Below are 54,666 nucleotides of genomic sequence, written 5' to 3' on the forward strand. Positions count from 1 at the left end.
GATCTTGCCGTCCTCGTCGAAGTGCAGGAAGTCGCAGCCGGTCAGCCGCTTGCCGTCGACGGTGGCCTCGAACACGAACGCGTGATCACGACCGTTCGCGTCGGCGATCTCGCGCACATAGCGGAAATCTTCGAACACGCGGATCACCGCGCGCAGGATGGCCGCGGTGATCACCTTGCCCGGGTACGGCTGGAATGCCACCGGACTGGTGAACACCACGTTGTCGGCCAGCAGCGCCTCGATGGCGGCCTCGTCACGAGCTTCCACGGCTGCGCGGAAGGGGTGCATCTCCCACCTCCTATACTCAAGAAATTTAATAGGTGACTTGAACCGTATCCAGGTCGAGTCGACCTGTCCATAGCTCGAAGGACAGATATTTGATTAATCTTCTCGAGTGGTAGCCTGAGCCGATGGCGCTACGTAACGCGGTGCTGGCCGCCCTGCTGGAGGGCGAGGCTTCCGGCTACGACCTGGCCAAGAGCTTCGACGCCTCGGTGGCCAACTTCTGGATGGCCACGCCCCAGCAGCTGTACAAGGAGCTGGAGCGGATGGCGGCCGATGGCCTCATCGAGACCCGGGTCGTGCAGCAGGAGCGCAGGCCCAACAAGCGCCTGCACGCCATCACCCCCGCCGGGCGCGCGGCTCTCCACGAATTCGTCGAGAAGCCGGCCAAGCCCACCGCCATCCGCGACGAGATGATGGTGAAGGTGCAGGGCATGGACGTCGAGGACGCCCCCGCCGTGCGTGCCGCGGTAGCGGACAAGCTGGAGTGGTCCAAGTCGAAACTGGCCCGCTACGAACGCCTGCGTTCCCGGTTGCTGGACGGCCGCAGCGAGCAGGCGTACCTGGCCGAGGCCGAGCGGGTCGGCCCCTATCTCACACTGCTGCGCGGAATCTCCTTCGAGCAGGAGAACATTCGATGGGGGGAGTTCACGCTGTCGGTGATCGATCGGCGGATCGCCGCGCACGTGTGACCGTCGCGGCGAAAAGCCCGCACCACCAGTCGATACGGCGTTCTTTCTACACCGGGACTCGGTCCGGTTCCGGTTCGCGGTCCTCGACCCGCTCGGTCGCGCTCGCCTGCGCGAGCGGACTTACCCGATGCAGCGCCGCGTATCCCACGCTCGCCGAGACCAGCGCGACGAATACCCCTAGGTTGCTGCTACCCAGGCCACCCGCGCGGGCGGCGGGCGTGAACAGGTAGCCGAGCAGCGGGCCGACATGCGGATCGGGCGAGGTGACCAAGCCGAGCCCGGCGATGGTCGCGACGATCAGACAGCCGACCCCGACGCGGTTCACCTTGCCGTAGCCGCCGACCGGGCTGTACAGGGCCGTCCGGTCGTAGCCGACGCGGCGACGCTGCCACAGGTCGACCACGAAGATTCCGGTCCATGCGGCCATCACCACACCGGTGGTGGTCAGGAACGCCTGGAACGGAGCGAAGAACCCGGGGGCCGCGAATGCCACATAGCCGCCGGCAGCGGCGATCAGGGCCGCGTCGATCAGAACGGTGTAGTGCCGGGATATCCGGACGCCCAACGTCTGCAGCGCGAGCCCGGAGGAGTAGAGGCCGATGATGGAGCCCGACACGAAGCCCACCAGCGCCAGGATCAGGTAGGGCACCAGAAACCAGGTGGGCAAGTGGGCCGACAGCGCGCTGATCGGATCGGTGGCCGCCGTCGCCGCGATGTCCGGATCCCCCGCCGCGAGCACCGTGCCGAGTCCCATCAGAACGAGGGCGGGAGCGGTGCCACCGAACGTGATCCAGCCGACCAGCGCGCGTTTGCCTGCGGTGCGGGGCAGGTAGCGGGTGTAGTCGGCCGCGCAGTTGACCCAGCTCAAGCCCAGCGTGTTGGCGACCAGCATCACCCCGCCCACGAACGCGCCCACGCTGACCTGTCCGTGCGTCGCGAACGAGATCCTGGGCAGCGTCAGCACTACATAGACCACCGACAGCGCGGTGAATGCGAGGGCGAACCACTTCTGGATCCGCAGGATCACGTGACAGCCGTAGATTCCGATCACCGTGGTCACCACGATGACAGTGACGAGAGTGACGACCATGAGCGGTGCGGTGTCCATATCCGGGTCGAGCCGGTGTGCCACCGTGCGGGCCGCGAGGGTCGCCAGCACCGCCGAGAAGGTCTCCCATCCGACCAACGCCAGGTAGCTCAGCAGTGCCGGAATCTTGTTGCCGTGGAACCCGAACGCGGCGCGGCCGGCAACCATGGTCGCCGCTCCCCCTTGCTGCCCGGCCAGCGACACCAAGCCGAGCAGGAGGAAGGAGAGCACCGCGCCCAGCGCGGCGGCCAGCGCCGCCACATGCCAGTCCAGGCCCAGTGCGGTGACGTACGGACCGAACGACACCAGGACCACATTGCAGCTGGTGCCCGCCCACGGCCAGAACAAGGCGCGTGGCTTGCCTCGACGTTCCTCGTCCGCCACCCATTCGGCGCCCTTGCGCTCGACGGACCAGTCCGACGGTTCTATTGAACTCCCGACCATGTCGAATCCCATCGTCGAGGTGGGAGGAACCGCCGACCCAGTCTCACCACCGTGCACCTATACAACGTGCCGTTATGTGTTGGCCCATTGTAAGTGCGAGAACGCCGATGGGGAACCAAAGTTGATAGCACAACCAAAACCGCAGCGCGGTGGCTTCACGGCGTTGGAAGCTCCCGTGGACTGGTGACAGATGAGCGGCCGTGCGGTCGTCAGCTCACTAATGCCTGCGGCGACAGTGTCTTCAGCATCCCGTTCGCCCAGCGCAGTTGCCGCAGCGTTTGCGGGTGGCAGCGCTGACAGAGGTCGACCAATTCGAGGTCCTGTGCCGCTTGGGCTCCTTGGGCCAGCAGTTCCCAGTCGAGGGACACGCCCGCCGCGACGCGGTGCAGACGGCGCAGATCGGCGAGCAGAAGCAGGGCCGGTTCCGGCCGACGGCCCAACCGGGCGCTCAGACGTTCCTGCAGACCCGCGCCGAGGGCGTCGGTGCGGGGCTCGGGGCGCAGCTTCAGCCCGTATCGGCGGCCCGCGTCGGCAAGGTCGGCGATGTGGTCGAGGGACCAGCGCCGAATGTCCAACGCCACGTGCCGGATTTCGTGTTCGGTGACGTGGCGTGCGGAGATCGCGGACAATTCCCGGGCGAGTTTGCGCTCGGATCGGTGCAATTCGCACAGCGCGATGCGGAGTTTCATCGGTTCGGGACCTCGAGCAGTTCTTCGTCGTCGAGCGCCGCGGTCCCGCCCACGGTGGCGGCGATCCCGGACGTGATCGGCGCGGACGCGGTGGCGGTGGGGGCAGGCGCCGGGTGCCCGTCGGCGCCCGCGAGCCGTTCGAGCTTGGCGGCGGCGGTCTTGAAGATCGGCTGTTTGGAGGCGGGATCCCAGTCGGTGATGGTCATTTCGTTGGCTGCCCGCTCGCGCTCAGCGGCGGGCTCGTCCCAGTAGCCGTAGTGGAACGGCACGAACAGCACGCCGGTGCGAATGCCGGTGATCCGCGCCCGTGCCCGGATCGCGCCGCGTGGCGAGGAGATCCGCACCATATCGCCTTCGGCCACGCCGAGTTTCGTCGCGTCCTCGGTAGACAGTTCCACCCACACCTGCGGGGCGGCCGCCTGCAACTGCGGCGCACGCGCCGTCTTGGTGCGAGTGTGGAAGTGGTAGAGGGTGCGGCCGGTGATCAGGGCGAAGGGATAGTCGTCGCCGGGCTGCTCGTGCGGCGGAACATAGCGGGCGGCCTTGATGATCGCCTTGCCATCGGGATTGAGCGCGCGATACTCGGTCGGTTCCACCGGCGTTCCCGTGACCAGGTCCTTGCCGTAGCTTTCGCAGTACTGCGGGGAAGCGAAGAACTCGCCGTTTTCATACAGTCGCTCGGCCCCGTCGGGATGCTCGTCGTTGCAGGGCCATTGGATGCCGCTGCCGCCACGCAGGCGTTCGTAGGTGATCCCGGTGTAGTCACAAGGCCGCCCGGCACTGCACTTCTTCCAAGCCTCGAACGCCGATTCCGGGTCGCGCCACGGCGGCAATGGGTCGCCGTCTTTGTCCCGGAAGTCCATGCGCCGGGCGTAGTCGAGGAAGATGTCCAGGTCCGCTCGCGCCTGACCGGGTGGGGCGATCGCTTTGTCGGAGATGTGCACGGTCCGATCGGCATTGGTGAAGGTGCCGGTCTTCTCGCCCCAGGTCGCCGCGGGAAGGACGACGTCGGCGAGTTCGGCGGTTTCGGTGCGGAACAGATCCTGCACCACCAGAAACAGTCTCTCCTGAGCGAGAATGGACCGGATGCGGCCCAATTGCGGCAGTGACACCGCCGGATTGGTGGCGCTGATCCACAGCATTCGAATCGTGCCCTGCTCCGCGTAGCGGAAGATCTGCATCGCGTGCGTCGGGGGCGCGTAGTGCGGAATCCGGTGCGTCTCGATATTCCACAGCTTCGCCAATTCGGCGACGTGCTCGTCGTTGGCCCAATTGCGGAAACCGGCCAAGTCGCCGTCCGCCCCGCACTCCCGGGTGTTCTCGGCGGTGGGTTGGCCGTTCATCTGCAATATCCCGCACCCCGGCTTGCCGAGCATCCCGCGCAGGATGTGAATGTTGTTGACCTGCACCGCAGCCGCCGTCGCCTGGTGGGATTGGTAGAAGCCCTGCAACACGGTCGACAGCAGTCGTCGCGCGGTGCCCAGCAACTCGGCCGCCCTGCGCACGTCCGCGGCGGCGACGCCGCAGATCTCGGCCACCCGCTCCGGGGTGTAGTCGGCCACCGCCGAGGCCAATTCGTCGAATCCGACGGCGTGGGCGTCGATGTAGTCGCGGTCGATCCAGTCGTGCTCGATGATCTCGCGCAGCAATCCGTTCATCAGCGCGACATTCGTTCCCGGCAGCGGAGCCAGATGCACGGTCGCGGCCTTGGCTACGGGTGTCGGGCGCGGATCGACGCACAGCAACGCCGGGGGTTGCGCTCCGGCCAGGCGGTCGAGCATGCGCGTCCACAGGACGGTCTGGGTTTCCGCGACGTTGTGTCCGAACAACGCGATGACGTCGGCGTGGTCGACATCGGTGTAGCTGCCGGGCTGGCCGTCACTGGCGAACGACTCTTTGAGTGCCTGGGCCGCGGTGGCGGTGCACAACCGCGTGTTGCCGTCGAGATGATTGGTGCCGATCGCGCCGTGCGCGATCACACCGAGGGTGTAGTACTCCTCCAGGAACAGCTGCCCGCTGGTGTAGAAACCCAGCGCACTGGGCCCCTGCTCGGCGAGCAGCTCCTTGCTGCGCTGGACGACGCGGTTCATCGCCGTGTCCCAGTCGGTCTCGACCAAGCGCCCGCCGACACGGATCAGCGGCCTGGTCAGCCGGTCGGGTGACGCGTTCGCCTGCCATCCGAACAGGTCTTTCGGGCCGAGCCGACCGTGATTGACCCGGTCTCCCGCGCGTCCACGGACCCCGACGATGCCGCCGTCCTTGACGGCGATGTCCAGCGCATCACCGTTGCTGTGCAGGATCGACGCCGACTGTACCCACTCGTCGACGTCCTGCTCCCGAACTCCGTCCGCCAGATGCATGTCCACGCGGGCGGGCCACGGCTTTCCCGGTTCGTACGGCGTCCGGTGGCCCCAGGGTTCGGCTATGCGGTCGTGCCTGATCACGACCCGCGCATACCCCACACATGGTGCGGCAAACAGAGTCGGCGGGGTCGTGCCACACTGGCGTAGATGGAGCGAGCGAACGCTTTCCACGACGAGAGATCCGCACCCACCGCCGGTGGGGAGAGCACTCGCACGGTGATCGTCGCCTTCGGCGCGAACGTCGCGGTGGCGGTGGCCAAAACGGTCGCCGCGACGCTGTCCGGCTCGGCGTCCATGGTCGCCGAAGCCGCACATTCCTGGGCGGACACCGGCAACCAGATCTTCCTGCTCGTAGCCAACCGTCGAAGCGCTCGCACCGCGGACGCGAAACGACCCCTCGGGTACGGACGCGAGGCATATGTCTGGTCGTTGCTGGCGGCGGTGGGACTGTTCGTCGCGGGCGCCGCGGTGTCGGTGTGGCACGGGATCACCGAACTGCTGCACGAAGGTCGAGGTGGACAGGATTACGCGATCGCCTACCTCGTGCTCGGAATCGCCTTCATCTTGGAGGGAACCTCGTGGCTACAGGCCACGCGGCAACTCGGCGGCGAGGCGGAGAGCTTCGATCAAGACATCCTCGAGTACGTACTGAAGACCTCCGATCCGACGTTGCGCGCGGTTTTCGCGGAGGACAGCGCCGCACTGATCGGCATCGTCATCGCCTTCGCGGGAATGGGGCTGCACCAGCTCACCGGCGTGGCGGCCTGGGACGCACTCGGATCGGTGCTCGTCGGCGTGCTGCTCGGGGTGATCGCCGTAGTGCTCATCGACCGTAACCGGCGCTTCCTGACCGGTGAGCCCGCCTCGCCCGAACTCCGCGCCGCCGCGGCGGCCCGCATCGAGGAGATGCCCGAAGTGGCCTCGGTGCGCTTCGTGCGCCTGGAATACGTCGGCCCTCGGCAGGTCTTCCTCGTCGCGAGCGTCGACCTGGTCGGCGACCCGGCCGAGTCGAGCATCGCCCTCACGCTGCGCGCGCTCGAGCGCGAACTCGAACGCAACCCGCATATCGCCGACGCGGTCCTCACGATCGCCGCTCCCGAGAACGACTGAAGCCGAGTCACCCAGGCACAGGCCGAAGTACTCCGGGTGATCGTGCACGAGCCGGGTACCGTTCCCGGGCACCTGGCCGTGGTGACCGGCATGCGACCCAGCAACGTCAGCACCGTGCTGCGCCACCTGACCGAACTGGGACTGATCGAACGCGAGATCGACCCCGCCGACCGCCGCAGCAGCCGGATCCTGCCCACCCGCAAGGCGATCGAGAATGCCGCTCGCATCGACGCGGCGCGCACCCGCCTGGTTCTCGACGCGCTGGACACCGTCGACGAGACCGAGGTCGGCAGATTGCTGGCCGCGGTCCCCGCCCTGCGCAGCCTGGCGCACGCCCTGCACGACCGTGGCTGACCACCTGCCGAACGATCAGCGCTGCGCCGGACCCGCCGTCCGAAGTGAGCGGCGATGCCGATCGGTCGTCGTCGTGGACCATGGCCGAGTAGCGAATTCGCCTGGCAACGATGAGATCTCGACATGGCCCTGATCGAGCGCGGTGGCGGTCACCACGCGCGAGGCCGGATGGGGACCGCCACTCCGGTGACTCCTGCCGGAGGCTCGGATCGCACCCGCCGATCAGTTCGTGATGGCGTCGAACATGCCGGGCTGATAGGAACCTCCCGGCATGCGCGTGATCACGCCGAGCCGGTTGGAAGCGTTGATCATGGCGACCAGGTAGACCAGCGCGGCGATCTGGTCGTCGTCGTAGTGCTCGCGCACCTCGGCCCAGGTCTCGTCGGAGACGCCTCGGTAGGCGTCGGCGAGCCGGGTACCCTCCTCGGCCAGCGCCAGCGCGGCCCGTTCGGCCTCGGTGAACACGCTGGACTCGCGCCAGGCGGCGACCAGGTTGATGCGGACCGCGGCTTCACCGGCGGCCGCCAGGTCCTTGGTGTGCACGTCGGTGCACCAACCGCAGCCGTTGATCTGGCTTGCGCGCAGCTCCATCAGTTCGATCGTGGCCTTCGGCACCGTCGACTGCAGGATCGCCAGGCTGGTGTTCGCGAACCGCTTGCCGATCTTGGCGCCGATCTCGCTGTCGTTGAGATTGATACGGGGTCCCATGACGTGGTCCTCACTCGTGATGTCGTGTGCTGTGCACTGAACGAACACCAGACGTCGGCTGCCCGAGCCTCGTAACAGCGCACCGAAGTGACCTGCGCCACTGCGTATCGGTGTTACAAGACGGCAGGGACAGGCGTCTGATGGGTGACACAGCCGAGAGGGAACAGGAGCCGCTTCATGGCCGACACATCGCAGAAGACGCCGGGCGATCACCACCCCGCCCCGGCTACCGCGGCGTTCGTCACCCACCGGAATCTGCTGTTCACCGTCGCCTACGAGATGCTCGGCTCGGCCGCCGACGCCGAGGACGTGCTGCAGGAGACCTGGCTGCGGTGGGCGGGCGTCGACCTCGGCACCGTCCAGGATCAGCGCGCGTACCTGGTGCGGATCGTCACCCGCCAGTCGCTCGACCGGTTGCGGACACTGGGGCGGCGCAAGGAGTCCTACGTCGGCCCGTGGTTGCCCGAGCCGCTGCTCACCGCGCCCGACGTGGCCGAGGACGTCGAACTCGCCGACAGCGTGTCGATGGCCATGCTGCTCGTGCTGGAGACGTTGACGCCGATCGAGCGAGCGGTCTTCGTACTGCGCGAGGTATTCGATCTGAGCTACGACGAGATCGCCGAAGCCGTCGACAAGAGCCCCGGCGCGGTCCGCCAGCTCGCGTACCGGGCCCGTGCGCACGTCGCGGCACGCCGACCGCGCGGAGTCGTTTCGCCCGCCGAGACCCGTAGCGCCCTCGAGGCGTTCCAGCGAGCGACCGAAACGGGCGATCTGCAGCATCTGCTCGACATCCTCGCGCCGGACGTCGTCCTGCTCGGTGACGGCGGCGGCGTCGTGCAGGCCACCCTCGCGCCCGTCCTCGGAGCCGACAGCGTGGCCAGGATACTGGCGGCCGGGCTAGGCAGGCTCGCCGCGGTGTCGAGGCAGCCCGCGCAGGTCAACGGATATCCGGCGCTGATCTTGCGGCGTGACGGCGAGATCGACACCGTCTTGGCGCTTCGCATCGACGACGGCCTCGTCACCGGCCTCTACGCCGTGCGCAATCCCGAGAAGCTGTCCCGCATGGAGCGCGAGACGGCGCTGTGCCGCTGACGAAGGAGAGGGTCCGGCATCGGCGCCCCGGCGTTGTAGACGGCGTCGAGGACGGGATATTTCCACACGCCACCGGAGAGCACGGCCCGGTGCCGGACACGATCCGGAGCGAGGAGCCGCTGCGCTCGGCTCCCTCGCACAACCCGAGCGCTGGTAAGACTCTCGGACCCACGGAGAGCCCACTGCCACGAATGCCGCGGACAGCACCGCCCAGCGCGCCGGCAGCAACGGCAGCGCGGGCACACCGTCCTCCAACTGCCACGCCCGGCTGGGCCCTGGCCGCCGTGTCGGCGGGCCGCGATTGCCGATCGGCATGCCCGATATGGGCGGCCAGCCACAGCGACAGCCGGTCTCGCGGAAAGACTTCGAGGTCCGCTCGATAGATCTCGGGTGGGAAGAGGTGGTTGTCGGGGAACGGTTCGGCGTCGTAGTCGCACGGGAAACGAACGGTGTTCCGAAAACGAGTTTTCGATGTCCATCGATCGATTCATGCTGCGCGCGATCAGATTCGCTTGGCCTTTGATGAAGGCTCGACTCACTGCGGTGTAATCAATGTCGGAGGGCCAGCGGCGAGGCCGCCGACTCGCTGACCGGTACCGACCACGCGTCGGGCGGACAGCTGGGCAGGTGAGCGGCACATGGTGCGCGGCCGGATCGAGGAGATCCTCTCGCGGATGGATTCGCACATGGAAACCGAGGAGTGATCGCGGCAGGGGCGCGTCCGCGGCGGGCGGCAGTCACCGATCGGTGAGCCGGAGGGGGCCGCGTATCTGGCGGGCCACCGCGCGGAACCAGCCTATGTCGTGTCGGCCGCCCTCGGCGTAGAAGGCGAGCCGGAGTTCGTACCAGCGCAGGCCGGGGCGCAGGTGATGCACGCCGTGCAGGTTGAAGCTCAGCGCCAGTACTTCCAGTGGCGCGGGCAGTTTCAGGTTCAGCGCCTCGAGCGGCTCGTCGAGATCGGTGCCGTAGTGATAGGCGTTGTCCGACAGCGAGACGATCACGCCGCGCCCGGCCAGCGCCGCGAGCAACATCCACCAGTGCGGACCGTAGGCGGCGAACGCCGCACCGTGCAGCCCTACGACGGCGGCCGCGTCGACGCGGAACTGCCGGAACACCTCGGGTCGCGCGAGGCGTTCGAGTAGCGGCCCCGCCACCGTGTCCGGCCCGTCCACCGCCCGGGCGAGCCCGTGCACCGCCGCGACGGGCAACGCCGCCAGCATGATCGCCGCCACCTCGAGCAGATACAGCCCGCCGAACAGCCGCAGGTAGTACCCGGGCGCGACCTTCGCCCAGGTGGAACTCGCCGGGTCGTAGACCTCGGCCCGCTCCCGAGTCCGGTTGTAGCGGTGGTGCAGCAGGTGACCGGCTTTGAGCAGCGCGAACGGCGACCCGTACAGCACGGCGAGGACGCGGCCGTACCGGTCGTTGCGAGACCGCGAGTGGTGCAGATTGCCGTGCACGGCCTCGTGGATCACCGACCAGAATGTCGTCGTCAGCAGTAGCAACGGCAGCAGGGCCCAGCCCCATGCTGGGTCGCCGGGAATCAGCAGCGGGAGCCCGAAGAGCTGGGCGATATTCAGCACGACCGCCGTGGCGGTCAACCACGATCCGATCCGCCGTCCGTCGTCGCGCCGCTGCGCGTGGACAGCGCCACCGGTGCACCGTTCGGTCATCTCGCCCCCGGTCACCTCTCCGGTCTTCTCCGGAAACCGAGCGTGCACGACCTGCCCCACCAACACCCCTACAGGGGCTGTCGCCGCTCTTACATCAGTGCGACGAAACGGTGTTGCGGGAGAACGGTGTACGACGGCCACCTGTCCCGAGCGATCGACACCGGGACCGACGACCCGATGCCCGTGGCGAGATCGGGCGTCGTGGTACCGAGACCGGAACGAACCGATAACGGTTCCATGAATCGCGGGCTCGCCCGGTGGCACGCCGGGAAAGGCGAGAACCATGAAACTGACAGTCATCGGCGGTACCGGGCGGATCGGCTCTCGAGTGGTGCGGAAGCTGGCCGCGGCCGGGCACGAGGCCGTGCCCGCGTCGATGTCCACCGGTGTCGACGTGATCACCGGAGAGGGCCTGGACCGGGCGCTGGCGGGGGCCCAGGTCGTCATCGACCTGGCGAACTCGCCGACCTTCGACGAGGCGTCGGTGGATTTCTTCCGCATCTCCATGCGCAACCTGCTGGACGCCGGAGAGAAAGCCGGTGTCGGGCATCAGGTCGTGCTGTCCATCGTGGGCGTCGACCAGGTGCCCGGCCTGGACTACTACCGGGCCAAGAGCTTGCAGGAAGACCTGCTGCGGCTGGGCCCAACACCGTACTCCATCGTGCGCGCCACCCAGTTCTTCGAGTTCATGGACGCGGTGCTGTCCTGGACCTCCGACGACGACACCGTCCGCCTGCCCGCCACCCCGATCCAGCCGATGGCCGCCGCGGACGTGGTCGACGCGGTCGTCGAGGTCGCCACCGGCGCTCCGCTGGGCGGGGTCCGCAATGTCGCCGGTCCGGAGGTCTTCCGCCTCGACGACCTCGGCAGGCTCACCCTGGCCGCTCGGCGCGACAGCCGCACCGTCGTCACCGACGACACCGCGGGCATGTTCGCGGACGTTCCCGGCGACGTTCTCACGGCGGGCCCGGACGCCCGTCTGGCCGCAACGCACTACCGGGATTGGCTCGAGAAGCACGAGAGCACCCCATGATCGACATCGCGGCTCATTCGGTTGCCACGGTCGCCATGGACAACTCCCAGAAGTCGGCGTAGCGGCCAGCGAGACGCAGCAGCTCGTCGTGGCTGCCCTCCTCCACGATCCGGCCGTCGTCCAGGAAGACGATGTGATCGGCCCGCCGGACGGTCCGCAGCCGGTGCGCGACCATCACCACCGTCCGGCCCGCCATCAGGCGTTCGATGCCCTCGTGGACGGCGGCCTCGTTCACCGGGTCCAGCGCGGAGGTCACCTCGTCCAGCAGGACGATCGGCGCGTTCTTCAGCAGGGCTCGCGCGATCGAGACGCGTTGGCGCTCACCGCCCGACAACAGTGCGCCGCCCTCGCCGACGTTCGTCGCCCATCCGCCGGGCAGCCGATCGATGACTTCGTCCAACCCCGCCGCGGTCGCCGCCGCGCGCACGTCGGATTCGGTGGCATCGGGACGGCCCAGACGCACGTTCTCCTCGATCGTGCCGTCGAACAGATAGACGTTCTGGAAGACGACGGCGATCCGTTCCATCAATACTTCGGTGCTGATCGCGCGCACGTCTACGCCGCCGACGCGCACGGCGCCGTCGTCCACGTCGTAGAACCGTGCGAGCAGTTGCAGCAGTGTGCTCTTGCCCGCACCCGACGGTCCGACGATGGCGACCCGCTGTCCCTCGGGTACCGACAGCGACACGTCGTCGATCACGGTACGACCGCCGTGCCGGAAGGCGACGGACTCGAACGCCAGGTCGTTGCCCACCGGCCGGATCGGTTCGCGAGGTTCCGGCAGCGGCTCGGTGCGCAACACGGTGTCGAGCCCGCCCAGCACGGTACGCGCGCTGCGGAGTTTGCCGCCGATCTCCGAGAGCGACAGCAGCGGATCCGCGCAGCGGGCCACCAGCACCAGCATCGCCACCATCTCCGCCGCGCCGACGTTCCCGCCGAGCGCGAGGTAGGCGCCAAGGGCCAGCAGCACGGTGAACATCGCCTGGACCGTGAGCGTCAGCCCCACGATCCCTGGCAGCGCCGACAGCACGGCACGGCGGGACGCCCGCTCCAATCCCGACAGCGCGTCGTCAAGCAGCCGGAATCGCTCGGCCGTTCGGCCACCGGCTCGCAGCACCGGCTGTGCCTGGAGATACTCGACGACTCGCCCGGTTGCCTCTTTGGTGCGTTCGACGCGTTCGGCGTCGGCGGCGGCCATCGAACGTCCCGTCCAGATCTGGATCGCCGCCACGATCGGCACCGCGGCCAGCGCGGCCAGCCCCATGTGCCAGTCGAAGGCGAGCAGCACGGCGACGATCGTCAGCGGAGTCACAGCGGCGGCGATCGTCGGCGCCAGCAGATGCGCGATCACGCTCATCGCCTGCAGCACACCCTCGCTGGCGAGCACCGACACCTCTCCGACGCGGCCGGCCGTGAACCAGCCGAGCGGTAGCCGGGCCAGGCGATCGCCGAAACGGTGGTAGACACCGCGCAGCAGCGTGGTGCCCACGAGGAAGCCGGACAGATCGCTGCGATAGCGCAGCGCCGCGTAGCACGCGATCGCCGCCCCGAACGCGAGCAGCCACGGCCAGGCGTCCGTGGGCGTGCTCCCGAACAGCGCTCGCAGCACCGGAACCAGAAGTGCGTAGGACAAACCTTCCGCTACCGAGGTCGCCGTCATCAGGGCCACGGTGCGTCGTACGGGCTGGGCGTACTCGTCGCCCAGCACGCGCAGCAGCATTCGGATCATCGGCGCTCCTCTCCTCGCGATGTCTCGTCGGCGAGCGGGCGTGCAGGCACGCTCCGCTGCCTGCTCCATGGCCCGAACTCACGCCGGAGCATGCCGCCGAGGGTTTCGACCTCTTCGGTGAGCGTGGACCGGTGCGATCGCCAGAATTCGGCGAATTTCCCGTTGCGGGACAGCAATTCGCCGGGCTTGCCACGCTCGGTGATCGACCCGTTCTCCAGCAGCACGACGGTGTCCGCGTCGGCGATTGTCTCCAGCCGGTGAGCGATGACCAGGATCGTCCGATCGCCTTCCAGTGTCGCCAGGGCTCGGCGCACCGCCTGCTCGGTGTGCGGGTCGGTGAAGGCGGTGGCCTCGTCGAGCACCAGCACGGGAGTATCGGCGAGCAGTGCCCGGGCGATCGAGATTCGTTGCGCTTCACCGCCCGACAGCTCGGCCTCCGCACCGAGCACCGTGTCGTAGCCGCGCGGCAGCTCGAGAATCCGATCGTGAATGTTCGCCAGCCGGGCGGCGCGCACCACGTCGTCGCGGTCGGCCTGCGGTAGCGCCAGTGCGATGTTGTCCGCGACCGACGCGCGCAGCAACCGCACGTCCTGGAAGACGAAGGAGACCATCCGATAGAGCGCCCGGCTGCCGAGCTCCCGCAGGTCGACCCCGCCGAGCAGCATCGAACCGTGTGTGGGGTCGAAGAATCGAGGAAGGAGCTGAACCAGCGTGGATTTTCCGCTGCCCGACGGCCCGACGATCGCGGTGACCGTCCCCGGCTCCAGGACCAGGTCGATGCCGCGCAGCACCTCGTGCTCGTCGTCGTAGCCGAATCGCACCTCCCGCAGTTCCACCCGGTGCCCCTGCGGCGCGACCGGGCGCGAAGGTTCCGGCAGCGACGGCACCGCGAGGACCTCCCGGATCCGGTCGACCGCGCGCCGGGCCGCCCGCAAGTCGTCGAAGCCGTGGCCGAGCGCCGCCACCGGTGCGGTCAGACCAAGTCCGAGCAGCAGGAAGGGCAGCAGGTCAGCCGGGGCCATGGCGCCGCCGGTGATCAGGACCGCACCACCGGTCAGCACGACCAGCAGCACGAACGGCGGCGACAACACCACCTGCATCGCCGCGCCGAGTCCGGCTAGACCCCGCACCATGCGAAGGAAGGAGTCGGTGAAATCGTCTGCGGCCGTGCGGAATCTGCGGTGCGCGCGCTCGCCCGCGCCGAACGCCTTGACCACCGAGATGCCCTGTACGAACTCGACGGTCGCACTCGCGATCCGCGCCATCCCCGCGTCGAACTCCTGCTGCGCACGCAGCCGGGCCGGGGTCATCATCAAGGGGACCAGCGCCACGGCCAGCGCGACCGGTATCAGCGTGATCAACGTGAGCCGCCAGTCGACGGTGAACAGGTAGGTCAACGACACCAGCGGAACGACGAACGCGGCGACGAGTTCGCCGGGGGTGTGGGCGATGAGTGGATGCACGGTGCCGACGTCCTTGCCCACGATCTTCGACAACTCGCCGGAACCGCGCCGGGAGAACCAGCCGATCGGCACCAGCCCCAGTCGCGCGGCCAGTTTTCGGCGCAGCGACAGTTGCACCCGGCTGTCGAGCAGGTGCCCGATGCCGGACGACGCGGCCGTGAACACCAGCCGGACGAACAACCCGGCCGCCCCCGCGATCACGATCATCCGGACATGGCCGTGATCGATCGGGCCCGGCGACAACAGCGTTCGACCCAATTCGACGACCGCGAGCAGCGGCGCCAGACCGGCGACGGCACCGATGATCTGCAGGACGACGACGACGGCGAAACCGCCCAGGTACGGGCGCAGCAACCCCGTCACATTTCCTCCCGCCGGGGAATCGGCATCCGACGGGGGCGGTGTGGACTGCTTCCTCGCCTCGGCGAGGTCGATGGTGGTCATCGTTCTCCCCTCTTTGCAATCCCTTTGCGGCTACGCGCTTTGCGAGCCGGTCGCGGGGTGCAGCGCGCGGCGCAGCGCGGCGGCGAATTCGGCGCTCTGGCGCCGGGACACATCCGCGGACAGGATCGCCTGCGACCCGTGGAACGTGCCGGGCCATTGGTGCAGCTCGACCGGCACGCCCGCTTGCAACAGGCGCAGCGCGTACTCGATGTCCTCGTCGCGGTTCGGGCAGTACTCGGCGGTGGCGATGTAGGCGGGAGGCATACCGGACAGATCCGTCGCCCGCGCCGGAGCGGCGTACGGCGTCGCGGGCGCGGAACCCAGATAGTGCTGCCACATCTGGGCCACTTTCGCCCGGGTCACGAACGGCGTATCGGTGAAAGTGCGCGCCGACCAGGCCAGCTGGCGGTCATCGAGGACGGGTTGGTTGAGCAGTTGGAAGCGGATCGGCGGCCCTTGCTCGTCGCGGGCCCGCAACGCGACCACGGTCGCGATTCCCGCCCCGGCGCTGTGGCCGCCGATCGCGATCCGCGCCGGGTCGATGCCGAGCTCGACCGCGTGTTCGGCCGTCCAGATCAGCACCGCGTAGACGTCGTCGTGTGCGGCGGGGAACGGATGTTCGGGGGCCGAGCGGTAGCCGACCGAGATCACTGTCACACCGGAGTTGTCCGCCAGCAGGCCGGCCCACGGATGTTCGGTGTCCAGATCACCCATGACGAATCCACCGCCGCGCAGCCAGATGAGGACAGCGCCCTGCGCCCGGTCCGGCCGATAGATTCGTATCGGTACGTCGAAATCGCCCGGCACCGTGCGATTTTCGATCGACATGCCCTCGATGTCCGGTACCGGAAGGGCGGCGACCAACTCGGCGAGGCGCTCCCGGGCGGCGCGGGGGTCGCTCAGGTCGGCCGGGGGGAAGAACGCGACTGAGGCTTCGAGTTCGGGATCCAAGATCATGCCGTCGATGGTCGCGCCCTCGGCACCTGCTGGGCTTCCGCCGACGGGAGTCGCCGTCTACGTGAACGCGCGTACGCCGACGGCGATCGGCTGCGCAGGTCGTCGTAGCCGAACGCGCGGCCGTACTCGCCAGTGCTATGACATTGTGAGTCAACGTGATTCGAGTCCCAGGCCGCGAACGCCTCGGCAGCGAGGTCAACCCCGCTGATCGCTACGAGGTGAAGCCGGTCAGCCCGGTCTGGTAGGCGATCACGACGAGCTGCGCTCGGTCGCGCGCACCCAGTTTCACCATCGCGCGGCTCACATGGGTGCGTGCGGTGGCGGGACTGAGGAACAGCGCGGCGCCGATCTCGTCGTTGCTCATGCCCTGTCCCACCAGCGCCAGGACTTCGCGCTCACGGTCGGTCAGCACGGCGAGCCGGTCCTCGGCGGACTTGGCTGCCCGGCGCTGCGCGGTGAACTGACCGATGAGCCGCCGGGTGATCCGAGGTGCGAGCAGTGCGTCACCAGCGGCGATCACTCGGATGGCGTGCAGCAGTTCGGCCGGGCCCGCGTCCTTGAGCAGGAACCCGCTCGCGCCCGCCTGCAAGGCGTCGAAGACGTTCTCGTCGGTGTCGTAGGTGGTGAGGATGAGCACCTTGACCCGCTCCATCCCGGCGGCCGCGGCGATCTGGGCGGTGGCGCGTATCCCGTCCAGTCGTGGCATGCGGATGTCCATCAGGACCACGTCGGGGCGGGTGGCGCGAGCGAGTTCGACGGCTTCCGCGCCGTTGGTGGCTTCACCGACCACCGTGATGTCGTCTTCCAGGTCGAGCAGAACCTTGAAGCCGGAACGGACCAGGCGTTCGTCGTCGGCGAGCACGACTTTGATGGGTGGTGTGGCGTTCACGAGCGCGATCCGACCGGGGTCAAGGGTAGGCGGGCGGTGACCTCGAACCCGCCGCCGGGACGCGGCGTCGCGTCGAGTTCACCGCCGAGCAGCCGGCAGCGTTCGCGCATCCCGACGATGCCGCGTCCGGTCGTGGTGCTGCTATCCGTGCGGACCGGTGCGGCGGCGCGACGACCCTCGTCGGCGACCCGTATCCGCAAGGCGTCGATGCCGGGTTCGAGCGCCACGGTCACCCTGGTCGGACCGACGTGCCGGATCACGTTGGTGATCGATTCCTGCACGATGCGATAGGCGGCGCTGCCCACCGCGCTCGGTAGCGGCGTGACCGGGGGAGTCTGCGCGAAAGCGATGTCGAGCCCGGCATCGCGGGCCTTGCCGACGAGTTCGTCGATCTGGCCGAGCCCCGGGTAGGGTTCGCGCTCGTCGCCATCACGCAGTACACCGAGGATCGCGCGCATCTCGCGCAGCGCCCGCGAACTGGTCTGCTCGATGGTGCGCAGGGCTTCCCGGGCCTGTTCCGGTCGCTTGTCGAGCACGTGTGCGGTGACCCCGGATTGCACATTGATGATGGCGATCGCGTGGGCGACCGTGTCGTGGACTTCGCGGGCGATCCGCAGTCGTTCGGCGTCGACCCGCGCTCTGGCTTCCTCGTCGCGGGACCGTTCGGCCAGTTCCGCTCGTTCTTGCGCATCGGCGGCGATGACCCGGCGGGATCGCACGGACTCACCGAGGATCGTGCTGATCACCGACGCGCCGATCCGGAAGAACACCCAGCCGATGGCTACCAGTGGCTTGATATCCGCCGCGGCGATCAGCCAGCCGACGGCGAGGACCGCGATGCCCGCACCGGCGATCATCAGCGTCCGCCGCCCGTCGCCGTAGGCGGCCAGGGTGTACAGGGCGACGAAGAGCCCCAGATAGGAAAGCCGGTCGGGGAAGCCGAGACCGAAATAGATCAGACTGGCCAGCGCCGTCACGCTGAACACCGCGACCGGCTGCCTGCGGCGGGCTGCGACCGCCAGGCCGCTGACGATCAGCAGGACATATCCGAAACCCGACACCGGCGTGTAGGCCGGCTCCAGCGGCACCGGTATCGCGGCACTCTGCACCTGGATCACGGTGACGAACAGCGCCAGCAGGACATCCGGGAACCAGGCGGGCCGACGCGAGAACCAGGCGGACAGCCGTCGTGCCGTCGCCTGCTGAACCATGCCGTGAGCGTACGGCATCCGCGAGCGCTCGCGCTCCTGACCGGATGCGCGATCGACTACGACGACCGACGCAGCCGATCACGATCCCCTACGCGGATCCGCGTAGGCCGGAAGCCGAGTATGAACGGCGCTATTCACCTATCGGCTGCCGACGGCTCCGGTTCTCCGCCCATACGGTCCACAGCGTCAGGACTGCTCTTGCTCGGGATGGGTCACGATGGTTCGCAACGAGTTCCGCAGTTGCTGTGCGGCCTGCGGACCGAGCTGTGCCAGGAACTCACGCTCGGCGGCATCGCTCGCCTTGGTGGCCCGGCGAAGAGTGTCCTGTCCGGCATGTGTCAGTTCGACCACGTTGCGACGCCGGTCGTTCGCGTCCGGATGACGTGCCACCAACCCCTTGCCTTCCAGAGTGTCCAGCATCGCGACCATCGTGGTGCGGTCGATGCCCAGCCGCTGCGCCGCCTGCTGTTGGGACGTGGGTTCACGGCCCGCGAGGACGGACAGCACGCCGAGCTCGCGCCCGTCGATGCCGTACGGCGCCAACGCTTTCGTGTTCAGCTCGGCCATCCGCAACTGCGCGTGCTTGAGCAGGTAGCCCAACCGGCTGGTCAATTCGGGGCCCGGCCCATCCGTCCTAGACACCCGCAGATTCTATCGCTAGCCTGATCGTCAGTAGTACTGATAATCAGCTAGACGACAGAAAGGCTCATGTGATGATCTTGGTCACCGGAGGTCTCGGGTTCATCGGCTCCCACACGGTGCGGGCCCTGCTCGACCTGGGCGAGGGCTGCGTGCTGGTCCAGCGTCGAACCGGCGAGGTACCGGCCGAGTTCGCCGGTGCGCAGGTGGCGGTGGAGCGGGCCGACATCACCGATCTGACGGCGTTGCTCGACGTGGGCACGCGCCACAAGATCACCGGCATCGTGCATCTCGCGGGTTCGATGCCCTGGCCACCCGGCTCCGACGAGCCCATCGATGGCGCGCGGAAGGCGATCGGCAGTCTGTTCAATGTGATCGAAGCCGCCGAGGCCTGGGGCGTGCCGCGGGTCGGCGTCGCGAGCACGATCGGCGTCTACGCCGGCCTGACCGGTGCGGGTCCACTGCGGGAAGACATGCCCGTTCCGCTGACCGCACCCCATCCGATACCGAGCTTCAAGAAGATCGGTGAGCTGCTCGCCGACCATTTGACCGGGGCGACCGGCATCGAGATCGTCAATTACCGAATCTCCGCCATCTGGGGCCCGCGCGGCCGACCCGCGGACCCGTTCTTCCCGGCCCCTCAGCTCGTCCATGCCGCCACCCGCGGCACCGCGCCGGACCTGTCGTCGCTGCGCTTCCCCGCCTACGCGGACGACGCGATCGACCTGTGCTACGTGAAGGACTGCGGCCGGGCCATCGCACTCCTGCAACTGGCAGACCGGCTCAATCACCGCACCTACAACGTCGCTTCCGGCCGCGCGACTACCAACGCCGAAGTCATCGCCGCGATCGAGAAGGTCGTCCCGGACGCCGGGATCGACCTCCCCACCGGTGGGTCCGGACAACGCAACTACCTCGATATCACCCGTATCCAGCAGGACACCGGCTACCGGCCCGACTACGACACCGAACGCGCGACCACCGACTACATCGCCTGGCTGCGCGCGGGCAATGAGCGCTGAGCGGGTTTCGTGGCCCCGCAAGCGCCGCTGGGCCGGAAGGGTTCGACGAGTTGGGCGAGATAGCCGCTGGGGTAGTCGGGCTTGGCGGCCATCCCGAGGTCGTCGCTGGTGAAGCGGCGGTCCGGGTCGTAGGAGTAGGTGCGCAACAGATGATCCCAGAACAAGGTGAACAGTCCGAAGTTGACGTCGCCGATGCCCGCCCATTTCAAGTGGTGGAACCGGTGTGCCTGGTTGAGCGCGAGCACGGTACGCAGGGGGCCTACGCGGTAGTCGACGTTCGAATGTTGCAGTAGGAGTTGCACCGCGACGGTGAACGCGAGGGCCGAAGCTACCGAGGTGGGCAGGCCCAGCAGTACGAGCGGGGTGACACCGGCGACGGTCTCCAGGGTCTGGTGCAGAGGATGTTTCATCAGTCCGTTGAAACCGTAGGCGCGTTCGACGCTGTGGTGCACGGCGTGCAGCCGCCACAGCGCGGGAATCTTGTGGCTGGCCAAGTGGGTCAGCGTGATGCCGAGATCTGCGAGGAGAACCGCGACCAGCACCTGAATCGGGAAGGGCCACCGGTGTGGCCAGACATCGGCGGAAGGGATCAGCGCGGCCATCAGCGGCAGTGCGGCCACGCCGCCGAGGGTGAGCAGTTCGTTGACCACGGCGTGCGCGGTGTCGCGCCGACCGTCGTCGTGGGCGCGATTCCAGTCGTCGTGGTAGGGCAGGATCCGTTCGGCGGCGAACGATGCGGCGATCGCGAGTACCAGCAGCGGCAACAGCCATAATTTGCCGGCGCCGGTGGCGATGACGGCGAGCGCGGCGCCGTTGACCGCCAAGAGCATGAACGGCACGTAGCCGTAGCGAACCAAGGTGTGCATGCCGTTCAGCGTGGGGGCCGCGGTCCCGGCGGCGCTTGAACGGATTCGCTACGGCCGCACCATGGTGACCGCACCGGCGAGTTCGGAGGGGGTGAGCCCGAACATCTCGCGACAGACTCGGGTGAGATGCGCGCTGTCGGCGAAACCCGCGGCGTGCGCGGCCTCGGTGAGCGTGCCGCCGCGACGGGCGTGGTCCATCGCTTGTCGCAGGCGCGCCCACCGCACATACGGCGGGAACGCCAGCCCGAGCTCGGCACGGAACAGATGACCGAGTCGACTCGCCGACAGTCCGACCGCGGCGGCGAGCTCGGCCAGACGCAGCGGGCCGTCGAGCAGGTCCGGCAGCAGCTCCAGCGCGCGACGCAGCGCCGGGTGCCGGGCAGCGCCGGTGGGAGCGGGATCGCCGATCAAGGCCGTCAGTGCGGCGTGCGCCAGTTGCTGGGGATCCCGCTCGCCGTCGTCGAGGTCGAGCAGTGGCAGCGCGGCCCGCGACCACGCGGTGACCGAGTCGACGGCGCTCCCGGTGCGCTGCACACAATCGGTCAGCGCGCGCCCGAGGGGCGACTGCGCGTCGGCGAAGACGAGCAATCCCGTTGCCGTGCCGGTGGTTTCGTGCGGTACACCGGGAGGGATCAGCGCCGCTCGCCCGGCCCAGTGGCGGCCGGCGTCGTCCCGCAGACCGACGGAGCCGTTGGCACTGAAGATCAATTGCGCGGCGGCATGATGGTGGCGGTGCGCGCTCCCGAGCCGCCCCGTGTACAACAATCTGCCCGGGTACAGCGTCGCGGTGCCCTGCCACATGTCCGACACCTCCCGATCCCGCTACGACTGGGCCGCCGCGGCCTCGATCGCCTGCTTCATCTCCGCGAGGCCGTATTCGGTACGAATCCGCACTTCCGGCGCGGCCGACTCCGGCAAGACGTCGGTGATCCAGATCAGTCGGCCACGCTCCCCCTCGGCGCGAACCTCGAACGAAGCGTGGTGATAGTCCAGCGCGGGCCTGGCCCCTTCGACGACGGAGTACGCCAAGCGGCGGGCCTCGTCATCGATGGAGACGATCAGTTCACGGATCACATGCCCGTCCGGGAAAGTCAGCGAACGCCGCGCTCCCTCCAGGCGGGTGTCGACGACCCGGCCGGGCAGCAGGCGTCGATGCACGGCGCCGACATCACGCACGACATCCCAGATGTGGCGCGGCGAAGCGTCGATCACGATCTCATGGCGAATCGCTGTCATGGTCCGACGCTCCCTCGTCGTGGGTCAGATCATCGTCAATTTACTCGAGCCGGGCGCCGATCACCGCCACAGACCTCCGCAGGGCAGCTCGGGCAACTCGACGTGGACATCGTCATCGATCGTGACGATCAGGTCCGGATGACTGTGCGCCAAGTCGGCGGCCAGACTCCGGGCCTGTTCCGCGCACGCTCGGTAGTCCAGCACAAGGGCGCCGGATTCGATGTGGATGTGCCGGATATGCTGCGGGTTCGTCATGTCCACCGCACTGTCCGGTGGGTTGTCGGTACGGCATGCTCCGCGCCACCTCCAGACATCGGTCGCAGCGCGGTCGAGCCATGTGGAGGGCCGAGCGTCCTATGGCTCACGTTCCAGAACTCCTCGTAACTTAGTCCGAGATCAACCCTTCGATCGCGCACCCACCAGCGCACTTATGACGAGGTGACGGTTCATCTCGGCGATCTACCGCAAAGAACAATCAGTAACTTACCAGCTATCGCCGATGCACTCCAGAAGGCTTCGAGAGCGCATCGGCGTCCGGCAGGCTCAGCGCGGCGGCTGGCTCATGTCCCGGTTCATGGTGGGGATCTCGATACTGATCGGCATCCGCAGTTCCGCCAGATAGAGCAGCGCCGCCCTGCGGAGGAATTCGTCGAACAGCCAGTAGGCATCCGGCGCGAGCGGCACCACGGGCAGCAGACCTTCACGCACGGCGATGAACGGCCCCCAGCTCACCCGCAGCAGCGGGTCCCAGACCGGCTCCCTGGCGATGGCCAGCCCGTCGGCGATCTTATCGCCGAGCAGGAAGCGGGTGAAGGCGCCGAGCACCGGTTTAGTGAGGACGGCGAAGTCGAGGTTCGCCCCGAGGCGCAGCAGCCGGTCGGCCAGCTTGGCGCCCTCCGGGGTCGGTGCCAGGATCGGATCCAGCACCTGCGCGGCCTGCGAGTCGGCCTCCGCCCAGGAGTTGGGAATGTATTCGTCACGGATACCGAGCATGTGCGCGCCCACCTGCCACGAATGCAGGAACGCCTCCGACTCCGCGACGGGCATCGGCACCTGCCACGCGGTCAGATGCTTCATCACGGTGGTGGGCAGGCTGTGCCAGGTGACCATCAGGTCGTTCTGACTGATCGGGATGTCCTCCTCGGCGGAGTACACCCAGTGCGGGGACTGCGGCAGCAGGTGACGCACAGCGGCATGAACCAGCCGGGTCTTCACGCAGGTCACGACCATCTCACCACCGGGCGCGTAGGCATTCGCGGTCCCGATGTCGTAACCGAGCTTGGCGGTCTTCAAGATGCGGTCCTTCAGGTCGTGACCGCCCTTGGAGTAGTAGACCGCGCGCGCCTCCTTGGGAATGACCGTGCTCATCATGCCGCTGGCCAGCCCGTAGAGCACGCCGAGATACAGCCCGCGCTTCTTGTTGAACTCGACGGCGGTGGTCAGCTTTCCGCGATCAGCCCAGGGCGGCAGCTGACGTGCGTATTCCATGAAGTCGCGCAGATCCGGCGGCAATCCGTCCGGCAAAGGCTGCCCGTTCGCGGTCCAGGTGCGCAACAGCTCGTTGACCCTCGGCACCTCCCCCCGGTCGATCAGAGAGGCGACCAACTGATCCGCCTCGGGATCCCAGACGGTGAGCGGATCGGCCCCTTCACCGGAGCCGGCCACCGAACCCTGCGGGGACCACGTCCACGGCTCCGCGCGCGCGGGGGTCGCCATGGCCAGCGCGCCGAGCGCGCCCAACACCCCACCGGCTTTCAACGCGTTGCGCCTGCTGAGTCCATCCATGTCTGCGCCACTCCTCATTGAGCCGAGCGCCGCCGTGATGATGCGACGAAAGATCGGCAGCACTCGTACATCGCCGTCGCATCGATAAGAACAGTCATTAACTTAGCAAGCACTGGCGCTTGTTGTCCCGACTTTTCCGTAACTTGCCGACACCAATCGCACCATGGCCGACACTCGCGCAGCTCCGGTGCAGAATCGCAGCCGACCAGCACATTTGCCAAATTTGAACACTTGACCAGCGACTTACCGATAGAACGACATCCGGCGTGCCACCAGGTTCCCTCCGCCTATCACCACCTGAATCAGTATCAAATAACTAGTCACATAGACAGTTGGTCACCCAGTCTTCTTGCTGCCGTGCCACTGCGGACCATGACCGCCGCACAACGAAACGGGCCGGGCGGTTGTACCGCCCGGCCCGTGTTCGGTCGACGTCAGCGACCGGCGTGGCTGTGCTGTCCGCCGCGCACCTTGGCTTCGTTGGGCTGCGCTTCGGCGCCCTTGCGTCCGGCCGCACTCGGATCGGCCGAGTTACGCTCGCCGAAGCTGCCGGTGCTGGCCTGGCCGCCGCGACGCGCCTGCTCCTCGGTGTCGGAACGGTTGCCGAACTGGCCCGGGTTCTTCTGGTCTGCCATCACTTGCTCCTTTCGGTAGCGGATGAAACCGACTGTGGCTCTTGGCGCCACGTCTTCGTGCTACCCCTGCCCCAGTGCTCGAATCAGCCTCGGAGCTTCTTCACACGATCGAAAAGAACTGCCCGGAAACGGCTTCTCCGAGCCGCCCCGGGAAGCTGGTCGCGGCATCCGACCCGGCCAGACCGGCCGGGCGCCACCTGCGTATCCGGCGAGACCAACCGGGTAATCGGGACGCCGCCCCGACGGAGTCGCGGCGAGCGCCGCCGGAAACGAGTAGTCGCCTACGCACGATCGCGCGGCCGATCGCGACGAGCATTCGGTAGCGCCACAACCGTTCGTGGACGGCAGGTGCGCGGGCGAGACAAGCCGGAATCGGTGTCCGCGGCGCCGGCTGTCAGCAGTGCAGAAAGGCCGAACAGATGAAGAAGTACGAAGTCCAACCCGGCGACACCCTCTCCGCGATCGCCCATCGGGAGTACGGAGACGGCAGCCTGTTCCCGGCGATCGCGCGCCAGAACCATCTCGCCGATCCGAATTCGATCGATGTCGGACAACAGCTCCTGATCCCCTACATCACGCGGCGCCACCTCCTCACCACGCCCGACTCCACCGCGGTGCGCAAGCAGATCACCCAGCGCTACTACGGAACCGAGGACACCGGAGTCCAGCTGATCTGGGAAGTCGTCAACGGCGTGGCGCAACGTGCCATCCAGCCCGGCGCGTGGCTGCACATTCCGGAGCTCGCCGATGTCGGTCACCACACGGTGACCGAAAGCGAAACCCTCTCGATACTCGCCGAGCGCTGGTACGGCGACGCGAATCTCGGCGTGATGATCGAACTGGCCAACCACTTGCCCTCGGGCAGCCAGCCGGCTCCCGGCCACGTGCTCGTCGTGCCCGGCCTGAACCGCCGCCGCGGCGTCGCGGGCGACACGCTGCGCTCGATGTGCGAGGACCACTACGGTCCTGCGGATCTGGACACCAGAGTGGGAGTCGTCGCGGCGGCGAATCACATCGCCGAGCCCGAAGCGCTCTTCTCCCGCCAGGTGATCCATTTCCCGTCGTGACCGGGGTCGGCGGCTACGTCGTCGCGTGAGCGCGGCGGCGCCGGGTCCGGCGCCGGAACAGCCAGGTCGACAGGCCGGTGATCGCCAGCGCGAGCGGTGTCAGGCCGAATGCCAGCCAGATCAGTCGCCACCAGCCGTTCACCAGCCAGCCGAAGTGGGCGGGCTCGAAGACCTTGGCGTAGAAGGTGTTCGCCAGCGGCCGGTCGTGGCTCGCGTCGACCACCTTGATGTCGGAATCGTCATGGGCGTTCACGTAGACCATGACGTCACCGCTGTAGAAGAGGCGGTGCTCGCGCGGGGAGTAGGCCCCGGCGACGACGGCGCGGTAGTACGGGGCGTCGTCCGTGGGCAGCAACAGGTAGGCGAGTCGGCCCGGCGCGGCCCGATCCGCGATCGCCGTGGCCTCGCCGATGGACAGCGGGGGCCGTCGGGCATCGCTCGACCGCGGCACGAAAGACCGCTCGGTTCGCTCGAGGATCGTGGTGCCGCCGGTCGCCACGAGCCAAGCCCGTTGCACGGCAGGCCATTCGATGGTGGTGCCGGTGATGCCCCACAGCAACAGGAACGGCACCGCGAGAATACCGATGACGTCGTGCAGGTCGCGGTCCCTGGCGAAGCGGCCTTTCCGCAGCCGGACCCGGAATCCGTGGCGCAGCCGTGCGAGTGACGGCCACCAGATGACCGCGCCGGACACCGCGAGCGATACCAGCAGGACGCCGAGCGCGCCGAGAATCACCGCGCCCCATTTGATGCCGAGGAGCGGAGCCTGATTCTCGAGGATCGGGATCGCGCCGGAGTAGCGCGCACAACCGAACGCGCAGTTGTGCAGGTTGGTCAGCCAGCCGAGAACGCCGTCGGTCAGGTTCACCTGCTCGTTGATTCGTCCGGTAGCGGGATCGACGGAGTAGGCGGCGGTGTACTTCGTGTTCCCGATCGCGATCACGCCGCCGTCTCCACCGACCCAGCCGACGTCGAAACCGGGATCGGCGGCACGCACCATCGCGACGGCCTGTTCTGCGTCGACCACCGCCGGCGCGTCCGTGTGGCGATAGAACGAAGCGTGTTGCGCTCGGAACAATTCCGCGTGGTAGAGCAGGATCGCGCCCGAGGTCGACTGGATCACGAGGACCGAGCCGAGAATCAGCGCCGACCAGCGATGGATCGAGATCAGCCTGCGCCGTATCGGTTTCCGGGATCGCTTCGGTGATCCGACGATCCGCTTGCCAGGCTCGCGCACCACCACGGTCGTGTCCATAAGGTTAGGCTAACTTCAAAATCCGACCTTCCCAATGCGGGCACGGCAACCAGGAGGGCTTGTCTACACCACCGCACCGGCGGATGATCTGATCAGAGTCACCCCGGACTCGGATCGACGTTGCCGGGCCGGGTTCGGATCGCCCTATCGCTCAGCCAAGGAAATCACCATGATCACCAAAGCCACGCAAGCGATCGCCGCAGCCGCTCTCGCACTGACCATCGGGGCCCTTTTCGCCCCGGCAGCCTCCGCCGCACCGGCTTCACCCGTACCGACGAACGACGCCCTCGGCTCGGTCACGGTATGCCTCAATATCCCACTGGGCCCGGCAAGCATCAGCTTCTGCATCTGAGGTCACCGCACCCCCTCGCCCCACATCGTCACCTCGGTGAGCCCGCGGTCGAGACAGTCGAGCACGCCGTCACGAACCCGGCTGTCGGACCGATACGTCCCGGCGGCGACGGCGACCGCCTGCGGCCACGTCTCACGCACCGGCGCGGCCGAGAACTGTTCGAGGTCGAGCACCGTCGCCCCCAGGATGCGCAGCGGACGGATATCCGCCTGACCGGCCACCAGCACCGTGACCTCCCATCCCGCGACGGTTCGATCGAACAGCCACCCACCGGTCCAGCGCACGACGTCCGCGATATTCGGGGCGACCACCGCCGAGCGGTACCGATGTGGGCAGTGGAAGTGGATCGCCGCGCCCCTCGCCGGAAGGTTCAGCCGCACACACGGACGCGCCCCCTTCAGCCGCGCAGAGCGCGGTCCAGCAACGCCCATGCCTGCCGGGCGGTCTCCTTCTTGGACTGCGCATCGGTCTTCGACAGCACGGCCGCCAGCATCGCCAGTGCCAGGACCACGTCCGCGGTGGTGATGTCGGCGCTGATCGTGCCGCGCTGACGCGGATCCTCCAGCTTCTCCGCGATGAGGGTGATCAGCCGTCGCGCCACCTCGAACAGGCGCATGTCGTCGGTGTTCGCGGGATGGATCATCGCGATGAACGCCGCCGAGGTGGTGATCTGATCGACCATGATCGCCAGCAGATCGTCCACGGTGACCGCGGGATCGTCCGCCAGCGCCTCGATGCCCTCGATGTTCTCCTCGAACACCGCGAGCGCGATGCTCTCCCTGGTCGGGAAGTGTCGGTAGAGCACGCCCTGCCCCACGCCGGCGGCCCGCGCGATGGAGCTGAACGGCGCGTCGAAGCCACTGTCCGCGAAAACCTCCCGCGCCGCTTGGATCAAGGCCGCCCGATTGCCGGCCGCCGCCTTCGGCCCCCTGTTCACACGGCGTGGCGAGGTCATTCGGGCAAGGTTACCGGACCATCGCCGACCGCCCCGCAGCACGCCGGAGGGCCCGGCACGGATGCCGTAATCCGACCGGATACAGCCGCGCCGTATTGACGCGGCGCGGCGATCTCACGCACACTGACCGAGTAACCGGACAACACAGTCCGGCATGGCGAGAGGGTCGGCTCGGCCCGGCTCGGCGAGTAGGGACGCCGTTGCGCCAGGCCGGATTCGACACTCGTTCGACGCCACCATGCCGCATCGGGTGGTCCGGATACACGATGACGCTGCCGTCACCGCGGCGGCCGCACCGCACGCGCTCGGGATCGACCAACAGCCGTCCGAGACCGCATCCGGACTTGTGACCGAGCACACGGGAAAGGCGCCCTCACCGCCGAGGGCCGGTACGTCCATGACTTCGTCCATCACCAGCTGGGGCCGGCGCTTCTTCGTGACCGTCGGCGCCGCAGCGATTCTCCTGCCATTCGGCATCGTCGCCGCCCAAACCGATTCCGATCCCTCCGGGCAGGTTCGCGAGGTCGGCGCCATAGCCGCGACCGCGGCCGCACGCGCCGTCTGCAATCCAGGTTCGGCCCCCGAAACAGGTTTGCAAGGCGATGTTCCCGCCGCCGACCGTGACAGCGGCCGCAGCGGCCAGGGCTACAGCTGCAACGTCACCCGGCTCGGCGCCTATGGCGGCCGCGGCGGCGGCATCAACTCGGTGACCTTCGACCACTGCGCCTACATCGGCACGTTCTTCCCGGGCGACCTGCTCGGGCCCGAAGAGGGCGTCCAGGTGGTGGACGTCGCCGATCCCACGAACCCCGTCCGCACCGCCACGCTCACCGAACCGGCCATGCTGGCAGGCACCTGGGAGAGCCTGAAGGTCAACGAGACGAGAAAACTGCTCGTCGGCACCGGGGTGCCCGCTTTGACCGGTGCGGGCCTGCTGTCGGTCTACGACCTCACCGATTGCGCGCATCCACGCCTGCTCAACCCCGGCCCGGGAACCGACCTGGCGATGCCGTTGCCGATCACGGCCCATGAGGGCGGGTTCTCCCCCGACGGCAACACCTACTGGAGTTCCGGCGTCGCACCCGGCCTGGTCAGTGCCGTCGACCTCACCGACCCCGCCGCTCCCCACGTGGTGTGGCAGGGTCTGCCCGGTCTGTCCATGCACGGATTCGGGTTCAGCCCCGACGGCAACCTCATGTACCTGGCGAACAACATGGGCGGGCTGATGATTCTGGACGTCGGCGCGGTGCAGCGCCGCGATCCCGGCCCGCAGGTGCGCGAACTGTCGCACCTCACCTGGACCGACGGCTGGGCCAGCCAGCACAACATCCCCGTGACCTATGGCGGCAGGCCGTACGTGTTCGCCACCAACGAGGCCGGATCCGGCGGCGTCAAGATCATCGATGTCGCCGAGCCCACCCGGCCGCGCATCGTCGAGACCATCAAACTCGAGATCAACCTGCCGGAGAATCAGGACACCGCAATGGCTTCCGCCGCGGGCGGCTCGCTGTTCGCCTACGACACGCATTACTGCGCCGCGGACCGGGCGGCCGATCCCACGGCGCTGGCGTGCAGCTGGACCTCCTCGGGCATCCGTGTGTTCGATGTACGGGATCCGTCGGCCGTCCGGGAGATCGCCTACTACAACCCGCCCGCGCGCACCGGCCGCAACACCGAGCTCTGGAATTCACCGCACGCGCTCGCGTCGATCATCGGCCCTCCGGTGCTGGCCGGTCCCGCGGTGGTGCAGGCGGTGCTGCAAGGCCAGTTCGACCTCACGCAGGCGACGAGCGAACGAAGCGGCATGCTCGCCTTCGGTGATCTCTCCACGGACTGGTGCTTCTCGCCGCCGGAATGGCGGGGCAACCAACTCTGGACCACCTGCGCCGACAACGGCTTCTTGGCGCTGGAAGTGGACCGGAACGTGTACACGCCGCCTGCCGACCAGCGTTCGACCACGGGATCATGATCCGCCGCCGGTGGCTCGGGGCGGCCACGCTCGCCGCCTTCGCGGTGCTGCTGCTGGTGGCGGGCGCTGCGCTGCGGCCGTTGGCGGTCGGCGCGGACAGCACCGCCGCACCGCTGCTGGACAGCACCGAAACCGGTTTCGTCCAGGACATGATCGCGCACCACAATCAGGCGCTGCTCCTGGTCCAGCGACTAGACGGCGGGGCCGACCCGGCGGTGCGCGCGCTGGCACAACAGATCGCCGACACCCAGCGCACCGAGATCGGCATGATGCTCGGCTGGCTGCGCATGGCCCGGCTCGCGGTGACCAATCCGCACCCGATGGCGTGGATGCACGCGGAGGCCGACCACGAGCACCACGCGACCGCCGGGCACGCGACGATGCCCGGCATGGCGAGCCAGGACGAACTCGACGCGCTCGGCGCCGCGCGCGGCGCCGAGGCTGCGACCGGTTTCCTGCGCCTGATGCAGCGCCACCACTATGGCGGCATCCAGATGGCGCAGGCGGCGGATCGCCGGCTGAACGGCGGCATGGTCGAACAGATCGCCCGCGACATGATCAGCACCCAGGGACAGGAAGTCGGCCTCATCGGCTTGCTGCTGTCCCGAGAGCAGGCACCACGCTGAGATGCGCCCGGCGACTACCGCGACGGCGGCCTGTGTCGCCGGGTCACCGGTCCGGCCGTGTCTCAGCCCTGAACCACCGCATCGTGCGTGCTCTCACCACCGTTGAGGCACCACACTCGATACGGCTCCGGCGCGACTGGGCCGGGCCGCATCGCGGTGGCCCTGCGTGGGTGTTCCGAGGCCACGACATTCGGCGACCGGACGACGACGCCGACTACCGCTGCGACGAAACCGCTTGCTGCTCGGCCAGTTCGGCGAGCCGGTCGAGGGAGGCCGACAGCTTGTCCGCGGTGGTCGCGCGCGCCCGGACCTGACGCTTCTCGTCGGTGAGCGACGTCCAGTCGTAGGTGTGGGTGACCAGGGTGCGGCCCTCACCCACCGGCTCCAGTTCCCAGCGCCAGAGGTGGCCGGGCGGCTGCTTGCCCGGTTCCGACGGATGCCACGCGATGCGGCTGCCCTCGGTGAACTCCACCACGTGGTTGTCGCGCACAGCCCCGTTGGTCAGGGTGGTGCTGAACACCGCTCCGGCTTCTCGCACCCGCTGCCCCGCCGCGGCCTCGGCCAGGTTGTCGTTGCCGTCCCAGCGCGGCTGCTCGGCGGGATCGGCGATGAGCTCGAAGATCTCCGCGGGATTCGCGTTGATCTCACGGCTGGCGCTGACGATACGGGGAACCTCGTTCTGCTCGGTCACGTGCCGATCGAAGCATCCGGGTCGAGAGCCGGGCAAGCCTTCCGCTCGAGGTCGGTGTTAATTCCCCGGCGCCGATCCGGCGACCGATCCGCCTCCCGGCCACGGCGGACCGGTGCGGTAAGACTGATTCGATCCGACATCCGATCGACGAAGGGACGCGCTCATGGGCGAGCGAGTTGCAGTAGTGTCCGGCGCCGCACGAGGAATCGGCGCGGCGATCGCCAAGCGCTTGGCGGCGGACGGGCTTCGGGTCGGCGTGCTCGACCTCGACGCGGCCGCCTGCGCCGACACGGTCGGCGCGATCACCGAGGCGGGCGGCCGAGCCGTCGCGCTCGGCGCCGACGTGTCGAACGAGGAGTCGGTCGCCGCCGCCGTCGCGCAGCTGGAGAACGAGCTGGGGGCGCCGACCGTCGTCGTGAACAACGCGGGCATCCTGCGCGACAACCTGCTGTTCAAGATGAGCGTCGACGACTGGGACGCGGTGCTGAACGTACACCTGCGCGGCGCCTTCCTGCTCACCCGCGCGGTGCAGAAGCACATGGTCGAGCAGAAGTGGGGACGGGTCGTCAACATGTCCAGCACTTCGGCGCTCGGCAATCGCGGCCAGGTGAACTATTCGGCGGCGAAGGCCGGTTTGCAGGGCTTCACCAAGACCTTGGCGTTCGAGCTGGGCAAGTTCGGCGTCACGGCCAACGCCATCGCTCCCGGGTTCATCGTCACCGACATGACCGCCGCCACCGCCGCGCGCGTCGGCGTCTCCTTCGAGGACTTCCAGAAGGCCGCCGCCACGCAGATTCCCGTGCAGCGCGTCGGCACGCCCGAGGACATCGCGCACACCGCCTCGTTCCTGGTGAGCGAGGGCGCCGGTTTCGTTTCCGGCCAGGTGATCTACGTGGCGGGCGGCCCGACCAACTGACGACCCGCCCCCGCCCGCCGTGCCGGGGCGGGCGGGGGCGGTAACGTCGCAGCACATGAATCGGCGTGGGGCTCGTCGCGGCATGACGAGCTATGTTCTCTTGCTGCCGAGCCTGATCGGTGTCGGCGCGTTCCTGGTGCTGCCGATACTGGTGGTGGCCTGGCTCAGTCTGCACAGCTGGAACCTGTTGGGACCGATGGAGTTCGTCGGACTGCGCAACTGGCGGTCGGTGCTGGGAGACGCCGCGTTCGGCCACGCCCTGCTGGTGACGCTGGTGTTGACCGCGATCGTGGTGCCCGCTCAGACGGTGCTGGGTTTCGCGGTCGCGGCATTGCTGGCCCGGCGGCGCGGCGCGACGAGTCTCCGGGTCATGTACGCGCTGCCGTGGATGTGCGCGCCGGTGGCGGTGGGTGTGGTGTGGCAGTGGATGTTCGCTCCCACCGGTGGCGCCGTCAACGCCGCGCTCGGCCTGCGCGTCGAATGGCTCTCGGATCCGGCGCTGGCGCTGCCGTCGGTGGCCGCGGTGAGCGTGTGGGCGAACTTCGGTTACGTGGCGCTGTTCTTCGTGGCCGGAATCCGCGCGATCCCGGACGAGATCCTCGACGCCGGTGCGCTGGACGGGGCCACCGGCTGGCGCCGGATCCGCTGGCTGATCCTGCCGCTACTGCGGCCCACCATGTTCTTCGTATTGGTCACCGGCGTACTGACCGCCTTCCAGACCTTCGACACCGTGTACGCGTTGACCAAGGGCGGACCGGGCGACCGCACCGATGTGCTCGCGATGCGGATCTTCACCGAGGCGTTCGACGCCGCACGGCCCGGCCGCGCCGCCGTCATGGCGCTCGTGGTGTTCGCGGTCATGTTCGCGATCACCGTGGCGCAGCACCGCTACTTCCGGGATCGGACCACTTATGAGCTCTGATCGCCTACGTTCGGCGGCCGCCTACGCGATCCTCTCGGCCGGAGCGTTGCTGACCGTGGCGCCCCTGCTGCTCAGCGCGCTCACCGCCGTGAAGACACCCGGCCAGTTCGCGACCGGGTCGCCGCTGGCCCTGCCGCATCCGGTCACCGCCGACAATTTCCGGACCGTACTGGACTACGGCTTCGGTCGTGCGGTGCTGGTGACCGCGTTGATGACGGTGTTCATCACCGGCGGCCAATTGATCACTTCGGTGCTGGCGGCATACGCGTTCGCCCGCACCGATTTCCCGGGACGCGACGCGCTCTTCTGGGTGTATCTGGGCACCATGATGGTGCCGCCGATGGTGACTCTCATCCCGCTGTACCTGATGTTCGCGCGCCTGGACCTGCTGAACACCTTCTGGGCGCTGGTGCTGCCGTTCGTGTTCGGATCGCCGTACGCGGTCTTTTTGCTGCGTCAGTACTTTCGGGCGATTCCGCAGGAGCTGATCGGCGCGGCGCGGCTCGACGGCGCGAACACCCTCGACATCATCGTGCACGTCATGGTGCCGATGAGCAGGCCGGTGCTGGCGACCTTGACGCTCATCACGATCGTCTCGCAGTGGAACAATTTCATGTGGCCGCTGGTCGCGAGCAGCGGCCGCTCGTGGCAGGTGCTGACGGTGGCGACGGCGAATCTGCAGACCCGCTACAACGCGCAGTGGACCCTGGTGATGGCGGCCACGACGCTGGCCATCGCGCCGCTGGTGGTGCTGTTCGTGATCTGCCAGCGGCAGGTGCTGCGCTCGATCGCGTGGACGGGGGTGAAATGAGGACATCGACCCGCGTGGTGCTCGCCCTCGCACTCGCCGCGGCACTGCTGGTCGCGGCGGCCCTGTGGCTCGGCCGTGACGGCGACGGGTCCGGCCGCACCGTGGTGGGGTTGCGGATCTGGGACGAGAGTCTGGTACCCGCCTACCAGGCGTCGCTCGCGGAGTTCGAGCGGGCGAATCCGGACCTCGCAGTACGGATCACGGTGGTGCCGTGGTCGTCGTATCGGCAGAAACTCCGCTTGGACGTGGCCGGTGGCACCGCCGACGATCTGTTCTGGACCAATCTGTACGAGGACTACGCCGATGCCGGGCGGTTGCTCGACATCGGGGCGACGCTCGGTCCCGAGGCCGCGAGTGCCTGGGACCCCTCGGCGGTCGCGCAGTACACGCGCAACGGGAAGCTTTGGGCTGTACCGCAATTCGTCGATGCCGGAACCGCGGTGTACTACAACCGCGACCTGCTCGCGGCCGCGCACATCGATCCCGCCGAGCTGACCGCGATGCGGTGGAGTCCCGGCGGCGACGACACCCTGCGCCCACTGCTGCGCAGACTGGCGGCGGTCACGCCGTGGGCGTACAACGCGGGTCACGACTTCCAGTCCATCGAACTACCCTATCTGGGCTCGAACGGAGCGCGCTTCCAAGACGACCACGACAATTTCGTCTTCGACAGCCCGCAGGGCGTGGCGGCGTTCGACTATCTGGTGCGGTTGATCGCCGACGGACTCGCGCCATCGCCCGCGGACACCAACACCAATCCCGACTTCGCGAAGAACGCTTTCTTACAGAGCAAATTGGCGCTGCTGCAGTCCGGGACATTCAATCTCGCGCAAATCTCCGAACAGGCCCGCTTCGAGTGGGGCGTCGCGCTGCTGCCCGCGGGCCCGGCGGGACGGGTGAGCACGAACAACGCGATCGGCGTCGCGGGTAACGCGGCCACCCGGCATCCCGACGCGGTGCGCCGGGTGCTGGCCTGGCTCGGCAGCGGCGCGGGCAACCGCCACCTGGCCGAGGGCGGCGGCGCCATCCCGGCAGTCGTGTCCGAACAGCAGCGCTATCGCGACTACTGGGCAGGCAAGGGCGTGGAGGTCTCCCCCTTCTTCGACGTACTCCGCGGCCCGCGCATCTCCTCTGGTGGCGGACCGGGTTTCTCGGCCGCGCTCCGCGCCCTCGACCCGATTTTCGCCGAAATGTATCTCGGCCGGATTCCGGTGCCGGAAGCGTTGTCGCGCGCCCAGGCCGCGGCCGAGGCCGCCGTCGCGCAGAACTGAGCGAGCGCCGGAGAAGATCCGGCCGCCCTAGGATGTGGTGCCGCGATTCGCGGTGCGCGTCAATCCTTTCCGGTCGTAGAACGCCGTCACCGCAGCACCGGAGCACAAGCCGATGACCAGGCCGAGTAGCGCCATCCAGACACCGCGTTCCAGGCCCGCCGCGGCTCTGGCCTCGAAGTACAGGATCGCGCGGACGCCGAGGAAGACCTGATGCATCGGCTCGAATGTGGACAGCCAGGCGAAGTACGTAGGCGTCGCCTCGATGGGCACGGTTCCGCCTGCCGAGGGCAACCCCAGCACGATGAACAGGATCAGGTTGACGAGCATGCCCGCGGCGCCGAAGGCGGCGAGTATCGACAGCGCGGTGACGCCCACGGCGAGGATGGCGAACGTGGAATAGAGGAACAGCAGCAAGGCTTTGTCGATGGGCATGTCCAAAGCCGTCCCGACGCCGAGGAACACACCGGACACGATCGGCGCGGCGACGGCGAGCACGCCCCATTTCAGCAGCAATGTGCGCAGCCGGGAGATCGGAGTGGGCGGATAGTGCACATACCACGGCCCGTACTCGGTCGGCGTGAATCCGAGCGAAGCGTCCACCATGGTGTGGATGATCATGGCGCCGGTGAATCCGGCCAGCAGGATCAGCAGCGTGTAGAAGAAGGCCGACAACCCGCCGCCGGTGCCTTCGGGCAGTGGACGATACGGCGCGATCACCACGTCGATCGGCTCGGCCAGCAGCAACTGGCTGGCTCCGGCCAACTGCGGCGCGGGTCCGCCGGAGGACCGCAGTTGTTCGTCCACAGCGGCGGTGAGCTGCTGTCCGACCGTGGTGTTGACCGCGCCCAGTGCCTGTTCGGCGATACGCAGCGTGATCTGTGTGGCGTAGGTGCCGGTGCGCGGATTGGTCTGCACGGTGATCACCGGCCGGTCGACCTTTCCGGATACCACACCGGAAGCGCCGAGGATCGCGAGCCGCTTGGTGAAATCACTCGGGATGACGATCGCACCGTAGATCTTGCCGTCGCGCATCAGCAACTGCGCTTCGGTGATGCCGATGACGCGCAGGTCGACCTTGTCGGCCGGGATGTTCGCGGTGAGCGCCGCGGTGATCTGGTTGCCCACGTTGGCCGGTTTCCCGGCGAGTGTGTCGCCCGCATCCTGGTTCACGACGGCGAGCGGCAAGTCGTGCAGATTCTTTTCGGGGTTGACGACGTACCCGAGATACATCACCGATAGCAACGCCATGAGCAGCGTGACGACGACAAGGGGTCGGATCCAGGTACGGATCCGCGTGGGTTTCGCTGCCATGGAACCGGCTCCTCTCGCGGCGGACAAAAGACTGCTCGGCGGCGCGGACATATTCGGCGAACTGCTGGTTATCTTCACCCGTGCGCGCGGACATCCCGAAATCGTGGTCCGGAGTTTCGCCGGGAAACCCTGCGCGTCGTCGATCGCGAGTGGCAGGCGCTCACGCGTCGATCGCCGCGGCCAAGCGGGGCAGTTGCCGCAGCGGATTGATCCGCTCGACCTCCATCCGCTGGTCCGCGTCGAAGATGTCGCTGAGTCCGGGGGCCGGATCGTGCGTGCCGGTCTGCGGCAGGGTGAGCGCGCTGAAGGGCCAGTCGGAACCGAAGACGACGTGCTCGCGCTTCCCGACGGCGAGCACGCTCGCCATCGCCGCGGCCGATCCGCTGAGCGCGGTGTCGTAGTAGAAGTTCGCGATCTGGCGTTGCGTGTCGAGCACCGACGGCCTGGGCAGATCGTCGGGCCACAGTTCGCCGAGCACCGTTTGCGACGCGACGCTGACGCGGTGGGACAGGAACGGAAGTGTCCCGCCCGCGTGCGCGAGCTGGAAACGGATGTTCGGGTAGCGCTGCGTCGTGCCGGTGGCCATCATCAAGGTCGCCGCGCGCGTGGTGTCGAAGGTGAATTCTTCGAGGAAGTCCGGCAGCGGCAGCTTCGGTTTGGCCTCGGCGGGGATGGCGGCCGGATGCACGAAGACATAGGCGCTGCGTTGGTTCAGCGCGATCAGCAACGGCTCGAAACGCGGATCACCGAGGTAGACGCCGTCGTAGGCGGACAGCAACACCACACCGTCGAGGTGCAGTTCATCCAGCGCGTAGACGGCTTCCGCGACGGAGGCGGCGACGTCGGGCATCGGCAGCACCGCGAAGGCGCCGAATCGCTTCGGATGCGTTTGCAACAGCCTTGCGGCATACGTGTTGCAGTAGCGGGCCAGGTCGTTCGCCTCCTTGCCACGCAGGAACGACACGCCGGGGTCGGACACCGACAGCGCCTGCGCCTGGATCCCGTAGTAGTCCATGAACGCCAGCGCCTGTTCCGGGGACCAATCCGGCGTCGGGTATCCGCCGATGGTGACGTGACCGTGGTCGAGCAGCGCCGCACGGTAGTCCGGTGGCAGGAAGTGGGCGTGCAGGTCGATCCGGTAGGTGCCCGACGGCGCAGGTTGCCCGGTGCGCGCCGGGTTCGCTCGAGCGATCGCCGCTGTCGCGGCCACGCCGAGCGTCCCGGCGACGACGCCGCCCAAGGCGCGGCGCCTGCTCGTCTTCCTGCGGAATCGGGAATCGGTCATGAGAGTCCTCACTCGTCCGGACGGGGAAACGGACCGGTCCACCGGTGCTTCTCAGCACCACCGGACGGCATTCGATGAAATCATCAGCTACGATGAAATTGTCGTCAAGAGTAAATGACGAATTAGTCAGTATCGTGGAGAGAATCACCTGTCGACGCGCGCATGCGCGGAGACGAACCGCCTCGGAAGACCGCCCTCAGCGGAGATGATCGGCTCCGGAGCCGCTGAAGTAGATCGAATGGCGGAGGTCTCCGCGATCCGGTCGGAGCTCAGTTGTCGTACGACGCGACGCCGACCGGGCCGACGCCGAGGCACAGGTCTAGCCCCGGTGTCTCGGCGGAGATTCGCAGTGCCGAGCCGCTGCCGACGAGGCGGACGAACACGGTGTTCAGTCCCTTCCGGACCGGCGCCGACTCCGCTTCACCGTGTTCCAGGGCGACGCTGATCCGGCCATCACGACTGGCCACGTAATTGATTTGCGCGGTCCACTTGTTCGCGAGCAGGGGGCCGTCGAGACGCGGGAACACCGGCCTTGTTCCGTCGACGCGGTAGCCACAGCCGGGCTCCGGTCCGGGGAGGATGGCCCGGTTCCACCAGACCGCCGCGTCGACGATCGCACCGTCGTCGGTGATCATCCGCAAGTGCGGTGTCGCCACCGCGAACGTGCCGGGGGCGGCCACGGACGCCAGCACGCTGCTGGTCAGATTCTGCGGATAGGCCATCGGATTCAACACGTTCCACGGCACCTCCTGCTCGAGCAGGGGCGCGCCGTCCCACGCGCGCAGTGCCGATTTCACGTTGGTGACATACGTTTCGGACGGACCGACCCGCCACGATCGCACGAATGTCCAGGTGGACCAGAGACTGCTCGCGACGAACACCGCTGTCACCGCGACCGTCAGCTGCCGGACGGGAAGCCCGATGCGCCGCGGATTCCGGGACGGCCGGGGGCGAGCCCGCACCATGAGCGCGCCCGCGGCCGCCGCGATCACCGCCGAGTCGGCGAAGTAGCGCAGCGACTGCATCAACTCCCCCGCGGTGTTCGGTCCGCCACGAGCCAACGCGACGGCCAGCTGAGCGATCACGACGTAGACGGCGGCCGTCAGCCACACCGCCCCGATCCGCTGCCGGGTGCGCATCGACAGCGCCACCACCGCGCCCAGCGCCAGCCAGGCCGCTACCACCGCCCAGCCGGGGGGATCCGCCCACGGCGTCGACGGCAGCCACCGCTCCCACACCCACGGACCGCCGGACAGCGCGGGCACGATCCCCAGGGAGGCCGCGCCGGGCAGCAGGTCGCGCAACTCGTCCCAGTCGTCGGGCAGTCCCGGCCCTGCGACCACCGCGAGATAGGCGATGGTCCAGAAGCCCAGGACCGCGGACGATCCGATCCACAGCGCCGCGCCCCGCCGCGCCACCACACGAATCGGGGACTCGCCGCCGTCGACATGGCGGACCAGCGCAGTCACGGCGAACGCGACGAACGGCACGACCGCCGACTTCTCGAAGAACAGCAACGCCACCACGAGCACCGCGACGCCGGACAGCGCGTATCGGCGGCGACCGCTCCGCACCAGCGACACCGCGTCCCCGATCACCCAGGCGAGGGCGAATTGCAGCGGCAGTGCGTTGAGAGCGGCGGCCCACCATGCGAAAGCCGGGATCGTCAGGGGGCAGAACAGATAGAAGACCAGCGGAATCAGAAGCGGCCACCGGGGGCCCACGATGAGCAGCAGCATGCGCACCACGGCTACCGACGCACCCAGCTGCATGAGCAGCAGCACCGTCACCGGTCCCGCCCAGACCAGCGGCGCGACCGCGTTCACCGCCCAGGCCGTGACGAAGGCCAACGGCATGAAGTGCCCGTCGTGGTCGTACAGCAGCAGATCGGTGGACCACAGCCCGTAGCGGGCCGCCCGGCCGACCAGGATGAAATCGTCCCAATAGAAGAAGCCGCTGTCGGCCACCCACCAGCGGACGGCCAGCTGCACCACGACCAGGCATCCGGCCACGACGACCACCGGTTGTGCCTTCGCGATCCTCCGGACGCGGCCCAGCGCCGACACCGGAGGAACGCGCGCCGACTCCGGCACGGCGAGCGCAGCAGTGTCCATGCCAACCCACCGTAGCGGCGGTCGCGCCGGGGATCGCGCCTCGACGGCTACGGAGCGTTCATGTGCCCTCCCGCCAGCAGGGCCGATCGCCCGACGCACGGTCTCTTCGACGTCCAGTTCCGCGTCGTCCCGCAGGGCCTCGATCAGCGCGGCGCTGCCCGCGATGCCGGTCCAGGGCAGGTCGGTCTCGGTCGCAACGAACCACGCCCCGTCGGCGGGCCAGATGAGATTCGGGCTGTTGATCGTCCGCGACCAGCCCGGGAGCAGGTCCGCGGCTCCCCCCTGCCCTACCTGGCCGAGCGGGCCCCGCAACAGCAGATAGTCCCGCGCGGGTATGCGCAGAGGCGGCCCATCGATCACCTCCGGCGGGAAGGCCGGTGCGACGGTGGGCGCTGACACGAGATCCGCGGAGCGCCGCCGCGGTCAGCAGAGTGCGGCGTCGGATGGCCGGGGGCGTGGTCCGGCGCGGCCATCTTCCTCCGTCCCCATCGAGGAGAATCCGGCGTCAGTGCCCGACCACACCGCTCACTTCATTCGGTGTGCTCGGCAGCGTGACGCTCGCGGTCTTCGCTCCGGTGGCGAGGTCGACGCGGTGGACCTGCTTCGCGGCGGGTTCCGAGACGTAGGCGACGTCGCCGCGGACGAACAGCGCCGGTCGCGGCTTCTGCCATTCCAGCGGTTCCTGCCAGGAACCTGTCACGGGGATCGTGCGCACGACAGCGCCCGCGACGGGATCGATCACGTGGATGCGGCCGTCGGTGCCGAGGACCAGGGCTTCGCCGTGCGGGCCACGGGCCAGCGAGCGGAAGGTGTAGCTGGTGCCCAGATCGACCAGCCGCAGCGTGCCGGTGACCGTGTCGATCAACGAGACACGCTGCGGGCGTTCGAGTTCGGCATCCTTGTCCTGCTTGTAGTCGCCGAGGACGACGGGCGAGGTCTCGCTGCCCGCCTGGTTGCCGATCCGGCCGTACTCGGTCGGGCCTGCCACCTTGGTGATCGCCCCGTTGCGGTAGACGAGCACGCCGTTCTCACAGCCGAGGACCACGGCCTCGCCCGCGGCGGTCGCCTCACCGTGCACGCCGGGGCAGTCCTCGCTGCGCGCCTTCTCGGTGCGGTTCTTGTCGAGCACCACGATCCCGGTTCGCTTCTCCTCCGTGCCGAGCGTGACGACGAGTTCGCCGTTGGCGAGTTCGATCGCGACGCCGTGGTGCGGGGCGGCCGCGCGGTAAGTGGCGGTCTGCGGCGCGCCGTCTGCGAGATCGGCCGAGTCGAACGCGACGACTTCACCGGTGCCGTCGCTGAACAGCACCGTCCGTCCGGCATGCCGGACCACGTGGCCGGGATGCGTGCCGGGGAACTCGATGCCGGTGAATCCGGCTGTGGCGGCATCGAAGACGCGGAAGCCGTCTTTCGTCGAGACGATCAAATGACGGTCGTCGCCCGCGGGGTTGAGCCGGTTGAAGCCGTCGAGCTCGACCGTGCCCGCGATTTCGAGAGTGGTTCCGTCCAGCACGTGGATTCCGCCGTCGTAGGTGATCGCGACGGGATCGGTGATCCGCGGGGTGTCGCGTTCGGCGGAAGTGTCGGCCCCGCAGCCGGCGAGCACCGAGGCCAGCAGACCGATCAGGGCGGACGATGTGGTGATTCGAGACCGAACGGGCATGAGCTACTCCGTCTTTCGTTCTGGTGTTCGGGTACTAAGCGGTGGCGAGGCCGCGGACGATCGATTCGGTGTTGGCCCGCATCATTTCCAGGTAGGTGCCCGCGCCGCCGCCGGGCTCGGTGAGCGACTCCGAATACAGCGAGATCACCTGCACGTGCACACCGGCTTGCTCGGCGAGCACACTGGCCAGACGGTCCGGCTGCGAGGAGTCGGCGAAGATCGCGCCCACCCCGGCGGCCCGGATTGCTCCGGCGAGGGCGGAGAGATCCGACGGGCTCGGTGCGGCGAGCGTGGTCCCGCCCGGTATCACGGCGCCGACCACTTCGAAGCCGAATCGCTGTGCCAGGTAACCGAAGACGTGGTGGTTGGTGACCAGCTTCCGCCGCTCGGCGGGGATGGTCGCGAACCGCTCGGTCATCCAGCGGTCGAGCCGGTCGAGTTCGTCGAGGTAGCGGTCGGCTTCGATCCGCACGGTCGCGGCGTCGTCGCCGTCGACCTGCTCGATGATCCGGTCCCGGATGACTTCCACCGCCTTGCGCACCCGGCGCGGGTCGGTCCAGAAGTGGGGATCTGGCCTGCCGTCCGCGTCGTCCGTGGAGTAGTCGATCGGATCGATTGCCGCGCCGACGGATACCCCTGCCACTCCGGATCTCGCGGCCGCCTCGACGTTGCGCAGCACACTCTCCTCGAGGCCGAGACCGTTGTAGACGATCAGGCTCGCGCGTTCGAGCCGGGCCGCCTGCTGGGCGGAGAGGGCGAAGAAGTGCGGGTCCGCGTTCGCCGGCATGAGCACGGTGACCTCGACCGCGTCCCCCGCGATGGCGCGGGTGAGATCGCCGAGGATGTTGGTGGTGACGACGACTCCGTCGCGATCGGCGTCGGCATTCGAGCATGCGGTGAGCGCGAGCAGGGCGACGGCGAACAGCGCGCACCAGTGAGCGGCACGTCTCATCGGCCGGTCTCCACCATCGCCGTGGGCACGATGTCGAGGCCGAAGATTCGTGCGGCACGCAAGTTGTCGGCGTAGTCGATCTCGTGGATCGCTCGCGCCGCGGGATCGTTGAGGTAGGCGCGGTGCTCGTCGACGAGGATCAGCGGCGCGGGCGCGCCGTCGAGTACCGGCGCGGTGAACGGTCGGGCCGCGGCGGTCTCCCGTCCGGACACGGCGTCGTAACTGTGCAACAGGCCGTCCGCGGTGAGGACCAGCAGTGGCGCGCCCTCGCCCGCGGTGTTCGCCGCGACCACCGGACCGGTGTCCACCGCGGTCCAGGACTTGCGCCGGACGTCGAGCACCCACACCCCGCGCAGGCCCGCCTTCGCCACCAGCGTCGCGCTGCCGGCGCGGTGGAAGAACGCGGTCGCGCGGTCGCCGTCGGAGGTGCTGTGCGGATAGGGAATCTTCTCGCCGCTGAACACCGCGTTCCGGGCCGTCACCACCAACGCGCCGTCGGCGCAACCGAAGACGACACCACGCCTGGTCACCGCCGAGCCATGCGGACGCGGACACTCTTGGGCGAGGACCGAGGCGGGCGCTCCGTCTCGGGCACGAACCTCGATCCGGTCCCGGGCGGGCACGGCCACCAGCAGGTGCTCGGCGTATGGCACGGCGGCTCCGTCGGCGATCGCGCCGCGCTCTTGTCGCGACCCCGCGCCCAGCGCGGACCGATCCAGCAGCGCTGTGCCACCCGCGTCGGAAACCAGTGCGGTCACCGCACTGTCGGCATACGCGGCCGACACCGGGCCACCGGCGAGGGCGCCCAGATCGCGGACGGGTGCCCGGTAGTAGTGCACATGATCGCCGTGATCGACCGTCCATGCGCCCGCGTCCACGATCCGCACCCCGTCGCGGGCGGACAAGAAGGCGTAGCGCCCATCGGCGGTCACGCGGCCGACGCCTTCCGCTCGGCCGAGATCGATGACGTCCGCGGTGACGAGGTCGACCACCCGCACCGCGCCGGTCCCGCTGTCGACCACGACCAGACGCGGCTGCGCCTCGTCGGCCTCCTGCGCGCCCGCCACATAACCGTGCGGCGGCGTCTCCGGAGGGCCGGTGGAATCGCCTGTCCCGCAACCGATCAAGGGCGTCATCGTGGCGAGTACCAGGAGCACGGCCAGTGGTTTCGGCGTCCCGCGCGAGGACCGGATCCGATCACGCACCCAGGACGACAGCGCCGAGACGAAGAACAGCGCGACGGCCGTCGCCGCGATGGTCGCCCCGGCGGCGGTGTGCGCGTGCCACGAGATCAGCAGCCCGGCGAAGGTGGCCACCGCCCCGAGCGCGGCGGCGGCGAGCATGATCGCCGGGATGCGATGCACCCAGTAGACGGCCGCCGCGGGCGGCGCGATGAGCAGACCGAAGACCAACAATGTGCCGACGATGTGGAACGACGCGACTATCGCCAGGGTCAGCAGAGCGATCAGCGCCACGTTCGCCAGGCGAGGCCGTAATCCGAGGGTGTGCGCCTTGCGCGGGTCGAAGGTCAGCGCGACGAATGCCCGGTAGCCCAGCACCGAGATCACCGCCGCGAGAACCGTGGCCGCGACCAGGTACCACAGGTCACGTTCTCCGACGGCGAGTACGTCACCGAAGAGAAAGCCGGTCAGGTCGACCGCGAACGAGGGCGAACGCGACACGATGATCACGCCCGCCGACAGCATCCCGACGAACAGCAGCCCGATCCCGGTGTCGGCGGCGAATCGCGTCCCACGGCCGAGCACCGAGACGCCGACGGCCATCGCCGCGGCGCTGAATGCCGCGCCCAGCAACAGGTTTCCGCCGAGCAGCGCGGCGATCGCGACGCCTGGCAGCATGCCGTGCGCCATCGCGTCGCTGAGAAAAGCCATGCCGCGCAACACCACCCACGTCCCCGCCAGAGCGCACAGACACGACACGAGCAATCCGCCCCACAACGCCCGCTGCACGAACGAAACCTCGAACGGGGCCAACCACTCCATAACGCAGCACTCTACAATGATAACGGTTTTCATTTCAATGAGTGGTTGGGAGTTACATGCCGCCAGCTGTCGATATCGCCGAGGTGACGGCCGGTTACCGGGGGCATCCGGTCCTGCGCGAGTTCACCGCCACCATCCCGGACGGCCGGGTGACCGCACTCGTCGGACCCAACGGGTCGGGCAAATCCACCCTGCTCGGCGTCCTGGCGGGCGTCATCACACCCAGCGCGGGAACCGTGCGCCGACGACATCTGCGGCGACCGGCGTTCGTCGTGCAGCACAGCGGCGTTCCGGCAACCTTGCCGATCACCGTCCGCGAAACGGTCACCATGGGGCGTTGGGCGCACCGCGGCGCATGGCGGCGCCTCACCCGGGCGGATCGGGCCATCGTGCGCGCGTGCCTCGACCGGATGGCCATCGCCGACCTGGCCGATCGCCGACTCGACAGTCTCTCCGGAGGCCAGCGCCAACGGGCGATGCTCGCACAGGCACTCGCCCAGGAGTCGGATCTGCTGCTGCTCGACGAACCGACCACCGGTCTGGACTCGGCGGCGCGGCGGGAGATCTCCGACGCCATCGGCCACGTCGGAGCGCAGGGCGTGACGGTCGTGCACGCCACGCACCGGCACGAGGATGCCCTGCGCGCCGACCACTGCCTGCTACTACAGGACGGCCGGGTCACCGGCAACGGCGATCCGCGCACCGTCCTGCGCGGACCCACCACCGAACCGGAAGCGGCCGCCGTCGACTAGCGTGGCACTCCGGGCATACCGGCGAAAAGGATCTGAAAGACTTTGGGAGCGTTGAGTACGACCGCCATGGACGGCGTGAAGGGCGCGCCTTCGTTGGTGTCGGTGACCACGTAGTCGGCGTGGCTATCCGGCACCCGGTCGAGGATCCCGGCACAGCGCGGCCCGCCGGTCGCGTTCACCTTCGGCAGATCGTCGGGATATTTGTAGGGCTGCGCGCCGTACATGAAGCTGGCGTTGAAGATGGCTCCGGGTTTGTATCCGCCGATGATGGCCTCGGCCGCGGGAAGGGCTTTCGCGATGCCGACGACTACGCAATACACCACGGGCGAGTAGGTATCGAGCAGTGAGCTGGTCGGCCGCAGGGTCGCGAGCACAGCGGTGAGTCCTTGCTCGTTCTCGGTCAGCGCCGTCCGGGTGGTGTCGGCCAACCCGACGAGGTTGAGCAGCACGGCGTCCAGGTCTTCCGCACCCTGGGCGAGCGTCCCGCTGATCGTGGTGGCGTCGGCGGCCGTGCGCAGCAGGTCGGGGGCGGTATCGGCGTAGAGCCCGGTGACCTGGCCCGCAGCGGACAGGTCCCGCCGCAGCGCGGGCAGGCTCGGGTTGATCTGCCGCAGGTAGTCGTCCGAACGAGCGAGCAGATCGCCCAGCCGGTCGCCACGCCCCTGCAACGCCGTGTCCAAGGCGGCGAGGGTGGCGTTCAATTCGCCCGGTTCGACTTTCGCCAGCACATCACTCAGACGCTGGAACAGTGTGTTGTATTCGACGGTGACGGATTCGGCGCGGATCGTCGAGCCGGGGCGCAGCGGTGTCGGCGAAGGAGCGCTCGGCACCACGAAATTCACGTACTTGGCCCCGAATACGGTGGTCGAGCGGATGTCCACCGTCGCGTTGGCGGGCACCAGCCGCAGCAGTTCGGCATCCAGCTCGAGGCGCAGACGCGCCCGGTCGCCGCGGAACTCGACGGCGCTCACCTTGCCGAGTTCCACGCCGCGCATCCGCACCTTGGCATCGCTGTCGAGCACCAGACCGGAGCGGGGCGTCTCGACGGTGACGGCCACCGTCGAGCGGAAACGTCCGGCGTACATCGACGCGGCGACCGCGACCACCGCGACGATGAGCAGGAGCAACGCCGCTCCGGCGACTTTCAACCGCAGTAACCGCCACGTCACCAGCACGGTTTGGCTGCCGAAACTCATTCGAAACCACCGATCACTTCTCGTCACGGGCCCGTGCACGGACGGCGGCACACCCGCGGCCCTGGCATCCGACTACGGTCGCGGTCCGCGGCTTGCCGGACGCTCGCTAACCGTAGTACTGTCCAGACACGTGTCCATCATAAAACTTGGACACTTATCTGGGGAAGGATTTCCAATGACTCTGGTGAAACCACGTCGGGTATCCGGAGGCGACCACGAGCACGGTCATCTGGAGGAGTTCCGCGTCGACCCGATCGGGCTGATGCGCCGGGTCCGCGCGGAGTGCGGCGACGTCGGCTCGTTCGACCTGGCCGAGCGCCAGGTCATCCTGCTGTCGGGCGCGGAGGCCAACGAGTTCTTCTTCCGCTCCGGCGACGACGACCTCGACCAGGCCGCCGCCTACCCCTTCATGAAGCCGATCTTCGGCGAGGGCGTCGTCTTCGACGCCAGCCCGGAACGCCGCAAGGAGATGCTGCACAACCAGGCGCTGCGCGCCGAACACATGCGCGGGCACGCCGCCACCATCGCCCGTGAGGTGCAGCGGATGCTGGCGCGCTGGGGTGACGAGGGCGAGATCGACCTGCTCGACTTCTTCGCCGAGCTGACCATCTACACCTCCTCGGCCTGCCTGATCGGCGTGAAGTTCCGCAACGACCTCGACGACCGCTTCGCGCACCTCTACCACGACCTGGAACGCGGCACCGACGCGCTGGCCTACGTCGACCCCTACGCCCCGATCGAGAGTTTCCGCCGTCGCGATCAGGCGCGGGCCGAGCTGGTCGAACTGGTCCAGGGGATCATGGACCGCAGGGCCGCCGACCCGCCGACCGGCAAGGACGACCGGGACATGCTCGACGTGCTCATCTCGATCCCGGGCGACAACGGCGAACCGCGCTTCAGCGCCAGCGAGATCACCGGCATCTTCATCTCCATGATGTTCGCGGGCCATCACACCACCTCCGGCACGGCGGCCTGGACGATCATCGAACTGCTGCGCCACCCCGAAATGCTCGACCGAGTCGTCACCGAACTCGACGAGCTCTACGCCGACGGCTCGGACATCAGTTTCGGCGCGCTGCGCCAGATCCCGATGCTGGAATCCGTGCTCAAGGAGACGCTGCGCCTGCATCCACCGCTGATCATCCTGATGCGGGTGGCGCGCGGCGAATTCGACGTCTGCGGTCATCGGATCGAGCCCGGCGATCACGTCGCCGCCACTCCCGCGATCTCGAACCGGATCCCGGAGGACTTCCCGGACCCGGACGCTTTCGATCCCGGACGTTATATCGATCCCAACCAAGCCGACCTCGTCAATCGCTGGACCTGGATTCCGTTCGGCGCGGGCCGCCACCGCTGCGTCGGCGCGGCGTTCGCGTTGATGCAGCTGAAGGCGATCTTCTCGCTGCTGTTGCGGGACTGGGAGTTCGAGATGGTCCAGCCGTCGGACAGCTACCGCAACGACCACTCCAAGATGGTCGTGCAGCTCGCGCAGCCCTGCACCGTCCGTTACCGCAGGCGCCGCGAGGACGACGACAGCTGACGACGTGGCCGGGCACGCGAGAGCTCCCCGTCGCGTGACGGGGAGCCCGCGTCCGGCAGCTACTCGTAGCGCACCCGCCAGCTCTTGATGCCGTTGATCCACCCGGACCGCAGCCGCACCGGATCGGACACCTGCCGCAGGCCGGGCATCGCGTCGGCGATGGCGTTGAACATCAGGTCGATCTCCAGCCGGGCCAGGTTCGCGCCGACGCAGTAGTGCGTGCCGGTGCCGCCGAAACCCACGTGCGGATTCGGATTGCGCAGGACATCGAACGTGAACGGATTCTCGAAGCCCTCATCGTCGAAATTCGCCGAGCTGTAGAACAATCCGAGCCGCTGACCCTGCCGGATCCGCTGCCCGCCGAGTTCCAGGTCCTGCGTCGCGGTGCGCTGGAAGGCGGTCACCGGAGTGGCCCATCGCACGATCTCGTCGGGCGCGGTACGTGGACGCTGCTGCCGGTAGGTCTCCCACTGTTCCGGGTGATCGACGAACGCCTTCATCCCGTGCGTGATGGCATTGCGGGTGGTCTCGTTGCCCGCCACGGCGAGCAGGATGACGAAGAAACCGAACTCGTCGGAGCCGAGCGCCTCGCCGTCGACGTCGGCGTGCACCAGCTCGCTCACGATGTCGCCCACCGGGCAGGCACGGCGCTGCTCGGCCATATTCCAGGCGTAACCGAGGATTTCGGCCGAGGCCATCGCGGGATCGCCGTACTCGGGGTCGTCGTAGTTGAGCATCTGGTTCGACCAGTCGAAGATCTTCTTCCGATCCTCCTGCGGCACGCCGATCAGCTCGGCGATGGCCTGCAACGGCAGTTCACAGGCGACCTGCTCGACGAAGTCGCCGCCGCCGGACTTCCTGGCCTCGTGCACGATCCGCTCGGCGCGCTCGGCGAGCGCGGCGCGCAGGTTCTCCACCGCCCGCGGCGTGAAGCCCTTGGATATGATCCGCCGGATCTTGGAGTGCTTGGGCGGGTCCATGTTCACCAGCAGAGCGCCGGTGAGCGCCATCTGTTCCGGCGTGATGTCGCCGGGCAGGCGGATGATGGCCCCTTTCCGCTCCGAGGAGAACAGCTCCGGATGCTTGGAGATCTCCTTGATGTCGGCGAGCTTGCTGACCACCCAGTAGCCGCCGTCGTGGAAACCACCGGACGTCTCGTCGGATTGCGCGTTCCACCACACCGGGGCGGTCCGGCGTAGCTGAGCGAATTCCTCTACCGGACTTCGGTTCTCCCACAGCGCCGGGTCGGTGAAATCGAATCCGACCGGAAATGCCGGAGCTGCCATTGCTACCTCCTAGATGAAACTGCGAGCCGGTCAGCGCGGCGAAGTGCGCCGCGCGGCGTCGGGATCGGCCTCGGCGGCCGACGCGCAGGCCGCGTCACCATCGCGCAGCCATGCGGCGGCGCGACCAGCGACCAGCGGCAATTCGAGATACGTGCGCACACCCGGCTCGGCGGCGACGACGTAGGGGATCGAGTTCACGCAGTGCATGGCCGTGGCGACGATGCCGGGGTTGCGCACCAGACCCGCGGCGGCGCTGTGCGCGTGCATACCGGTGAAGGTCACCGTCGCGCCGGGATCGCCGACGATCTCGACCTCGTATCGCTCTCCCACGGGTCCGAAGGTCCAGGGCGGGTCGAGGTTCTCGGTGCCCATGAACCAGTTCACCGCGGCCGTGATCACCGGAATACCGCGAACGGTCCCTTCCCAGCGGAAGCGCTGCGCGGCGACGCGCCCGGGCGCGATCGGGCCGATGGGCGAATCGATCGGCGCGGTGGCCACCGCCATGTCGTGCGTCACAAGCAACCGCTCGTCGAGCGCGATGCCCAGCGCTTCGGCGATCATCCACACCGACTGGCTGTAGCCGCCCGCGAGCACGTTCGCCATGACGCTGGTCGCGGCCTGCTCCGGCGTGGCGCCGAACAGCATCCAGTCCCGGACCACTTCGGGCGCGCCATAGGTGCGGATATCGGAGAACTCTTCGGCGCGCACCGCGGTGATCGCCCCCGAGAGCGCCGACACCACCAGCGGGATCTTCTCGGTGATGCCGCCGGGATGTATTCCGGTCCCGTGCAGCGTGACTCCGGCGGCTCGGCACAGCTCGTCGTACCGTTCCCGCTCCGCGCGGCGCGGATGGAACCAGCCCAGCGGTGTGACGACGTTCTTGCCGGACCGCAGGATCGCGCGCACCGTCGCGGCGTCGGCCATGAACGGGCTGTAGAGCACGCAGTCGGCCTGCGTGGCGAGCAAGCGGTCGGCATCGGTGGTCGCGCGCACCCCGACCGGCGGGCGGCCGACCAGCTCGCCCAGGTCCATGCCGTCCTTGTCCGCGCTGTGCACCCAGGCTCCGGCCAGTTCCAGCTCGGGATGGTCGAGAATGCCCTCGATGGCGGCCCGCCCGACCCCGCCGGTCGCCCATTGGATCACCCGGATCATGTCAGTCCGCCTTGTGGTCGGGCCCTCGCCCGGCCACGTACTGTTTGGCCCACCGGTAGTCGGGTTTGCCGCTCGGAGCGCGCACGATGGTGTCGGCGACCCAGACCTGTTTGGGCACTTTGTATCCGGCCAGGAATTTGCGCGCGTGCGCGTGCAGCTCGGTGAATTCGACCGGCCCGGACAGCGACACCACCGCGGCGACCTGATGCCCCCAGCGCTCGTGCGGCACGCCGATCACCACCGCGTCGAAGATCGCGGCGTGGGTCTTCACCACGCTTTCGACCTCTTCGACGAACACCTTCTCGCCGCCGGTGTTGATCACCATGTTGCCGCGGCCGATCAGCGTGATCGACCCGTCGGTCTCGGCGCGGGCCCGGTCGTCGGTGACGACCATGCGCACGCCGTCGACGGACTTGAACAGCTTCTCGGTCTTGTCGGGGTCCTTGTAGTAACCGATCGGCACGTTGCCGGTCTTGGCCAGCCAGCCTTCCGAACCGGGCGCGACGGGGCGGCCGTCGTCGTCCACGACCACCGCACCGCGGCCGGTCCGCACGCGGGGGCCGCGCGCCGGATCGTCGTCCTTCTGGGCGAACCCGATACCGCCGAATCCGGTCTCCGATGATCCGATGGAGTCCGAGACCACCGCCCACGAGAACATCTCCAGCAGCGTGTTCTTCACCGGTTGCGACAGCAGCGCGGCGCCGGAGGCGATGGCCAGCAGCGACGAGGCGTCCACCGGTTCGCTCCGATACGCCTCGATCAGCGGCCTGGCCATGGCGTCGCCGGTGATCACCATGACCTGCGGGCGTTGCTCGGCGACGGTCCGCCAGACGCGTCCGGCGTCGAAGCGGGACTCGAAGATCACGGTGTTGCCCGACCACAGCGCGGTGAAGGTGGGCATCATGGCGGCGGCGTGGATCAGCGGCGGCAGCACCAGCCAGGCACTCGGATCGATCCGGGCGCCGGTGCGGGACTGCTGGAACTCGTCGGCGACCGGTTCACCGGTGTAGAAGTCGATGCCTCCGCCGAGGACGCGCCACATGTCCTCCTGCCGCCACATGACTCCTTTCGGCATGCCGGTCGTCCCGCCGGTGTACATCATGAACAGGTCGTCGGCGCTGCGTTCGACCACCGGGCGGTCCGTCGCTCCGGCGGCGACGGCCGACTCGTACGACGTCGCTACATCGTCGATGTCCGGCGAGAATTCGTCGGCGACGCGAATCATGTGCCGCAAACCGGGCGTTCGCTCCCCGGCCTCCCGGACGGCGGCGCCGTAACAGGAGTGGTACACGAGCACTTCGAGATCCGCGTTCTCGTAGACGTAGGCCAGTTCGGCGACGCCGTACCGGTAATTGATGTTGATCGGGACGGCGGCGAGCTTGAAGCACGCGATCAGCGTCTCCATCGTCTCGATGCTGTTGTGCATCTGGAAACCCACGTGCGTTCCCGCGCCCACGCCGATGCTCGCCAGATGGTGCGCGAGCCGATTGGCGCGGATGTCGAGTTCGCGGTAGGTCACGCGACGGCCGGACTGGATGAGAGCCACCCGCTCGGGCATGGCGTCCACGGAGTGCTCGAAGAGGTCGGCGAAGTTGTTGGCCATGTCGTTCCATCTCTGCGTGGTGCGGTCAGACGACGGTGAGCGGAAGGGGTATCCCCCGGTCGGTGAAGGTGAAGGCCGCGCCGGTGCTGAACCGGGTCAGCGCGACCTCCGTCGCCTCCCGGAACGGTGTGTCGCCGAGCGTGATCGCGGCATGCCAGCCGTCCTCGCCCGCGGTGAGGACCTCGGCGGAGAAACGCGGGTTCACGCCGCGGACCAGGGCGTTCAGCGGCTGCAGGTGCTCGGGGTCGAGCATCGAAGGCCACGTGCCGTCGGTGTGCGCGCCACTGGCGGCCGGGAACGTCACCGTGACCGTGTCGCCGGCGGGCACGATCTCGATTCCGTTGTACGGCAAGGGATTCAGAGCGGGGTGCAACCGCAGCACCGTCGCCAGCGCGGCGGCGTCGTCACCGAGACCGAGACAATCGCGCAGGCGTTCACTGGTGAGCCCGGCGATGCCCGCGAACTGTTTACGTCCGATCTCCAGCGCCGCGCCGGCGTCCACCCGAGCGCGCACCGCGATCAGGAAACCCAGGGTGAGCAGGTGATGTTGCAGACATACCTCGTCGGCGAGCCGAACCAGCGCGGAGCGGGAGAAATCCGCGAAACGCACATCGCTGAGCAAGGGGCCGGAGTAGTCCGGCCGCCCTTCGTCGGTGGGGTCGATCGCGGCCAGATCCAGTCCGGCCGCCACCGACCCGGCGACCAGGTCGGCGTTGGCAGGCACCGGCGGCGGTACGTGCGCGGGGTCGATCACGACCGTCCACGCGCACACCGGCTTGCGATCGGCCGGACGGCGGGGCGGGCGGTGGATCGGCCGGACCTGGGCGTGCGGATTGGTGGCCAGCGCGGTCGCGTCGAAGGTCGGGTCCTCGATGTCGTGGCACATCGACACGACGAAGTCCTCGCCCATCGGTTCCACGTCGGCGAGCGCACCGCAGTGGTCGAGCCAGAACTCGCCGTGGTGGTGGTCGTCGACTCGGAAACGGAAGTCCATGAACTGCGGTGGAGCGCCGATGTCCAGTTGCAGTCCCTTGAAGATGGTCTCCACGCCGTCACCCGCGAAGCCGAGCGCCCGCTGCATGCGCCGGGTGTAGACCGGGCTGGCCACCTGCCACTCCTCGATGGCGACCTCGGTCATGCCCTCGCGGCCGAACGCGGCGATCGAGTGCGCCATGCCGGAGCGGTCGATGAGGTGCCCGCACAGCAGCAGTTCGGGCAGCAGAGCGGCCAGGGTGTCACGGTCCAGGTCGGCGAAACGGCTCTGAGGTCCGGCCATGTCGGTCACCACAGCGAGGCGGGCGATTCGCCGACGCGATACCAGCCGGGCAGCGGCGCGCCGGAAACCGAGCGCTCGATGCGCTTCTGCATCCCCGGGGTGAGCGCCTTGTCGGTGATCATCTCGACGAACAGCGCCGAGACATTGCCGAAGTCGAAGAAGTCGCGCTGCCAGGACCATTGGAAGTCGCCGCCGTAGCGGAACCAGCTACCGCCGATGCCCTCGGGCGAGTAGTTGCGCCCATCCGGACGTGTCGCCTCGCTGATCTGCTTCCAGAACCCGATGACGGTGCCGGTGCGGTCGTCGACCACGAATTCCTGGTAGGGGTAGGTCCAGCCCTCCAGGCCGGCCATCTCCTGGCCGAGGGCCAGCTCGCGGATCTCGTCGCGTCCGACGGCCATGAATTCCTGGGTGGGTCCATAGTTCCAGCCGTAGGTGGCGTCCTCGGTGTACATCTGCGCGAGGGGCTTCCAGTCCCCCTTCTCCTCGCAGCGCTGGTTCTCCACGATCCAGCGCTGAATCATCTCGTCGAGCTCGGCGCGGTCGAAAGCTGGCATCAGTCGGTACCTTTCGGAGAGGAGTCGGTCGCGCCTTCGTCGGCGATCGACAGGGCTCGAGTGGGGCAATAACGGATCGCGTCCGCCACGGCGGGCCGGAGTTCGGCGTCCGGTACGTCGTGCAGGATCTCGACCTGCCCGCGTCTGGGCACCGTGAACACCTCGGGAGCCTCGGCTTGGCAGACCGCGTGCCCTTGGCACAGATCGAGATCGGCGCGGATTCTCATGACCGGCTCCACACGGGCCTGCGCGGCGATCCCGGCATACGGATCCGGTCGGATGGACGGCTCATCGGGTCTCCACGGTGATGGGTAGGTGCGCGAAGCCACGCACATTGGACGAATGAACCCGCGCGATACCGGAATCGAGGACGTCATAGGACCGCACACGCGACGCGAACTCCGTCAGCGCCACCGTCGCTTCCACACGCGCCAAGTGCGCCCCCAAACAGAAATGCACACCCGCCCCGAAACTCACCAGCCCGGACCGATCGGCACGCTCGATACGGAAACTGTCACCATCCTCGAACACCGCCGCATCCCGGTTGGCCGAACCGATCAGCAACAACACCTTCGCCCCCGCCGGAACCACCCCACCGTGATACGCGAGGTCCTCGGTCGCGGTACGAGCGATCATCTGACTCGAGGTGTCATAACGCAGGGTCTCCTCCACCCAGTCCGACACCAAACCCGAATCCGCGACGACCTTCGCGTACTGCCCCGGATAACGCGCACCCCA

General features: G+C 68.2%; 51 protein-coding genes and 1 pseudogene. 16 read left to right on the forward strand and 36 right to left on the reverse strand.

Features of this window, described 5'->3' with window-relative positions; genetic code table 11:
* Window positions 1-288 (reverse strand): nuclear transport factor 2 family protein (locus ABZW96_RS32710; protein ID WP_355080073.1); only part of this gene is annotated, 288 nt, incomplete at its 3' end.
* A gap of 122 nt (window positions 289-410) precedes the next feature.
* Here ABZW96_RS32710 and ABZW96_RS32715 point away from each other — a divergent pair.
* A complete protein-coding gene (locus ABZW96_RS32715; RefSeq protein WP_355080075.1) occupies window positions 411-974 on the forward strand; it encodes a PadR family transcriptional regulator in 564 nt (187 codons plus the stop codon).
* Window positions 975-1,020: 46 nt separating this feature from the next.
* Here ABZW96_RS32715 and ABZW96_RS32720 read toward each other — a convergent pair whose 3' ends face one another.
* From ABZW96_RS32720 to ABZW96_RS32730, 3 genes are all read right to left on the reverse strand, one after another.
* Window positions 1,021-2,505 carry a cytosine permease gene (locus tag ABZW96_RS32720; protein ID WP_355080077.1) on the reverse strand — a complete coding sequence of 495 codons (1,485 nt, stop codon included), beginning with the start codon at window positions 2,503-2,505 and terminating at the stop codon, window positions 1,021-1,023.
* Between the two features lie 209 nt (window positions 2,506-2,714).
* Complete coding sequence (locus ABZW96_RS32725) at window positions 2,715-3,194, reverse strand: hypothetical protein (RefSeq protein ID WP_355080079.1); 480 nt, start codon at window positions 3,192-3,194, stop codon at window positions 2,715-2,717.
* Window positions 3,191-5,635, reverse strand: a complete 2,445-nt coding sequence (locus ABZW96_RS32730; protein ID WP_355080164.1) for a nitrate reductase — start codon at window positions 5,633-5,635, stop codon at window positions 3,191-3,193. Before ABZW96_RS32730 ends, ABZW96_RS32725 begins: the two co-directional genes overlap by 4 nt.
* Window positions 5,636-5,704: 69 nt before the next feature.
* On the opposite strand from ABZW96_RS32730, the gene ABZW96_RS32735 reads away from it, so the two are divergent.
* Window positions 5,705-6,667, forward strand: coding sequence for a cation transporter (locus ABZW96_RS32735; RefSeq protein WP_355080081.1), 963 nt, complete (start codon window positions 5,705-5,707; stop codon window positions 6,665-6,667).
* Between the two features lie 18 nt (window positions 6,668-6,685).
* Window positions 6,686-7,021: pseudogene (locus ABZW96_RS32740) on the forward strand (MarR family transcriptional regulator); the annotation flags it as partial.
* A gap of 222 nt (window positions 7,022-7,243) precedes the next feature.
* Here ABZW96_RS32740 and ABZW96_RS32745 read toward each other — a convergent pair.
* On the reverse strand, window positions 7,244-7,729 hold the full coding sequence (locus ABZW96_RS32745; protein WP_355080082.1) for a carboxymuconolactone decarboxylase family protein: 486 nt from the start codon (window positions 7,727-7,729) through the stop codon (window positions 7,244-7,246).
* A gap of 177 nt (window positions 7,730-7,906) precedes the next feature.
* Here ABZW96_RS32745 and ABZW96_RS32750 point away from each other — a divergent pair, with 177 nt between their 5' ends.
* Window positions 7,907-8,821, forward strand: coding sequence for an RNA polymerase sigma-70 factor (locus ABZW96_RS32750; protein ID WP_355080084.1), 915 nt, complete (start codon window positions 7,907-7,909; stop codon window positions 8,819-8,821).
* 737 nt (window positions 8,822-9,558) lie between these two features.
* Here ABZW96_RS32750 and ABZW96_RS32755 read toward each other — a convergent pair.
* Complete coding sequence (locus ABZW96_RS32755; protein WP_355080086.1) at window positions 9,559-10,542, reverse strand: fatty acid desaturase; 984 nt, start codon at window positions 10,540-10,542, stop codon at window positions 9,559-9,561.
* Window positions 10,543-10,777: 235 nt separating this feature from the next.
* Here ABZW96_RS32755 and ABZW96_RS32760 point away from each other — a divergent pair, with 235 nt between their 5' ends.
* Window positions 10,778-11,527: an NAD(P)H-binding protein gene (locus tag ABZW96_RS32760; protein WP_355080088.1), complete on the forward strand. Its 750-nt coding sequence runs from the start codon at window positions 10,778-10,780 to the stop codon at window positions 11,525-11,527.
* 13 nt (window positions 11,528-11,540) lie between these two features.
* On the opposite strand, the gene ABZW96_RS32765 is transcribed toward ABZW96_RS32760, so the two are convergent.
* The 6 genes from ABZW96_RS32765 to ABZW96_RS32790 form a co-directional block, all read right to left on the reverse strand.
* Window positions 11,541-13,256 carry an ABC transporter ATP-binding protein gene (locus tag ABZW96_RS32765; RefSeq protein WP_355080090.1) on the reverse strand — a complete coding sequence of 572 codons (1,716 nt, stop codon included), beginning with the start codon at window positions 13,254-13,256 and terminating at the stop codon, window positions 11,541-11,543.
* Window positions 13,253-15,163 carry an ABC transporter ATP-binding protein gene (locus tag ABZW96_RS32770; RefSeq protein ID WP_355080092.1) on the reverse strand — a complete coding sequence of 637 codons (1,911 nt, stop codon included), beginning with the start codon at window positions 15,161-15,163 and terminating at the stop codon, window positions 13,253-13,255. The genes ABZW96_RS32765 and ABZW96_RS32770 overlap by 4 nt, the downstream gene beginning before the upstream one ends.
* Window positions 15,164-15,193: 30 nt before the next feature.
* Window positions 15,194-16,120 carry an alpha/beta hydrolase gene (locus tag ABZW96_RS32775; RefSeq protein WP_355080093.1) on the reverse strand — a complete coding sequence of 309 codons (927 nt, stop codon included), beginning with the start codon at window positions 16,118-16,120 and terminating at the stop codon, window positions 15,194-15,196.
* Window positions 16,121-16,331: 211 nt separating this feature from the next.
* Window positions 16,332-17,009: a response regulator transcription factor gene (locus ABZW96_RS32780; RefSeq protein ID WP_355080095.1), complete on the reverse strand. Its 678-nt coding sequence runs from the start codon at window positions 17,007-17,009 to the stop codon at window positions 16,332-16,334.
* On the reverse strand, window positions 17,006-18,220 hold the full coding sequence (locus ABZW96_RS32785; RefSeq protein ID WP_355080097.1) for a sensor histidine kinase: 1,215 nt from the start codon (window positions 18,218-18,220) through the stop codon (window positions 17,006-17,008). Before ABZW96_RS32785 ends, ABZW96_RS32780 begins: the two co-directional genes overlap by 4 nt.
* A 186-nt stretch (window positions 18,221-18,406) precedes the next feature.
* On the reverse strand, window positions 18,407-18,862 hold the full coding sequence (locus ABZW96_RS32790; protein ID WP_355080099.1) for a MarR family transcriptional regulator: 456 nt from the start codon (window positions 18,860-18,862) through the stop codon (window positions 18,407-18,409).
* A 71-nt stretch (window positions 18,863-18,933) separates the two neighbouring features.
* Between ABZW96_RS32790 and ABZW96_RS32795 the strand changes: the two genes are divergently transcribed.
* Window positions 18,934-19,881 carry an NAD(P)-dependent oxidoreductase gene (locus ABZW96_RS32795; RefSeq protein WP_355080101.1) on the forward strand — a complete coding sequence of 316 codons (948 nt, stop codon included), beginning with the start codon at window positions 18,934-18,936 and terminating at the stop codon, window positions 19,879-19,881.
* Here the strand turns inward: ABZW96_RS32795 and ABZW96_RS32800 are convergent.
* The 6 genes from ABZW96_RS32800 to ABZW96_RS32825 all read right to left on the reverse strand — a co-directional run bounded on the left by ABZW96_RS32800 (window position 19,845) and on the right by ABZW96_RS32825 (window position 24,403).
* Window positions 19,845-20,747, reverse strand: a complete 903-nt coding sequence (locus ABZW96_RS32800) for a sterol desaturase family protein (RefSeq protein ID WP_355080103.1) — start codon at window positions 20,745-20,747, stop codon at window positions 19,845-19,847. The genes ABZW96_RS32795 and ABZW96_RS32800 overlap by 37 nt on opposite strands.
* A 48-nt stretch (window positions 20,748-20,795) precedes the next feature.
* On the reverse strand, window positions 20,796-21,548 hold the full coding sequence (locus ABZW96_RS32805) for a helix-turn-helix transcriptional regulator (protein WP_355080105.1): 753 nt from the start codon (window positions 21,546-21,548) through the stop codon (window positions 20,796-20,798).
* Between the two features lie 21 nt (window positions 21,549-21,569).
* Window positions 21,570-21,983 (reverse strand): SRPBCC family protein, encoded by a 414-nt coding sequence (locus ABZW96_RS32810; protein ID WP_355080107.1) that lies wholly within the window; start codon window positions 21,981-21,983, stop codon window positions 21,570-21,572.
* Window positions 21,984-22,043: 60 nt separating this feature from the next.
* Window positions 22,044-22,238 carry a hypothetical protein gene (locus tag ABZW96_RS32815; RefSeq protein WP_355080109.1) on the reverse strand — a complete coding sequence of 65 codons (195 nt, stop codon included), beginning with the start codon at window positions 22,236-22,238 and terminating at the stop codon, window positions 22,044-22,046.
* Between the two features lie 288 nt (window positions 22,239-22,526).
* The gene (locus ABZW96_RS32820) at window positions 22,527-23,768 is read right to left on the reverse strand and encodes an oxygenase MpaB family protein (protein WP_355080111.1); all 1,242 of its coding nucleotides are present in this window, start codon (window positions 23,766-23,768) and stop codon (window positions 22,527-22,529) included.
* Window positions 23,769-24,202: 434 nt separating this feature from the next.
* A complete protein-coding gene (locus ABZW96_RS32825) occupies window positions 24,203-24,403 on the reverse strand; it encodes a hypothetical protein (RefSeq protein WP_355080113.1) in 201 nt (66 codons plus the stop codon).
* A 419-nt stretch (window positions 24,404-24,822) separates the two neighbouring features.
* Here ABZW96_RS32825 and ABZW96_RS32830 point away from each other — a divergent pair, with 419 nt between their 5' ends.
* Complete coding sequence (locus tag ABZW96_RS32830) at window positions 24,823-25,470, forward strand: LysM peptidoglycan-binding domain-containing protein (RefSeq protein ID WP_355080115.1); 648 nt, start codon at window positions 24,823-24,825, stop codon at window positions 25,468-25,470.
* Window positions 25,471-25,483: 13 nt separating this feature from the next.
* On the opposite strand, the gene ABZW96_RS32835 is transcribed toward ABZW96_RS32830, so the two are convergent.
* Window positions 25,484-26,725 carry a PepSY-associated TM helix domain-containing protein gene (locus tag ABZW96_RS32835; RefSeq protein WP_355080117.1) on the reverse strand — a complete coding sequence of 414 codons (1,242 nt, stop codon included), beginning with the start codon at window positions 26,723-26,725 and terminating at the stop codon, window positions 25,484-25,486.
* A 169-nt stretch (window positions 26,726-26,894) separates the two neighbouring features.
* Here ABZW96_RS32835 and ABZW96_RS32840 point away from each other — a divergent pair, with 169 nt between their 5' ends.
* Window positions 26,895-27,077: a hypothetical protein gene (locus tag ABZW96_RS32840; protein WP_355080119.1), complete on the forward strand. Its 183-nt coding sequence runs from the start codon at window positions 26,895-26,897 to the stop codon at window positions 27,075-27,077.
* A 2-nt stretch (window positions 27,078-27,079) separates the two neighbouring features.
* On the opposite strand, the gene ABZW96_RS32845 is transcribed toward ABZW96_RS32840, so the two are convergent.
* Both ABZW96_RS32845 and ABZW96_RS32850 read right to left on the reverse strand, forming a co-directional pair.
* Window positions 27,080-27,388 (reverse strand): hypothetical protein, encoded by a 309-nt coding sequence (locus ABZW96_RS32845; RefSeq protein WP_355080120.1) that lies wholly within the window; start codon window positions 27,386-27,388, stop codon window positions 27,080-27,082.
* A gap of 86 nt (window positions 27,389-27,474) precedes the next feature.
* Window positions 27,475-28,032 carry a helix-turn-helix domain-containing protein gene (locus ABZW96_RS32850; protein WP_355080122.1) on the reverse strand — a complete coding sequence of 186 codons (558 nt, stop codon included), beginning with the start codon at window positions 28,030-28,032 and terminating at the stop codon, window positions 27,475-27,477.
* A 397-nt stretch (window positions 28,033-28,429) separates the two neighbouring features.
* On the opposite strand from ABZW96_RS32850, the gene ABZW96_RS32855 reads away from it, so the two are divergent.
* Window positions 28,430-30,001, forward strand: coding sequence for a hypothetical protein (locus ABZW96_RS32855; protein ID WP_355080124.1), 1,572 nt, complete (start codon window positions 28,430-28,432; stop codon window positions 29,999-30,001).
* Window positions 29,998-30,627, forward strand: coding sequence for a DUF305 domain-containing protein (locus ABZW96_RS32860; RefSeq protein WP_355080126.1), 630 nt, complete (start codon window positions 29,998-30,000; stop codon window positions 30,625-30,627). The genes ABZW96_RS32855 and ABZW96_RS32860 overlap by 4 nt, the downstream gene beginning before the upstream one ends.
* Before the next feature lie 214 nt (window positions 30,628-30,841).
* Here the strand turns inward: ABZW96_RS32860 and ABZW96_RS32865 are convergent, their stop codons facing one another.
* Window positions 30,842-31,318 (reverse strand): SRPBCC family protein, encoded by a 477-nt coding sequence (locus ABZW96_RS32865; RefSeq protein WP_355080128.1) that lies wholly within the window; start codon window positions 31,316-31,318, stop codon window positions 30,842-30,844.
* 163 nt (window positions 31,319-31,481) lie between these two features.
* Between ABZW96_RS32865 and fabG the strand changes: the two genes are divergently transcribed.
* The 4 genes from fabG to ABZW96_RS32885 are packed head-to-tail and all read left to right on the forward strand — an operon-like array spanning window position 31,482 to window position 35,238.
* Complete coding sequence (fabG, locus tag ABZW96_RS32870) at window positions 31,482-32,234, forward strand: 3-oxoacyl-ACP reductase FabG (RefSeq protein WP_355080129.1); 753 nt, start codon at window positions 31,482-31,484, stop codon at window positions 32,232-32,234.
* Window positions 32,235-32,289: 55 nt separating this feature from the next.
* Window positions 32,290-33,156 (forward strand): sugar ABC transporter permease, encoded by an 867-nt coding sequence (locus ABZW96_RS32875; protein WP_355080131.1) that lies wholly within the window; start codon window positions 32,290-32,292, stop codon window positions 33,154-33,156.
* Window positions 33,146-33,967, forward strand: coding sequence for a carbohydrate ABC transporter permease (locus tag ABZW96_RS32880; protein ID WP_355080133.1), 822 nt, complete (start codon window positions 33,146-33,148; stop codon window positions 33,965-33,967). The genes ABZW96_RS32875 and ABZW96_RS32880 overlap by 11 nt, the downstream gene beginning before the upstream one ends.
* Window positions 33,964-35,238: a sugar ABC transporter substrate-binding protein gene (locus ABZW96_RS32885; RefSeq protein ID WP_355080134.1), complete on the forward strand. Its 1,275-nt coding sequence runs from the start codon at window positions 33,964-33,966 to the stop codon at window positions 35,236-35,238. Before ABZW96_RS32880 ends, ABZW96_RS32885 begins: the two co-directional genes overlap by 4 nt.
* Window positions 35,239-35,265: 27 nt before the next feature.
* Here ABZW96_RS32885 and ABZW96_RS32890 read toward each other — a convergent pair whose 3' ends face one another.
* The 6 genes from ABZW96_RS32890 to aztB form a co-directional block, all read right to left on the reverse strand.
* On the reverse strand, window positions 35,266-36,549 hold the full coding sequence (locus ABZW96_RS32890; RefSeq protein WP_355080136.1) for a DUF3533 domain-containing protein: 1,284 nt from the start codon (window positions 36,547-36,549) through the stop codon (window positions 35,266-35,268).
* Window positions 36,550-36,709: 160 nt separating this feature from the next.
* Window positions 36,710-37,834 carry an amidohydrolase family protein gene (locus ABZW96_RS32895; protein ID WP_355080138.1) on the reverse strand — a complete coding sequence of 375 codons (1,125 nt, stop codon included), beginning with the start codon at window positions 37,832-37,834 and terminating at the stop codon, window positions 36,710-36,712.
* 269 nt (window positions 37,835-38,103) lie between these two features.
* Window positions 38,104-40,347 carry a hypothetical protein gene (locus ABZW96_RS32900; RefSeq protein WP_355080140.1) on the reverse strand — a complete coding sequence of 748 codons (2,244 nt, stop codon included), beginning with the start codon at window positions 40,345-40,347 and terminating at the stop codon, window positions 38,104-38,106.
* A 106-nt stretch (window positions 40,348-40,453) separates the two neighbouring features.
* Window positions 40,454-41,611, reverse strand: a complete 1,158-nt coding sequence (aztD, locus tag ABZW96_RS32905) for a zinc metallochaperone AztD (RefSeq protein ID WP_355080142.1) — start codon at window positions 41,609-41,611, stop codon at window positions 40,454-40,456.
* Window positions 41,612-41,645: 34 nt separating this feature from the next.
* The gene (gene aztC / locus ABZW96_RS32910) at window positions 41,646-42,563 is read right to left on the reverse strand and encodes a zinc ABC transporter substrate-binding protein AztC (RefSeq protein ID WP_355080144.1); all 918 of its coding nucleotides are present in this window, start codon (window positions 42,561-42,563) and stop codon (window positions 41,646-41,648) included.
* The gene (gene aztB, locus ABZW96_RS32915; protein ID WP_355080146.1) at window positions 42,560-44,566 is read right to left on the reverse strand and encodes a zinc ABC transporter permease AztB; all 2,007 of its coding nucleotides are present in this window, start codon (window positions 44,564-44,566) and stop codon (window positions 42,560-42,562) included. Before aztB ends, aztC begins: the two co-directional genes overlap by 4 nt.
* Before the next feature lie 56 nt (window positions 44,567-44,622).
* Here aztB and aztA point away from each other — a divergent pair, with 56 nt between their 5' ends.
* Entirely contained in the window at window positions 44,623-45,318 is a 696-nt protein-coding gene (gene aztA / locus ABZW96_RS32920; RefSeq protein WP_355080148.1) for a zinc ABC transporter ATP-binding protein AztA, read from the forward strand.
* On the opposite strand, the gene ABZW96_RS32925 is transcribed toward aztA, so the two are convergent.
* Entirely contained in the window at window positions 45,315-46,514 is a 1,200-nt protein-coding gene (locus ABZW96_RS32925; protein WP_355080149.1) for an MCE family protein, read from the reverse strand. The two genes, aztA and ABZW96_RS32925, sit on opposite strands and share 4 nt — an antisense overlap.
* A gap of 175 nt (window positions 46,515-46,689) precedes the next feature.
* On the opposite strand from ABZW96_RS32925, the gene ABZW96_RS32930 reads away from it, so the two are divergent.
* Window positions 46,690-48,054, forward strand: a complete 1,365-nt coding sequence (locus tag ABZW96_RS32930; protein WP_355080151.1) for a cytochrome P450 — start codon at window positions 46,690-46,692, stop codon at window positions 48,052-48,054.
* Between the two features lie 59 nt (window positions 48,055-48,113).
* Here ABZW96_RS32930 and ABZW96_RS32935 read toward each other — a convergent pair whose 3' ends face one another.
* From ABZW96_RS32935 to ABZW96_RS32965, 7 genes are all read right to left on the reverse strand, one after another.
* On the reverse strand, window positions 48,114-49,340 hold the full coding sequence (locus tag ABZW96_RS32935; protein ID WP_355080153.1) for a cytochrome P450: 1,227 nt from the start codon (window positions 49,338-49,340) through the stop codon (window positions 48,114-48,116).
* Between the two features lie 30 nt (window positions 49,341-49,370).
* On the reverse strand, window positions 49,371-50,492 hold the full coding sequence (locus ABZW96_RS32940) for a dihydrodipicolinate reductase (RefSeq protein ID WP_355080154.1): 1,122 nt from the start codon (window positions 50,490-50,492) through the stop codon (window positions 49,371-49,373).
* A 1-nt stretch (window position 50,493) separates the two neighbouring features.
* On the reverse strand, window positions 50,494-52,095 hold the full coding sequence (locus ABZW96_RS32945) for an acyl-CoA synthetase (RefSeq protein ID WP_355080156.1): 1,602 nt from the start codon (window positions 52,093-52,095) through the stop codon (window positions 50,494-50,496).
* Window positions 52,096-52,120: 25 nt separating this feature from the next.
* The gene (locus ABZW96_RS32950; RefSeq protein WP_355080157.1) at window positions 52,121-53,371 is read right to left on the reverse strand and encodes a hypothetical protein; all 1,251 of its coding nucleotides are present in this window, start codon (window positions 53,369-53,371) and stop codon (window positions 52,121-52,123) included.
* A gap of 5 nt (window positions 53,372-53,376) precedes the next feature.
* Window positions 53,377-53,928 (reverse strand): nuclear transport factor 2 family protein, encoded by a 552-nt coding sequence (locus ABZW96_RS32955; RefSeq protein WP_355080159.1) that lies wholly within the window; start codon window positions 53,926-53,928, stop codon window positions 53,377-53,379.
* Window positions 53,928-54,155 carry a ferredoxin gene (locus ABZW96_RS32960; protein ID WP_355080160.1) on the reverse strand — a complete coding sequence of 76 codons (228 nt, stop codon included), beginning with the start codon at window positions 54,153-54,155 and terminating at the stop codon, window positions 53,928-53,930. Before ABZW96_RS32960 ends, ABZW96_RS32955 begins: the two co-directional genes overlap by 1 nt.
* Window positions 54,156-54,216: 61 nt before the next feature.
* Window positions 54,217-54,666: cytochrome P450 (locus ABZW96_RS32965; protein ID WP_355080162.1), on the reverse strand; the 450-nt coding region annotated here is incomplete at its 5' end.

The organism is Nocardia sp. NPDC004168, from assembly GCF_040610355.1.
GTDB classification, from domain to species: domain Bacteria; phylum Actinomycetota; class Actinomycetes; order Mycobacteriales; family Mycobacteriaceae; genus Nocardia; species Nocardia sichangensis.

Bases quoted from the DNA above. Each gene is read 5' to 3' on its own strand.
- ABZW96_RS32715 (WP_355080075.1), top strand. From the start codon at position 411: ATGGCGCTACGTAACGCGGTGCTGGCCGCCCTGCTGGAGGGCGAGGCT.
- ABZW96_RS32720 (WP_355080077.1), bottom strand. From the start codon at position 2,505: ATGGTCGGGAGTTCAATAGAACCGTCGGACTGGTCCGTCGAGCGCAAG.
- ABZW96_RS32725 (WP_355080079.1), bottom strand. From the start codon at position 3,194: ATGAAACTCCGCATCGCGCTGTGCGAATTGCACCGATCCGAGCGCAAA.
- ABZW96_RS32735 (WP_355080081.1), top strand. From the start codon at position 5,705: ATGGAGCGAGCGAACGCTTTCCACGACGAGAGATCCGCACCCACCGCC.
- ABZW96_RS32745 (WP_355080082.1), bottom strand. From the start codon at position 7,729: ATGGGACCCCGTATCAATCTCAACGACAGCGAGATCGGCGCCAAGATC.
- ABZW96_RS32750 (WP_355080084.1), top strand. From the start codon at position 7,907: ATGGCCGACACATCGCAGAAGACGCCGGGCGATCACCACCCCGCCCCG.
- ABZW96_RS32760 (WP_355080088.1), top strand. From the start codon at position 10,778: ATGAAACTGACAGTCATCGGCGGTACCGGGCGGATCGGCTCTCGAGTG.
- ABZW96_RS32765 (WP_355080090.1), bottom strand. From the start codon at position 13,256: ATGATCCGAATGCTGCTGCGCGTGCTGGGCGACGAGTACGCCCAGCCC.
- ABZW96_RS32770 (WP_355080092.1), bottom strand. From the start codon at position 15,163: ATGACCACCATCGACCTCGCCGAGGCGAGGAAGCAGTCCACACCGCCC.
- ABZW96_RS32775 (WP_355080093.1), bottom strand. From the start codon at position 16,120: ATGATCTTGGATCCCGAACTCGAAGCCTCAGTCGCGTTCTTCCCCCCG.
- ABZW96_RS32785 (WP_355080097.1), bottom strand. From the start codon at position 18,220: ATGGTTCAGCAGGCGACGGCACGACGGCTGTCCGCCTGGTTCTCGCGT.
- ABZW96_RS32795 (WP_355080101.1), top strand. From the start codon at position 18,934: ATGATCTTGGTCACCGGAGGTCTCGGGTTCATCGGCTCCCACACGGTG.
- ABZW96_RS32800 (WP_355080103.1), bottom strand. From the start codon at position 20,747: ATGCACACCTTGGTTCGCTACGGCTACGTGCCGTTCATGCTCTTGGCG.
- ABZW96_RS32805 (WP_355080105.1), bottom strand. From the start codon at position 21,548: ATGTGGCAGGGCACCGCGACGCTGTACCCGGGCAGATTGTTGTACACG.
- ABZW96_RS32810 (WP_355080107.1), bottom strand. From the start codon at position 21,983: ATGACAGCGATTCGCCATGAGATCGTGATCGACGCTTCGCCGCGCCAC.
- ABZW96_RS32815 (WP_355080109.1), bottom strand. From the start codon at position 22,238: ATGACGAACCCGCAGCATATCCGGCACATCCACATCGAATCCGGCGCC.
- ABZW96_RS32820 (WP_355080111.1), bottom strand. From the start codon at position 23,768: ATGGATGGACTCAGCAGGCGCAACGCGTTGAAAGCCGGTGGGGTGTTG.
- ABZW96_RS32825 (WP_355080113.1), bottom strand. From the start codon at position 24,403: ATGGCAGACCAGAAGAACCCGGGCCAGTTCGGCAACCGTTCCGACACC.
- ABZW96_RS32830 (WP_355080115.1), top strand. From the start codon at position 24,823: ATGAAGAAGTACGAAGTCCAACCCGGCGACACCCTCTCCGCGATCGCC.
- ABZW96_RS32835 (WP_355080117.1), bottom strand. From the start codon at position 26,725: ATGGACACGACCGTGGTGGTGCGCGAGCCTGGCAAGCGGATCGTCGGA.
- ABZW96_RS32840 (WP_355080119.1), top strand. From the start codon at position 26,895: ATGATCACCAAAGCCACGCAAGCGATCGCCGCAGCCGCTCTCGCACTG.
- ABZW96_RS32850 (WP_355080122.1), bottom strand. From the start codon at position 28,032: ATGACCTCGCCACGCCGTGTGAACAGGGGGCCGAAGGCGGCGGCCGGC.
- ABZW96_RS32855 (WP_355080124.1), top strand. From the start codon at position 28,430: ATGACTTCGTCCATCACCAGCTGGGGCCGGCGCTTCTTCGTGACCGTC.
- ABZW96_RS32860 (WP_355080126.1), top strand. From the start codon at position 29,998: ATGATCCGCCGCCGGTGGCTCGGGGCGGCCACGCTCGCCGCCTTCGCG.
- fabG (WP_355080129.1), top strand. From the start codon at position 31,482: ATGGGCGAGCGAGTTGCAGTAGTGTCCGGCGCCGCACGAGGAATCGGC.
- ABZW96_RS32875 (WP_355080131.1), top strand. From the start codon at position 32,290: ATGAATCGGCGTGGGGCTCGTCGCGGCATGACGAGCTATGTTCTCTTG.
- ABZW96_RS32880 (WP_355080133.1), top strand. From the start codon at position 33,146: ATGAGCTCTGATCGCCTACGTTCGGCGGCCGCCTACGCGATCCTCTCG.
- ABZW96_RS32885 (WP_355080134.1), top strand. From the start codon at position 33,964: ATGAGGACATCGACCCGCGTGGTGCTCGCCCTCGCACTCGCCGCGGCA.
- ABZW96_RS32890 (WP_355080136.1), bottom strand. From the start codon at position 36,549: ATGGCAGCGAAACCCACGCGGATCCGTACCTGGATCCGACCCCTTGTC.
- ABZW96_RS32895 (WP_355080138.1), bottom strand. From the start codon at position 37,834: ATGACCGATTCCCGATTCCGCAGGAAGACGAGCAGGCGCCGCGCCTTG.
- aztD (WP_355080142.1), bottom strand. From the start codon at position 41,611: ATGCCCGTTCGGTCTCGAATCACCACATCGTCCGCCCTGATCGGTCTG.
- aztC (WP_355080144.1), bottom strand. From the start codon at position 42,563: ATGAGACGTGCCGCTCACTGGTGCGCGCTGTTCGCCGTCGCCCTGCTC.
- aztB (WP_355080146.1), bottom strand. From the start codon at position 44,566: ATGGAGTGGTTGGCCCCGTTCGAGGTTTCGTTCGTGCAGCGGGCGTTG.
- aztA (WP_355080148.1), top strand. From the start codon at position 44,623: ATGCCGCCAGCTGTCGATATCGCCGAGGTGACGGCCGGTTACCGGGGG.
- ABZW96_RS32925 (WP_355080149.1), bottom strand. From the start codon at position 46,514: ATGAGTTTCGGCAGCCAAACCGTGCTGGTGACGTGGCGGTTACTGCGG.
- ABZW96_RS32930 (WP_355080151.1), top strand. From the start codon at position 46,690: ATGACTCTGGTGAAACCACGTCGGGTATCCGGAGGCGACCACGAGCAC.
- ABZW96_RS32935 (WP_355080153.1), bottom strand. From the start codon at position 49,340: ATGGCAGCTCCGGCATTTCCGGTCGGATTCGATTTCACCGACCCGGCG.
- ABZW96_RS32940 (WP_355080154.1), bottom strand. From the start codon at position 50,492: ATGATCCGGGTGATCCAATGGGCGACCGGCGGGGTCGGGCGGGCCGCC.
- ABZW96_RS32945 (WP_355080156.1), bottom strand. From the start codon at position 52,095: ATGGCCAACAACTTCGCCGACCTCTTCGAGCACTCCGTGGACGCCATG.
- ABZW96_RS32950 (WP_355080157.1), bottom strand. From the start codon at position 53,371: ATGGCCGGACCTCAGAGCCGTTTCGCCGACCTGGACCGTGACACCCTG.
- ABZW96_RS32955 (WP_355080159.1), bottom strand. From the start codon at position 53,928: ATGCCAGCTTTCGACCGCGCCGAGCTCGACGAGATGATTCAGCGCTGG.
- ABZW96_RS32960 (WP_355080160.1), bottom strand. From the start codon at position 54,155: ATGAGAATCCGCGCCGATCTCGATCTGTGCCAAGGGCACGCGGTCTGC.